Annotated in this window: 54 protein-coding genes and 1 pseudogene (1 of these 55 only partly in view); 26 read left to right on the forward strand and 29 right to left on the reverse strand. The window is 67.3% G+C overall.

Annotated elements, in window-relative coordinates; all coding sequences use genetic code 11:
• Positions 1-58 precede the first annotated feature (58 nt).
• Together AC5P8R_RS17475 and speD are read right to left on the reverse strand one after the other, a co-directional pair.
• Positions 59-379: a DMT family transporter gene (locus tag AC5P8R_RS17475; RefSeq protein WP_005419816.1), complete on the reverse strand. Its 321-nt coding sequence runs from the start codon at positions 377-379 to the stop codon at positions 59-61.
• Positions 380-546: 167 nt separating this feature from the next.
• Positions 547-1341 (reverse strand): adenosylmethionine decarboxylase, encoded by a 795-nt coding sequence (speD, locus tag AC5P8R_RS17480; protein WP_014648662.1) that lies wholly within the window; start codon positions 1339-1341, stop codon positions 547-549.
• A gap of 149 nt (positions 1342-1490) precedes the next feature.
• On the opposite strand from speD, the gene crp reads away from it, so the two are divergent.
• Positions 1491-2180: a cAMP-activated global transcriptional regulator CRP gene (crp, locus tag AC5P8R_RS17485; RefSeq protein ID WP_010482649.1), complete on the forward strand. Its 690-nt coding sequence runs from the start codon at positions 1491-1493 to the stop codon at positions 2178-2180.
• Positions 2181-2242: 62 nt separating this feature from the next.
• On the forward strand, positions 2243-3004 hold the full coding sequence (locus AC5P8R_RS17490; protein ID WP_014648664.1) for a sulfite exporter TauE/SafE family protein: 762 nt from the start codon (positions 2243-2245) through the stop codon (positions 3002-3004).
• Between the two features lie 112 nt (positions 3005-3116).
• Here AC5P8R_RS17490 and AC5P8R_RS17495 read toward each other — a convergent pair whose 3' ends face one another.
• From AC5P8R_RS17495 to AC5P8R_RS17540, 10 genes are all read right to left on the reverse strand, one after another.
• The gene (locus tag AC5P8R_RS17495) at positions 3117-3833 is read right to left on the reverse strand and encodes a haloacid dehalogenase-like hydrolase (protein WP_005419826.1); all 717 of its coding nucleotides are present in this window, start codon (positions 3831-3833) and stop codon (positions 3117-3119) included.
• Positions 3830-4624 (reverse strand): indole-3-glycerol phosphate synthase TrpC, encoded by a 795-nt coding sequence (gene trpC, locus AC5P8R_RS17500; RefSeq protein ID WP_014648666.1) that lies wholly within the window; start codon positions 4622-4624, stop codon positions 3830-3832. The genes AC5P8R_RS17495 and trpC overlap by 4 nt, the downstream gene beginning before the upstream one ends.
• Positions 4625-4698: 74 nt before the next feature.
• Positions 4699-5730: an anthranilate phosphoribosyltransferase gene (gene trpD, locus AC5P8R_RS17505; RefSeq protein WP_014648667.1), complete on the reverse strand. Its 1032-nt coding sequence runs from the start codon at positions 5728-5730 to the stop codon at positions 4699-4701.
• A 16-nt stretch (positions 5731-5746) separates the two neighbouring features.
• Positions 5747-6334: an anthranilate synthase component II gene (locus AC5P8R_RS17510; protein ID WP_014648668.1), complete on the reverse strand. Its 588-nt coding sequence runs from the start codon at positions 6332-6334 to the stop codon at positions 5747-5749.
• A 2-nt stretch (positions 6335-6336) separates the two neighbouring features.
• Entirely contained in the window at positions 6337-7116 is a 780-nt protein-coding gene (locus AC5P8R_RS17515; protein WP_014648669.1) for an SIMPL domain-containing protein, read from the reverse strand.
• Between the two features lie 67 nt (positions 7117-7183).
• Positions 7184-8659 carry an anthranilate synthase component I gene (trpE, locus tag AC5P8R_RS17520; RefSeq protein ID WP_014648670.1) on the reverse strand — a complete coding sequence of 492 codons (1476 nt, stop codon included), beginning with the start codon at positions 8657-8659 and terminating at the stop codon, positions 7184-7186.
• A 299-nt stretch (positions 8660-8958) separates the two neighbouring features.
• Positions 8959-9888: a lipid kinase YegS gene (gene yegS, locus AC5P8R_RS17525; protein WP_014648671.1), complete on the reverse strand. Its 930-nt coding sequence runs from the start codon at positions 9886-9888 to the stop codon at positions 8959-8961.
• Between the two features lie 254 nt (positions 9889-10142).
• Positions 10143-10625: a GNAT family N-acetyltransferase gene (locus AC5P8R_RS17530; protein ID WP_014648672.1), complete on the reverse strand. Its 483-nt coding sequence runs from the start codon at positions 10623-10625 to the stop codon at positions 10143-10145.
• Between the two features lie 12 nt (positions 10626-10637).
• A complete protein-coding gene (gene rpe / locus AC5P8R_RS17535) occupies positions 10638-11315 on the reverse strand; it encodes a ribulose-phosphate 3-epimerase (RefSeq protein WP_006474082.1) in 678 nt (225 codons plus the stop codon).
• 57 nt (positions 11316-11372) lie between these two features.
• Positions 11373-11702, reverse strand: coding sequence for a J domain-containing protein (locus tag AC5P8R_RS17540; protein ID WP_005411327.1), 330 nt, complete (start codon positions 11700-11702; stop codon positions 11373-11375).
• Positions 11703-11846: 144 nt separating this feature from the next.
• On the opposite strand from AC5P8R_RS17540, the gene AC5P8R_RS17545 reads away from it, so the two are divergent.
• The 8 genes from AC5P8R_RS17545 (at position 11847) to AC5P8R_RS17580 (ending at position 19661) form a co-directional block, all read left to right on the forward strand.
• A complete protein-coding gene (locus tag AC5P8R_RS17545; RefSeq protein WP_014648673.1) occupies positions 11847-12773 on the forward strand; it encodes a phosphoribosylaminoimidazolesuccinocarboxamide synthase in 927 nt (308 codons plus the stop codon).
• A 146-nt stretch (positions 12774-12919) separates the two neighbouring features.
• Positions 12920-13405: an Mpo1 family 2-hydroxy fatty acid dioxygenase gene (locus AC5P8R_RS17550; protein WP_014648674.1), complete on the forward strand. Its 486-nt coding sequence runs from the start codon at positions 12920-12922 to the stop codon at positions 13403-13405.
• A gap of 333 nt (positions 13406-13738) precedes the next feature.
• Positions 13739-16567 carry a monovalent cation/H+ antiporter subunit A gene (locus AC5P8R_RS17555; protein WP_014648675.1) on the forward strand — a complete coding sequence of 943 codons (2829 nt, stop codon included), beginning with the start codon at positions 13739-13741 and terminating at the stop codon, positions 16565-16567.
• Complete coding sequence (locus AC5P8R_RS17560) at positions 16567-16959, forward strand: Na+/H+ antiporter subunit C (RefSeq protein ID WP_014648676.1); 393 nt, start codon at positions 16567-16569, stop codon at positions 16957-16959. The genes AC5P8R_RS17555 and AC5P8R_RS17560 overlap by 1 nt, the downstream gene beginning before the upstream one ends.
• Entirely contained in the window at positions 16956-18491 is a 1536-nt protein-coding gene (locus tag AC5P8R_RS17565; RefSeq protein WP_495223675.1) for a monovalent cation/H+ antiporter subunit D, read from the forward strand. Before AC5P8R_RS17560 ends, AC5P8R_RS17565 begins: the two co-directional genes overlap by 4 nt.
• Positions 18488-18994: a Na+/H+ antiporter subunit E gene (locus AC5P8R_RS17570; RefSeq protein WP_032957141.1), complete on the forward strand. Its 507-nt coding sequence runs from the start codon at positions 18488-18490 to the stop codon at positions 18992-18994. The genes AC5P8R_RS17565 and AC5P8R_RS17570 overlap by 4 nt, the downstream gene beginning before the upstream one ends.
• Entirely contained in the window at positions 18991-19275 is a 285-nt protein-coding gene (locus AC5P8R_RS17575; RefSeq protein WP_169411330.1) for a K+/H+ antiporter subunit F, read from the forward strand. Before AC5P8R_RS17570 ends, AC5P8R_RS17575 begins: the two co-directional genes overlap by 4 nt.
• Positions 19272-19661 (forward strand): Na+/H+ antiporter subunit G, encoded by a 390-nt coding sequence (locus AC5P8R_RS17580; protein ID WP_014648679.1) that lies wholly within the window; start codon positions 19272-19274, stop codon positions 19659-19661. Before AC5P8R_RS17575 ends, AC5P8R_RS17580 begins: the two co-directional genes overlap by 4 nt.
• Before the next feature lie 74 nt (positions 19662-19735).
• Here the strand turns inward: AC5P8R_RS17580 and AC5P8R_RS17585 are convergent, their stop codons facing one another.
• Both AC5P8R_RS17585 and AC5P8R_RS17590 read right to left on the reverse strand, forming a co-directional pair.
• Positions 19736-20695: a sodium:calcium antiporter gene (locus AC5P8R_RS17585; protein WP_014648680.1), complete on the reverse strand. Its 960-nt coding sequence runs from the start codon at positions 20693-20695 to the stop codon at positions 19736-19738.
• A 72-nt stretch (positions 20696-20767) separates the two neighbouring features.
• Entirely contained in the window at positions 20768-21424 is a 657-nt protein-coding gene (locus AC5P8R_RS17590; protein WP_032957138.1) for a hypothetical protein, read from the reverse strand.
• Between the two features lie 125 nt (positions 21425-21549).
• On the opposite strand from AC5P8R_RS17590, the gene AC5P8R_RS17595 reads away from it, so the two are divergent.
• Positions 21550-22092, forward strand: a complete 543-nt coding sequence (locus AC5P8R_RS17595) for a hypothetical protein (protein ID WP_169411326.1) — start codon at positions 21550-21552, stop codon at positions 22090-22092.
• An 84-nt stretch (positions 22093-22176) separates the two neighbouring features.
• Here AC5P8R_RS17595 and hmgA read toward each other — a convergent pair whose 3' ends face one another.
• Together hmgA and hppD are read right to left on the reverse strand one after the other, a co-directional pair.
• A complete protein-coding gene (gene hmgA, locus AC5P8R_RS17600; RefSeq protein ID WP_032957134.1) occupies positions 22177-23475 on the reverse strand; it encodes a homogentisate 1,2-dioxygenase in 1299 nt (432 codons plus the stop codon).
• An 85-nt stretch (positions 23476-23560) separates the two neighbouring features.
• Positions 23561-24673: a 4-hydroxyphenylpyruvate dioxygenase gene (hppD, locus tag AC5P8R_RS17605; RefSeq protein WP_014648684.1), complete on the reverse strand. Its 1113-nt coding sequence runs from the start codon at positions 24671-24673 to the stop codon at positions 23561-23563.
• A gap of 129 nt (positions 24674-24802) precedes the next feature.
• Between hppD and AC5P8R_RS17610 the strand changes: the two genes are divergently transcribed.
• Positions 24803-25297 carry a MarR family winged helix-turn-helix transcriptional regulator gene (locus AC5P8R_RS17610; protein ID WP_014648685.1) on the forward strand — a complete coding sequence of 165 codons (495 nt, stop codon included), beginning with the start codon at positions 24803-24805 and terminating at the stop codon, positions 25295-25297.
• An 80-nt stretch (positions 25298-25377) separates the two neighbouring features.
• On the opposite strand, the gene AC5P8R_RS17615 is transcribed toward AC5P8R_RS17610, so the two are convergent.
• The 4 genes from AC5P8R_RS17615 to AC5P8R_RS17630 all read right to left on the reverse strand — a co-directional run bounded on the left by AC5P8R_RS17615 (position 25378) and on the right by AC5P8R_RS17630 (position 29926).
• A complete protein-coding gene (locus tag AC5P8R_RS17615; RefSeq protein ID WP_049404535.1) occupies positions 25378-26517 on the reverse strand; it encodes a hypothetical protein in 1140 nt (379 codons plus the stop codon).
• 227 nt (positions 26518-26744) lie between these two features.
• Entirely contained in the window at positions 26745-27350 is a 606-nt protein-coding gene (locus AC5P8R_RS17620; RefSeq protein WP_014648687.1) for a thioredoxin family protein, read from the reverse strand.
• 19 nt (positions 27351-27369) lie between these two features.
• Positions 27370-28869: a peptide MFS transporter gene (locus tag AC5P8R_RS17625; protein WP_014648688.1), complete on the reverse strand. Its 1500-nt coding sequence runs from the start codon at positions 28867-28869 to the stop codon at positions 27370-27372.
• Between the two features lie 181 nt (positions 28870-29050).
• Positions 29051-29926, reverse strand: coding sequence for a tryptophan 2,3-dioxygenase (locus tag AC5P8R_RS17630; protein ID WP_046432899.1), 876 nt, complete (start codon positions 29924-29926; stop codon positions 29051-29053).
• A 335-nt stretch (positions 29927-30261) separates the two neighbouring features.
• Here AC5P8R_RS17630 and pdhA point away from each other — a divergent pair, with 335 nt between their 5' ends.
• From pdhA to AC5P8R_RS17650, 4 genes are read left to right on the forward strand one after another with little or no spacing between them, the layout of a single operon-like run.
• Complete coding sequence (gene pdhA / locus AC5P8R_RS17635; RefSeq protein WP_014648690.1) at positions 30262-31344, forward strand: pyruvate dehydrogenase (acetyl-transferring) E1 component subunit alpha; 1083 nt, start codon at positions 30262-30264, stop codon at positions 31342-31344.
• The gene (locus tag AC5P8R_RS17640; RefSeq protein ID WP_005419896.1) at positions 31337-32404 is read left to right on the forward strand and encodes an alpha-ketoacid dehydrogenase subunit beta; all 1068 of its coding nucleotides are present in this window, start codon (positions 31337-31339) and stop codon (positions 32402-32404) included. Before pdhA ends, AC5P8R_RS17640 begins: the two co-directional genes overlap by 8 nt.
• Before the next feature lies 1 nt (position 32405).
• Complete coding sequence (locus AC5P8R_RS17645; RefSeq protein ID WP_012512332.1) at positions 32406-32759, forward strand: SH3 domain-containing protein; 354 nt, start codon at positions 32406-32408, stop codon at positions 32757-32759.
• Complete coding sequence (locus tag AC5P8R_RS17650) at positions 32756-34144, forward strand: dihydrolipoamide acetyltransferase family protein (protein ID WP_046432903.1); 1389 nt, start codon at positions 32756-32758, stop codon at positions 34142-34144. The genes AC5P8R_RS17645 and AC5P8R_RS17650 overlap by 4 nt, the downstream gene beginning before the upstream one ends.
• A 123-nt stretch (positions 34145-34267) precedes the next feature.
• Here the strand turns inward: AC5P8R_RS17650 and AC5P8R_RS17655 are convergent, their stop codons facing one another.
• From AC5P8R_RS17655 to AC5P8R_RS17665, 3 genes are all read right to left on the reverse strand, one after another.
• Positions 34268-34654 carry a VOC family protein gene (locus AC5P8R_RS17655; protein ID WP_495223676.1) on the reverse strand — a complete coding sequence of 129 codons (387 nt, stop codon included), beginning with the start codon at positions 34652-34654 and terminating at the stop codon, positions 34268-34270.
• Between the two features lie 304 nt (positions 34655-34958).
• Complete coding sequence (locus tag AC5P8R_RS17660) at positions 34959-35666, reverse strand: helix-turn-helix transcriptional regulator (protein ID WP_014648693.1); 708 nt, start codon at positions 35664-35666, stop codon at positions 34959-34961.
• Complete coding sequence (locus AC5P8R_RS17665; RefSeq protein WP_173390340.1) at positions 35666-36301, reverse strand: Rossmann-fold NAD(P)-binding domain-containing protein; 636 nt, start codon at positions 36299-36301, stop codon at positions 35666-35668. The genes AC5P8R_RS17660 and AC5P8R_RS17665 overlap by 1 nt, the downstream gene beginning before the upstream one ends.
• A 106-nt stretch (positions 36302-36407) precedes the next feature.
• Between AC5P8R_RS17665 and AC5P8R_RS17670 the strand changes: the two genes are divergently transcribed.
• Positions 36408-37946 carry a GGDEF domain-containing protein gene (locus tag AC5P8R_RS17670; RefSeq protein ID WP_495223677.1) on the forward strand — a complete coding sequence of 513 codons (1539 nt, stop codon included), beginning with the start codon at positions 36408-36410 and terminating at the stop codon, positions 37944-37946.
• 320 nt (positions 37947-38266) lie between these two features.
• On the opposite strand, the gene AC5P8R_RS17675 is transcribed toward AC5P8R_RS17670, so the two are convergent.
• A complete protein-coding gene (locus AC5P8R_RS17675) occupies positions 38267-39193 on the reverse strand; it encodes a DUF808 domain-containing protein (protein ID WP_014648696.1) in 927 nt (308 codons plus the stop codon).
• 205 nt (positions 39194-39398) lie between these two features.
• Between AC5P8R_RS17675 and AC5P8R_RS17680 the strand changes: the two are divergent.
• Both AC5P8R_RS17680 and AC5P8R_RS17685 read left to right on the forward strand, forming a co-directional pair.
• Positions 39399-41048, forward strand: a pseudogene (locus AC5P8R_RS17680) (ABC1 kinase family protein); the annotation flags it as partial.
• Positions 41049-41292: 244 nt separating this feature from the next.
• A complete protein-coding gene (locus tag AC5P8R_RS17685; RefSeq protein WP_169411313.1) occupies positions 41293-43398 on the forward strand; it encodes a phosphoglycerol transferase I in 2106 nt (701 codons plus the stop codon).
• Between the two features lie 493 nt (positions 43399-43891).
• Here the strand turns inward: AC5P8R_RS17685 and AC5P8R_RS17690 are convergent, their stop codons facing one another.
• Entirely contained in the window at positions 43892-46312 is a 2421-nt protein-coding gene (locus tag AC5P8R_RS17690; protein WP_495223678.1) for a DUF3772 domain-containing protein, read from the reverse strand.
• A 95-nt stretch (positions 46313-46407) separates the two neighbouring features.
• Positions 46408-46656: a hypothetical protein gene (locus AC5P8R_RS17695; RefSeq protein ID WP_014648700.1), complete on the reverse strand. Its 249-nt coding sequence runs from the start codon at positions 46654-46656 to the stop codon at positions 46408-46410.
• Between the two features lie 182 nt (positions 46657-46838).
• Between AC5P8R_RS17695 and AC5P8R_RS17700 the strand changes: the two genes are divergently transcribed.
• From AC5P8R_RS17700 to AC5P8R_RS17710, 3 genes are all read left to right on the forward strand, one after another.
• Entirely contained in the window at positions 46839-47333 is a 495-nt protein-coding gene (locus AC5P8R_RS17700) for a lipocalin family protein (RefSeq protein WP_032958822.1), read from the forward strand.
• A 13-nt stretch (positions 47334-47346) separates the two neighbouring features.
• Entirely contained in the window at positions 47347-48555 is a 1209-nt protein-coding gene (locus AC5P8R_RS17705) for an NAD(P)/FAD-dependent oxidoreductase (RefSeq protein ID WP_495223679.1), read from the forward strand.
• A 126-nt stretch (positions 48556-48681) separates the two neighbouring features.
• On the forward strand, positions 48682-49161 hold the full coding sequence (locus AC5P8R_RS17710; RefSeq protein ID WP_014038776.1) for a hypothetical protein: 480 nt from the start codon (positions 48682-48684) through the stop codon (positions 49159-49161).
• Positions 49162-49244: 83 nt separating this feature from the next.
• Here the strand turns inward: AC5P8R_RS17710 and AC5P8R_RS17715 are convergent, their stop codons facing one another.
• On the reverse strand, positions 49245-49679 hold the full coding sequence (locus AC5P8R_RS17715) for a PepSY domain-containing protein (RefSeq protein ID WP_065178854.1): 435 nt from the start codon (positions 49677-49679) through the stop codon (positions 49245-49247).
• Between the two features lie 145 nt (positions 49680-49824).
• Between AC5P8R_RS17715 and AC5P8R_RS17720 the strand changes: the two genes are divergently transcribed.
• From AC5P8R_RS17720 to AC5P8R_RS17730, 3 genes are read left to right on the forward strand one after another with little or no spacing between them, the layout of a single operon-like run.
• Complete coding sequence (locus AC5P8R_RS17720) at positions 49825-50115, forward strand: PepSY domain-containing protein (RefSeq protein WP_014648704.1); 291 nt, start codon at positions 49825-49827, stop codon at positions 50113-50115.
• A complete protein-coding gene (locus AC5P8R_RS17725) occupies positions 50115-50774 on the forward strand; it encodes a response regulator transcription factor (RefSeq protein WP_046432919.1) in 660 nt (219 codons plus the stop codon). The genes AC5P8R_RS17720 and AC5P8R_RS17725 overlap by 1 nt, the downstream gene beginning before the upstream one ends.
• The gene (locus AC5P8R_RS17730; protein ID WP_014648706.1) at positions 50771-52090 is read left to right on the forward strand and encodes a sensor histidine kinase; all 1320 of its coding nucleotides are present in this window, start codon (positions 50771-50773) and stop codon (positions 52088-52090) included. The genes AC5P8R_RS17725 and AC5P8R_RS17730 overlap by 4 nt, the downstream gene beginning before the upstream one ends.
• A 163-nt stretch (positions 52091-52253) precedes the next feature.
• On the opposite strand, the gene AC5P8R_RS17735 is transcribed toward AC5P8R_RS17730, so the two are convergent.
• Positions 52254-52574 carry a DUF6122 family protein gene (locus AC5P8R_RS17735; RefSeq protein WP_014648707.1) on the reverse strand — a complete coding sequence of 107 codons (321 nt, stop codon included), beginning with the start codon at positions 52572-52574 and terminating at the stop codon, positions 52254-52256.
• A 37-nt stretch (positions 52575-52611) separates the two neighbouring features.
• Positions 52612-54501 (reverse strand): arginine decarboxylase, encoded by a 1890-nt coding sequence (gene speA / locus AC5P8R_RS17740; RefSeq protein ID WP_014648708.1) that lies wholly within the window; start codon positions 54499-54501, stop codon positions 52612-52614.
• A gap of 191 nt (positions 54502-54692) precedes the next feature.
• Here speA and speE point away from each other — a divergent pair, with 191 nt between their 5' ends.
• Positions 54693-55146, forward strand: the 5' portion of a protein-coding gene (speE, locus tag AC5P8R_RS17745) for a polyamine aminopropyltransferase (protein ID WP_008268330.1). Its footprint extends 401 nt past the window's final position; 454 of the gene's 855 nt are visible here — the first part of the coding sequence; its start codon is at positions 54693-54695; the stop codon falls past the right edge of the window.

Below are 55146 nucleotides of genomic sequence, written 5' to 3' on the forward strand. Positions count from 1 at the left end.
CCTACCAGGAGGTGCGGGGGGGGCGACGGTGGGGCCCGACCGTTGGTCGGGCCATCAATCAGTTGGGCGAGACCAGCTTCAGGCCGATCACACCGGCTACGATCAGGCCCACGCAGGCCAGGCGGGCCGGCGACGCACTGTCGTTGAACAGATAGATGCCCAGCACCGCCACGCCCATGGCGCCGATGCCGGTCCAGATCGCGTAGGCGGTGCCGACCGGGATGCTCTTCATCGCCTGGCTCATCAGGTACAGGCTGATCAGGGCGGACACCACCGTGGCAACGGTGGGCAGGGGTTTGCTGAAGCCTTCGGAGTACTTCATTCCGAGGGCGAAACCGATCTCGAACAGGCCGGCCAGCAGCAGATAGATCCAGGGCATGGGTGGGGGCTCCTTACCTTTTTGGGAAAAACGAAACGGCCCGGTGTTTTCACACCGGGCCGTGGGTCGGTACATCACCGTGGAACTGTAACGCGTGCGGGGCACTGGTTCCACGGGGCGGGTCGTCCCGCCTGGGCGGCGATGCCTGCGGGCATCGCACATGGGGCTTACTCGGACAGGTTCCGGCCGTGGAACAGCTCTTCGATCTCGCGCTTGAGCAGCGCTTCGATCTTCATGCGTTCCTTGAACGACAGGTTCTTGGCCTTTTCCTCGAACAGGTACTGGTCCAGGTCGAAGTCCTTCAGGTGCATCTTCGTGTGGAAGATGTTTTCCTGGTAGACGTTGACGTCGAACATCTCGTAACGCGACTTGATGTTCTTGGCCAGGAAGTTCTGGATCGAGTTGATCTTGTGATCGATGTAATGCTTCTTGCCCTTCACATCGCGGGTGAAGCCACGGACACGGTAGTCCATGATCACGATGTCCGATTCCAGGCTCTCGATCAGGTAGTTCAGGGCCTTCAGCGGCGAAATGACGCCACAGGTCGCCACGTCGATGTCCGCGCGGAACGTCGCGATGCCTTCCTGCGGATGGGTTTCCGGGTAGGTATGGACAGTGATGTGGCTCTTGTCCATGTGCGCGACCACGGCGTCGGGAATCAGTTCCTTGCCGGCCTGCTTCTTGTCGATCACCGGCTCTTCGGAGATCAGGATGGTCACCGAGGCACCCTGCGGGTCGTAGTCCTGGCGGGCCACGTTCAGGATGTTGGCGCCGATGATCTCGGCGACATCGGTCAAGATTTGAGTCAGCCTGTCGGCGTTGTACTCTTCATCGATGTATTCAATGTAACGCTGACGCTCCTCTTCGGTGCGCGCGTAACACACGTCATAGATGTTGAAGCTCAGCGCCTTGGTGAGGTTGTTGAAACCCTGCAGCCTCAGGCGAGGCAACGGCTTGACCACGGCGGTCGATTCCTGTGTAAGAAGGGAAAGGGGGAATTATGGGGCAAACTGCCCCCGGGGGGAACGTGAAGACGCAAGAGTTCTGGCACACTGTTTGCCCTTAACAATTGCGCTGGTTAAGCTCCGCTATCGACCCCGTGAATCCGTTCATGCGCAGAGGGAGCGCCCCTATCGTGTCAACCGTGCGCCTAGCTAGCAGTCCACTGGCCCTGGATATCGCCACAATCGATCGTTTCCTGGCGCACAGCCACAGGCGGCGATATCCCACCCGTACCGACGTCTTCCGACCCGGTGACCCGGCGGGAACCCTGTATTACGTCATCAGCGGCTCGGTTTCGATCATGGCCGAGGAAGATGACGATCGCGAGCTTGTGCTGGGCTACTTCGGTGCCGGCGAGTTCGTCGGCGAGATGGGCCTGTTCGTCGAATCGGACCGCCGCGAGGTGATCCTGCGGACCCGTACCGCCTGCGAGCTGGCTGAAATCAGCTACGAGCGCCTGCATCAGCTGTTCCTCGGCCCGCTGTCGGCCGACGCCCCGCGCCTGCTGTACGCGCTGGGCCAGCAGATCTCCAAGCGCCTGCTCGACACCAGCCGCAAGGCCAGCCGCCTGGCATTCCTGGACGTTACCGACCGGATCGTGCGCACCCTGCACGACCTGGCGCAGGAACCGGAGGCGATGAGCCATCCGCAGGGCAGCCAGCTGCGCGTCTCCCGCCAGGAGCTGGCACGCCTGGTCGGCTGCTCGCGGGAAATGGCCGGCCGCGTGCTGAAGAAGCTGCAGACCGACGGCCTGCTGCATGCCCGTGGCAAGACCGTGGTGCTGTACGGCACCCGTTGACCGTTGAGCACCCGGTGGGTGCGGACCTTGGTCCGCACTCCTTCGCGCGCTAGGCTCGGGGCATGGAACTGAGCAGCGAATTCTGGTGGTTCATCCTCATCGGCCTGGGCGCACAGCTGGTCGACGGCGCGCTGGGCATGGCGTTCGGCCTGGTGTCTTCGTCGGTGATGCTGAGCATGGGCCTGCCCCCGGCGCAGGTCAGCGCCAGCATCCACACCGCTGAAGTGTTCACCACTGGCGCCTCGGGTGTGTCGCACCTCGCAGCCGGAAATGTCGAGAAGCGCCTGTTCCTGCGCCTGGCCCTGCCTGGCGCGGTGGGCGGTGCCGTGGGCGCGTACGTGCTCACGCAGATCCCGGGCGAGATCATCCGGCCACTGATCTACCTGTACCTGCTGGTGCTGGCGATCATCATCCTGGCCCGCGCGGCCGGACGCTGGATGCCCAAGGGCGAGATCCGCCGGGTACCGGTGCTGGGCTTCTTCGCGGGCCTGCTCGACGCCAGCGGTGGCGGCGGCTGGGGGCCGATCGCCACGTCCACCCTGCTCGCCCGGGGTGGCCAGGCGCGCACCACGATCGGCACGGTCAATGCGGCGGAGTTCGTGGTCACGCTGACGGTGTCGGCGACCTTCCTGCTGTCGATGGGGGTGCAGCACCTGCAGATCGTCGCCGGCCTGCTGATCGGCGGCATGATGGCCGCGCCGGTAGCGGCCATCCTGGTCAAGCGGGTGAAGGAGCGCTGGGTGCTGGTGGCCGTCGGCGTGCTGGTGCTGGGGATCAGCCTGTTCCAGATTGGCCACGCGGTGTACGGGCACCTGTACCGCTGAGCGTTTGCCGGCCAGCGGCCGGCACTACCGGGACAGAGAAGCGCCGGCACAACCGCGACGGAGAGGGGTAGTGCCGGCCGCTGGCCGGCAGATCCATCACCGTGCGGCGGGATCAGGCCTTGTCGCCGCCCCGGTCCACGCAACCCCAGTTGAGGATGCGGGTGCCCGCCGGCAGCACGCGGCGGAAGAACGCCACCCGGCCCGGCTTCGGGTTCACCACTACCGGCGCCTTGGCTGCCAGCAGCAGCGGCAGGTCGGCGGTGCTGTCGGAATAGGCGATATCGATGTCGCCGTAGCCGCGCTCGCGCAGCATGCGCATCTTCTCTTCGTTGTGGCAGTGGCGGGTCGGGCCGACGCCGCCCAGCCGTGGGCCGACCTCGGTGCCGATCACCGGTACGTCCTGGTGGGCCACGAAAGCCAGGATCGCGCGCGCCAGCTCCGGCGGCGCACCTGTGGCAACCACCACGCGGTCACCCTTGGCGCGGTGCGCGGCGAACACCTCCAGCGCCTGCGGCAGCAGCTTGGCGCGCATCTGCGCCTGGTTGCGCAGCACATAGGCGTCGATCACCTTGTTGAAGTCACGCGCACGGTGCAGGCCGAAGCTGCCGATCCACACATAGACCGAGATGCCCGCGCGACGGGTCGGCAGCATCGCCACCATCGGCCCGGCGATCGGCGTGACCAGCAGCGCCGCCAGCATGCGCAGCGGGTTGCGCTTGATCAGCGAGGCGAACAGGTGGGTGCCCGAATCGCCGTCGTACAGGGTGTGGTCGAAGTCGAAGACCACCAGCGGCGCATCCTCGCGCGGCGTTGGATAGTGCGTTGTCATGCCGCGAAGAATAGCTGACGCAGGCCCTCGCCCGGCTCTTCCACGCGCATGAAGGCTTCGCCGACGAGGAAGGCATGGATGCCGGCGTCACGCATCAGCGCCACGTCCTGCGGGCCAAGGATGCCGCTCTCGGTGACCAGCAGGCGGTCACGCGGCACCGCGTTCTGCATCTCCAGCGTGGTCTGCAGCGACACTTCGAACGTGCGCAGGTTGCGGTTGTTGATGCCGATCATCGGCGCCGGCACCTGCAGCGCACGCTCCAGCTCGTCGATGTCGTGCACTTCCACCAGCACGTCCATGCCCAGCGACAGCGCCAGTTCGGACAGCGTGGCCAGCTGGGTGTCGTCCAGCGCGGCGACGATCAGCAGGATGCAGTCGGCGCCCAGCACGCGTGCCTCGTACACCTGGTAGGCGTCGATGACGAAGTCCTTGCGCAGCACCGGCAGCGTGCACGCCTCGCGCGCCTGCTGCAGGTAGGCGTCGGCGCCCTGGAAGAAGTCCACGTCGGTCAGCACCGACAGGCAGCTGGCGCCGCCGAACTCGTAGCTGACGGCGATGTCGGCCGGGCGGAAGTCCGGGCGGATGACGCCCTTGGACGGGCTGGCCTTCTTCACCTCGGCGATCACCGCTGGATCGCCGTTGGCCACCGCCGCCTGCAAGGCGCGCACAAAGCCACGTACCGGCGGGGCGCCGGCCACGGCGGCCTGCAGCGCCTCGAGCGGGCGCTGGGCGCGGCGCTGGGCCACTTCTTCGGCCTTGCGGGCCAGGATCGTCTGCAGGATGTCGCTCATCGTCTTCGGTTCGGTGCGGGGGCGGTGAGGACGGCCATTATCGGCCATCGACGGGGTCAGGCTGAACCGCGCGCTCAGGCAACCAGCGCGCGGGTGGTCTCAACATACTGCTGCAGGCGCTGGCGGGCACTGCCGCTGGCGATGGCGGCACGGGCGCGGGCCAGGCCGTCGCCGATGTCGCTGGCCACGCCGGCAACGTACAGCGCGGCGCCGGCATTCAACGCAACGATGTCCAGCGCCGGGCCGGGCTCATTGTCCAGTACCGCGCGCAGCATCTGGATGGACTGCTCCGGGCTGTCCACGCGCAGGTTGCGGCTGGCCGACATGGCGATGCCGAAGTCCTCCGGGTGGATCTCGAACTCGCGCACCTTGCCGTCGCGCAGTTCGCCCACCAGCGTGCCGGCACCCAGCGAGATCTCGTCCATGTTGTCGCGGCCCCAGACCACCATGGCGCGCTCGGTGCCCAGCTCGCGCAGCACGCGGGCCTGGATGCCCACCAGATCGGGATGGAACACGCCCATCAGCACCGACGGCGCGCTGGCCGGATTGGTCAGCGGGCCGAGGATGTTGAAGATGGTGCGCACGCCCATCTCGCGGCGTACCGGCGCAACGACCTTCATCGACGGATGGTGGATCGGCGCGAACATGAAACCGATGCCGGTCTGCTCGATGGCGGCGGCCACCTGATCCGGCTGCAGTTCGATCACCGCGCCCAGCGCTTCCAGCGCGTCGGCACTGCCGGACTTGGAAGACACGCTGCGGTTGCCATGCTTGGCCACGCGCGCGCCGGCGGCGGCCGCGACGAACATCGCGCAGGTGGAGATGTTGAAGGTGTGCGAGCCATCGCCACCGGTACCGACGATATCAACCAGGTTGGAGGTATCGGCCACCGGCACTGGCCGGGCGAATTCACGCATCACGGTGGCCGCCGCGGCGATCTCGTCCACGGTCTCCTTCTTCACGCGCAGCCCGGTCAGGATCGCCGCGGTCATCATCGGCGAGACGTCGCCGCGCATGATCTGCCGCATCAGGTCGACCATTTCGTCGAAGAAGATTTCGCGGTGTTCGATGGTGCGATGCAGGGCTTCCTGGGGGGAGAAGCTCATGGGAATGCTCCTTGGATCAGGCCGCCGGCCGCTGCAGGAAATTGCGCAGCAGGGCGTGGCCGTGTTCGGTGAGGATGGATTCGGGATGGAACTGCACGCCCTCCACCGGGAACTGGCGGTGGCGCAGGCCCATGATCTCTTCGATCGAGCCGTCGTCGTTCTCGGTCCAGGCAGTCACTTCCAGGCAGTCCGGCAGACTGTTCTTGTCCACCACCAGCGAGTGGTAGCGGGTGGCCTGGTAGCGGTCCGGCAGGCCGGCGAACACGCCCTTGCCTTCATGGCGGATCGGCGAGGTCTTGCCGTGCATGATGTTGCCGGCACGGATGACCGTGCCGCCGTAGACCTGGCCGATGCCCTGGTGGCCCAGGCACACGCCGAGGATCGGCGTGGTCGGGCCCAGGCGCTGGATCAGCTCCAGCGACACGCCCGCTTCGTTGGGCGTGCACGGGCCGGGCGAAATGACAATGCGCTCGGGCTTCTGCGCGGCGATCTCGTCCACGCTCATCGCATCGTTGCGCACCACCTTCACCTCGGCGCCCAGCGTCTGCAGGTACTGCACGAGGTTGTAGGTGAAGCTGTCGTAGTTGTCGATCATCCACAACATGGTCAGGTTCCGTCGCTTATCAGGAAAATGGCGTACACGTTTTCGGTGTAGGTGATGGGGCCGGCTTCAATGGATTCGGGCTCAGCGGGCGCGGGCGCGGAGGCGGGCGCGTAGCTGCCGGTCACCGAGATCCTGTCGAGGTCCCCGCCGTCCTCGCCCTGCTGCGGCCATTGCCCGGCCCGGATGCCGTAGGCGAAGTCCGGCGCCACATCGGAGATGCTGTACAGGCCACGCACTCTTGTTCCATAGGCCTTGGCCAGGCCCTGCGCGGACTCGCGGGTCTGGGCCGCTGCCTCGCCCTTGAGTTCGCGGCGCAGCGCCACTTCGCCCGAATAGGTCGGCGCCAGGCTGCTCACCTGTACGTTCTCGTTGGCCTTCAACGCCCCCAGCACATCCTGCATCGCCTTCACGCTGGCGAAGCTGGCACGCAGTTGGCGCGATACGCGGGTACCGATGAAGACCTGCCGGTTCTGCTCATAGCGCGTGGCCGGGCCGATCCGCAGGTTGTCCGCACGCACGCTGCCCTCCACCGCCTTGTGCTGCTTGAACAGTGCCAGCACGCGGGCAACGTTGTCCTGCACGCGGCGGCGCGCGGCGTCGGCGTCCATGTCGGTCTCTTCGATGTTCAACTGCAGGCCGAACCGGTCCGGCATCACCGTGCGGCTGCCCTGCCCCTTCACCAGCAGGTGCGGCTGCGAGGGAATCGTGTTGGCCTGCGCCCACGCAGACGGGGCCATCGTGGCCAGCAGTGACGACCACAGCAATGCGCTCAGCAGCTTCATGCGGTACTCCTTGTCTTGAATGGGAACAGCGGAAGGTGCCGCGGCGCAGGCCACGGCACGGGGAGGATCACAAGCCCTTGGCGGCCTGGGCGACGGCGCGGAACAGCGCGCGGCCCTTGTTCATCGTCTCGTCCCATTCCTTGTCCGGGTCCGAGTCGTAGACGATGCCGGCACCGGCCTGCACATACAGGCGGCCATCCTTGATCACCGCGGTGCGGATCGCGATCGCGGTATCGGCATCGCCGTGCCAGCCGATGTAGCCGATGCTGCCGGCGTAGACATTGCGCTTGATCGGTTCCAGCTCGCGGATCACTTCCAGCGCGCGGATCTTCGGCGCGCCGCTGACCGTGCCGGCCGGGAAGGTGGCACGCAGCACGTCGGCATAGCTCAGGCCCGGCTGCAGCTGCCCGGTCACTTCGCTGACGATGTGCATCACGTGGCTGTAGCGTTCGATCACGAACTGCTCGCCCACCTCCACGGTACCTGCCTTCGAGACGCGGCCGGCATCGTTGCGGCCGAGGTCGATCAGCATCAGGTGCTCGGCGCGTTCCTTCGGATCTGCCAGCAGCTCGGCTTCCAGCGCCAGGTCCAGCTCGGGCGTGGCGCCACGCGGGCGGGTGCCGGCGATCGGGCGCACGGTGACTTCGCCATCCTGAAGGCGTACCAGGATTTCCGGCGATGAACCGACCACCTGCAGGTCGCCGACATCCAGGAAGTACATGTACGGCGACGGGTTCAGTGCACGCAGCGCGCGGTACACGTCCACCGGGCGCGCCTTGAACGGCACGCTCAGGCGCTGGCTGAGCACCACCTGGAAGATGTCACCGGCGCGGATGTATTCCTTGCTGCGCTGGACCGCATCGACGAACCCTTCGCGGGTGAAACCGGAGACGAAGTCGGACTCGTCCAGCACGTCGCTGTTGAGCGGCGCCGGATAGCCGGCACCCGGTGCACGCAGCTTGGCAGTCAGTGCATCCAGGCGCGCCTGCGCCTGTTCGAAAGCGCCCTCGACCCGCGGGTCGGCGTGCACGATCAGGTACAGCCGGCCCTTGAGATTGTCGAACACCGCCAGCTCGTTGGAGTCCAGCAGCAGGATGTCCGGCGTGCCCAGCTCATCGCGGCCGGCCGGCGGGGCCAGGCGCGGCTCGATGTAACCGATGCACTCGAAACCGAACCAGCCGACCAGGCCACCGGTGAAGCCCGGCAGGCCTTCCAGCTTCGGCACCGAGTGGGCGCTGCGCAGCGCCTCGACCTCGGCGAACGGGTCGGCCACTTCGCGGGTGTCCACCACCTGGCCGTCTTCGCGCACGGTCAGCGTGTGGCCATGGAAGGCGTACACGCGACGCGCCGGCAGGCCGATGATCGAGTAACGACCAAAGCGCTCGCCGCCTTCGACGGATTCAAACAGGTAGGTATTGGGGCCGTCGGCGAGCTTCAGATAGACCGAAAGCGGCGTGTCCAGGTCGGACAGCACTTCACGGACGACGGGAATATGGGTGTGGCCTTCAGCGGCCTGCTGCTGAAACTGAGCGTGCGAGTTCAAGACGACTTTCCTTCCGGGACACAGCGTTATGGGGGCGGACGACGGCAACGGGCCACCATCGCCACCAACGGCGTGCGGAAGAAAGGGTATGCGGGGTCGTCAGGCTGGACACCCCCTGACTGTATCGCAGCCGGGGCGGGAGGGGAACCCTGGGAAACTGAACCACGGGACGGGCGGGGCCGGCCGCGGGGACCGGTGGCGCGGACCGGTAGAGTCGACTGTTGGTCGACTTGCGCGCGTAGCGCGGGGTTTTACGCCGTCGGAACGAAAAGCAGTCGACCAACAGTCGACTTTACCCCCTACCCGGCCAGCAACGGGCATCCGGTCGGCAGGTGCATCCGCACCCTGCCCGGCACGCACGCGATGCGGAACTGGCGGGCCTGCACCGGTTCGCCGTCCAGGTTGAGGGTCAGCGCCTTCGGTGCGTCGATCTGCAGCCACGGCAGCCGCGCGCGCGTGGCCAGCTGTTCGAGCGCCGCCTGGGTGCCCGACTTCAGCATCTGGCCGAGCGTGGCGGTGACCTCACCTTCCAGTTCCGGAAGCACGGTGACATCCAGCAGCCCATCGTCGATCACGGCCTGCGGGCACAACTGCTGGCCACCGCCGGCCTGCCGGCCATTGCCGATGCCCAGGGCGATGAAGTCGCCTTCCCACGCGAAATCCGGGCCGGACAGCCGCGCGGTGATCGGCTCGATGCGGCCCAGCTTGGCGATGCCGGTGATCACATAGGCCAGCCCGCCCAGCATCTTCTTCAGGCCGGCATCGGTCTCCACCGTCACCTGCGTGCCGAAGCCACCGCTGGCGAGGTTGGCGCACCACCAGGGCGTGCCATCGGCATCCACGCGCAGCAGATCGATGGCACGCGGCGTGGTTTGTCCGATCAACGCAAACGCGCCCTCAGGCTCGGTCGGAATACCCGCAGCCGTGGCGAAATCGTTGGCGGTCCCCATCGGGATCAGCGCCAGCGAGGGCAGCGCATCCGCCGCTTCCTCACGATGCGCCAGGGTTTCGGCCACCGCGCTGAGCGTGCCATCGCCACCGGCGGCAACGATCACGTCCACGCCATGATCGATGGCCTCGGCCACGTAGCGTTCGGCGTCACCGTCCTCCCAGGTCACCCGCACGTCCAGCTGCACGCCCTGCCCGCGCCAATGGCCGACAGCCTCGCGCAGTTCCTCGTTGCCTGCGGATTTGCCATTGAGGATCAGGCGCCAGCGCGGGGTGGTCATGCGGTACTTCCAGGAGGGGGTGGCACAGGCTAGCAATGCGCTGTTTGCCCGCGGTGAATGTCACGCAGGTGTCATTCAGTTGCTGGAGAATGGAAGGCCATAGCAGGGACGATGGATGGAGGCAGGATCAGCCTCCCACGCATGCAGCGAGGCCACGCCAGTGATTGGCGTGGCTTTTTTTTGGGGGGGGGTACGCAGGGAGTGCGAACCAAGGTTCGCACCCACCGGGTTGCGGTACGCAGCCACCACACGCCTCACCCGTTGGCGAAATCGTGCAGCGCCTGGCCCTGCAACCGGTAGACGGTCCACTCGTCCTGCGGTTTGGCACCGGCAGCGGTGTAGAACTCGATGGCCGGGGTGTTCCAGTCCAACACCGACCATTCGAAACGGCCGCAGCCCTCGGCCACGGCCTGGCGCGCGATGTACTTCAGCAGTGCCTTGCCGGCGCCCGCACCGCGCTTTTCCTGGCTGACGTAGAGGTCTTCCAGGTAGATGCCCTTGCGGCCCAGCCAGGTGGAATAGTTGTAGAAATACACCGCATAGCCGATGGCCTCGCCGTCGGCTTCGCAGATCAGTGCGCGTGCCGTGGCATCGGGACCAAACAGGCTCTCGGCGATGCCGATCTCATCGGTCTGCACCGAATGCTCGGCCTTCTCGTAGATGGCCAGCTCGCGGATGAAATGCAGGATCAGTCCCGCATCGGCGACGGTGGCCGGGCGGATGTTCAACACGGCCACCGTACTCATGGCTCAGCCCCGTGCCGCAGCGACGTTGGCGCGCATCTGCGCGATCACATCCTGGTAGCTGGTCCTGGCGTTGAAGATGGCCGAACCGGCGACGAAGGTGTCGGCGCCGGCAGCGGCGATCTCGCCGATGTTGTCGGCCTTCACGCCGCCATCGATCTCCAGGCGGATGTCCTTGCCGCTGGCATCGATCATCTTGCGCACCACGCGCAGCTTGTCCAGCGCCGAGGGGATGAAGGCCTGGCCGCCGAAGCCCGGGTTGACCGACATCAGCAGCACCAGGTCCAGGTCATCCAGCACCCAGTCGAGGATGTCCACCGGAGTGGCCGGATTGAGCACGATGCCCGGCTTGCAGCCCAGCGAGCGGATCAGCTGGATGGTGCGGTGCACGTGGCGGCTCGCCTCCGGGTGGAAGCTGATGTAGGTGGCACCGGCCTCGGCGAAGTCCGGGATGATGCGATCCACCGGCTCGACCATCAGGTGCACGTCGATCGGCGCGGTGACGCCGTGCTTGCGCAGCGCCTGGCAGACCATCGGGCCGATGGTCAGGTTCGGCACGTAGTGGTTGTCCATCACGTCGAAGTGGACCCAGTCCGCGCCAGCGGCGAGGACGTTGTCGACTTCCTCGCCGAGGCGGGCGAAGTTGGCGGACAGGATGGAGGGGGCGATGAGGCAGTTGGACATGGCCGGGGCCTTCGGAACGGGGAAAAGGTTCTCCCGCCCGCAGGCGGGACTCTGGAATCAGCGCTTGCGCAGGGTCTTGATGCGGTCGTAGGCGGCATTGATCCGCCGCGACTTCTGCTCGGCCTGCTGCTGCAGCTCGGGGGCGGCACCGCCCAGCTTGTCGGGGTGGTACTGCGAGATCAGCTTGCGGTAGGCGCGCTCGACCTCGGCATCGGTGGCCTCGGAGGTCAGCCCCAGCTCCCGGTACGGGTTCTCCTTGTTCAGGCGGAACCAGTCCGAATCGAAGGCGTGGCCGATCAACAGGCCGACCACCGCGCCGAACAGCGGATTGGGCCGGAACAGCAGGGCGCCGGCGATGAATCCGAGCAGTTTTCCGTACCAGCGCATGGCGCTCCGGGGTCGACCGACGAAATGGACGCTCATTTTACGTCACAGCGGGCCCGGACCGCTTTACACTAGGCCGCCCGCTGGTCAGCGGGCCCGCCGGGTCCGTTGGGCAGCAGCCGTATCGACAACGCCCCAGGAGTGCCCGTGCCAACCACGCTGTTGCAATCCGATCTCCCCGGCCTGCCCTTGCGCCATCGCGGCAAGGTGCGTGATGTGTTCGATATCCCGCGCGAGCGGCTGCCAGCCGGAACCCCGCCGGGCGAGTACCTGCTGATGGTCGCCACCGATCGCCTGTCGGCGTTCGACGTGGTGCTGCCTGACCCGATTCCGGGCAAGGGCGAGATGCTCTGCCAGGTCTCCAACTTCTGGTTCGCCAAGACCGCGCACCTGATGCCCAACCACCTGACCGGCATCGACGTGGCCAGCGTGCTGCCCGAAGGCGTGGACCCGGCCCTGTACGCCAAGCGTGCGGTGGTCACCCGCAAGCTGAAGCCGGTGCCGGTGGAAGCGATCGCCCGCGGCTACCTGATCGGCAGCGGCTGGAAGGACTACCAGCGCACCGGCAAGGTCAGCGGCATCGACCTGCCCGACGGCCTGCGCCAGGCCGAGCAGCTGCCGGAGCCGATCTTCACCCCCTCGACCAAGGCCGCCGTCGGCGACCATGACGAGAACATCGATTTCGATGCGATGGTGAAGCAGGTCGGTGCGGAACTGGCCGAGCGCGTGCGCGACGCCACCCTGCGCATCTACAAGTTCGCGGCCGATTACGCCCGCGAGCGCGGCATCATCCTGGCCGATACCAAGTTCGAGTTCGGTACCGACGCCGATGGCCGCCTGTACATCATGGACGAGATGCTGACGCCGGATTCCTCCCGTTACTGGCCGGCCGACGAATACGAAGTGGGCACCAGCCCGCCGAGCTACGACAAGCAGTTCGTGCGCGATTACCTGGAGACGCTGGACTGGGGCAAGACCGCCCCGGGCCCGAGCATCCCGGCCGAGATCATCGAGCGCACCCGCGCCAAGTACGCCGAGGCGCTGCAGCGCCTGGCCGGGATCAGCGTCGACTGATCCCCCCGCGTCCCCCCGGCCGGAAAGGCGGGGGGCGCTCTGATCGCGGTAGTGCCGGCCGCTGGCCGGCAACCTCGCGAACTCGGCTATGCTCTGGAGTGCCGGCCAGCGGCCGGCACTACCGTTGCCCGAGGAAGCGACGCAGCATGCAGACATCCACCCAGCTTGCGCGGCCGATCGACCGCTATTTCGCCAGCTACTCCGACGACCACCGCAATGTGATCAACCAGCGCATCCACGTGGTGGCGGTCCCGGCGATCCTGTGGTCGGTGGTGGCCCTGCTGTGGTGCCTGCCGCCGCTGATCACCTGGTTCCAGTACGGCATCTGGTCGGCGTTGGCGATGTTCAGCGCGTGGTGCTTCTACAACAAGCTGTCGCGCCCGCTGGGCATCGGCATGCTCATCCAGTTCTTCGTGTTCGGCTGCCTGTGCCGGCTGCTGGAGGCCGAGATCGGCCTGCAGGCCCTGCGCTGGCTGGCGGTGGGCGTGTTCGTGGTGGCCTGGATCGCGCAGTTCATCGGCCACAAGTTCGAGGGCCGCAAGCCCAGCTTCCTGACCGACCTGACCTACCTGCTGATCGGCCCGGCCTGGGTGATGGCCAAGTTCTACCGCAAGCTGGACTGGCGCTACTGACCTGGCGGCGGCCGACAGCGGCCGTCGTTTCCTGAACGGGCGGATTCCGTCACCCGTAGTCCACGGGAGCCCTGCCAGCCTGCGCCGGTGATCCGCTCCCCATTGCCCGCCCGTCGACGGCAGCCCCTGTGCGACAGGGCCTGCGGTCTCCCTGCGTGGGCGTAGGGTGTCCCCCGAGGGCAGCCAGGGAAGGGATGCAGGAATGTGATGTTGCATCGCAGAAAAAATGAATCAGCGAACGTTACATGCAATTGATCGCTGTTCGATGGGTTTCGGCGACATTTCGCAGCCTGTTATCCTCCCTGACCTGCTCGTGAATCATGGATTCCCTGCATGCTCCCCAGCCTGCCCCTGCTGCTGGCCCTGCCGTTCCTGATGGCAGCGGCTGTTGCGGCCTTCCCCCGTAGTTCGCGCTCGACTGCTGCCTGGCTGGCGGCGCTGGCGCCGTTGGGCGGGCTGGCCATCCTCGGCTGGCTGACCCCGTCGGTGCTCGATGGCCAGGTGGTCCGCACCCTGGTGCCCTGGCTGCCGCAGCTCGGGCTGGACTTCACCCTGCGACTGGACGGGCTGGCCTGGATGTTCGCCGGGCTGGTGCTCGGCATCGGCGCGCTGGTGGTGCTGTATGCGCGCTACTACCTGAGCCAGCAGGACAACGCGCACCGCTTCTACTGCTACCTGCTGCTGTTCATGGGCGCCATGCTGGGCATGGTGCTGTCGGGCAACCTGCTGTTGCTGATGATCTTCTGGGAAATGACCAGCATCAGTTCGTTCCTGCTGATCGGCTTCTGGTCGCACCGCCAGGACGCCCGCGAAGGCGCACGCATGGCGCTGGTGATCACCGGTGGCGGTGGCCTGGCCCTGCTCGGTGGCGTGCTGCTGATCGGCCGCATCGTCGGCAGCTTCGACCTGGACGTGGTGCTGGCCGCTGGCGAGCAGATCCGCGCCAGCGCGCTGTACCCCTACGCCCTGTTCCTGGTACTGGCCGGCATCTTCACCAAGAGCGCGCAGTTCCCGTTCCACTTCTGGCTGCCGCACGCGATGGCGGCGCCGACCCCGGTCTCGGCCTACCTGCACTCGGCCACCATGGTAAAGGCCGGCGTGTTCCTGCTGGCGCGCCTGCATCCGGCACTGGCCGGCAGCGACCTGTTCTTCTACACGGTCAGCGGCATCGGCGCACTGACCCTGCTGATCGGCGCCTGGAATGCGATCTTCCAGCATGACCTGAAGGGCCTGCTGGCGTACTCGACCATTTCCCACCTGGGCCTGATCACCCTGCTGTTCGGCCTGTCCACGCCGATGGCGGTGGTGGCCGGCGTGTTCCACATCCTCAACCACGCCACCTTCAAGGCCTCGCTGTTCATGGCCGCCGGCATCATCGACCACGAGACCGGTACCCGAGACATGCGCAAGCTGGGAGGCCTGCGCAGGCTGATGCCGTTCACCAGCGCGCTGGCGATCATCGCCTCGCTGGCGATGGCTGGCATCCCCCTGCTCAATGGCTTCCTGTCCAAGGAAATGCTGTTCGCCGAAGCGATCACGGCCGGCGGCCCGGGAATCATGCGCACGGCGGTGTCGATCGCAGCGTTGCTGGCGGGCGTATTCGGGGTGGCGTACAGCCTGCGCTTCGTGCACGACACCTTCTTCGGCCCCGGCCCGCACGACCTGGACCGCGTGCCCCACGAACCGCCGCGCTGGATGAAGGTGCCGGTGGAACTGCTGGTGGTGATCTGCGTGGCGGTGGGCGTGGCACCGGCACTGACCGTAGCGCCGGTGCTGCACGCCGCTGCGGCCTCGATCCTCGGCGACGCCATGCCCGAGTACAGCCTGGCGGTATGGCACGGCTTCAACCTGCCGCTGGCGATGAGCGCGATCGGCGTGATCGGCGGCGTGGCGCTGTACTTCGGCCTGCGCAAGCTGATCAACCTGCACGCCGTGACCAACGTCAGCACTGGCCGCAATGTGTTCCATGCGCAGCTGGACGCGATCTCCGCACTGGCCATGCGCCTGACCAACGGCATCGCCAACGGCAGCCTTCAGCGCATGCTGCTGGGCCTGGTGCTGGTGGCGATCGTGGCCGCCGCCGCGCCGTTCGTGGCCAACCCCGCCTCGCCGAACTGGACCAGGCCACAGCCGATCCCGCTGCTGGGCTGGGCGCTGTGGCTGGTGATGATGGCCTGCGCGGTGGCTACCCTGCGTATCTACAAGCAGCGCCTGCTGGCGGTGCTGCTGGTCGGCGGCGTCGGCCTGATGGTGGCGCTGACCTTCGTGTTCCTGTCCGCGCCGGACCTGGCCCTGACCCAGCTGCTGGTGGAGATGGTGACCCTGGTGCTGATGCTGCTGGGCATGAACTACCTGCCTGCGCAGTCCGGGCCGGAGCGGCCGCGCTGGCGCAAGCGCCGTGACGCGGTGATCGCGATCATCGCCGGTGCTGGACTTGGCGCCTTGGCCTATTCCGCGATGACCCTGCCGCCGAACACCATGGCCGGCGAGCTGCTCGCCCGTGCCCTGCCCGAGGCCTATGGCCAGAACGTGGTCAACGTGATCCTGGTCGACTTCCGCGGCTTCGATACCTTCGGCGAGATCACCGTGTTCGGCATCGCCGCGCTGGTGGTGCATGCCCTGCTGCGGCGCACGCGGATGGCGCCGGAGCAGATCATGCCCGGCCCGCCGATCAAGCTGCCGGTGCCGGCCGACCTGGCCCAGATCATGTTCCCGCTGACCCTGACCGTGTCGATCTTCCTGTTCCTGCGCGGCCACAACGCGCCGGGTGGCGGCTTCATCGCCGGCCTGGTGCTGGCGGTGCCGCTGCTGATCCAGTACGTGATCCAGGGCACTGCGTCGGTGGAGTCGCGCTTCGGCTTCGACTACATCCGCTGCATCGGCATGGGCCTGCTGATCGCCCTGCTCAGCGGCAGCGCGTCGATGCTGTTCGGCGTGCCGTTCCTGACCAGCGGCCACCTCGACCTGCACCTGCCGCTGATCGGCGACGTGCCGCTGGCCAGTGCGATTGGTTTTGACATCGGCGTCTATCTGGTGGTGTTCGGCGGTGCCATGCTGATGCTGTCGATGATGGGCACGATCAAGCCATCGCGTACCCGTACCGCCCGCAAGGGTGAGATCGACCTGCAACGCCGCTCGGCACGCACCGGGGAGATGCACTGATGGAACTGGCCCTGGCTACCGCGATCGGCGTGCTGACCGCCATAGGCATCTACCTGCTGCTGCGTGCGCGCAGCTTCGATGTGATCCTCGGCATGACCTTCCTGTCCTATGCGACCAACCTGCTGATCTTCGCCGGTGGCCGCGTGGTGCTGGGCAAGGCGCCGGTACTGCAGGACGGCGTGGACAGCCACCTGGGCAACTACACCGACCCGCTGCCGCAGGCGCTGGTGTTGACCGCGATCGTGATCGCCTTCGCGATGACCGCAGTGAGCATCGTGCTGGCCATGCGCAGCCGCAGCGACAACCACAGCGACCATGTGGACGCCCACGAGCCGGATGACGACCTGCAGGATGAGCGCGTACCAGCACGGCAGGGCGAGGACCGCGCATGAACCACCTGGTCATTCTGCCGATCCTGATTCCGCTGCTGGGTGCGGCACTGTCGCTGTTCGTCGAACACCGCCGCTATGGCCCCAGGGTGCAGCGCGCGGTGGCCTGGACCGCGCTGTCGGCGCTGGCGCTGGCGGTGGGCCTGCTGTTTGCCACCACCGCCAGTGGTGAGATCAGCGTCTACCTGCTGGGCGACTGGCCGTCGCGGCTGGGCATCGCGCTGGTGGCCGACCGGCTGTCGGCGTGGATGCTGCTGACCACCCTGCTGCTGGCCATTCCCTGCCTGCTGCACGCCTGTTCGGGCTGGGACCGCCGCGCACCGCACTTCCATGCGCTGTTCCAGTTCCAGCTGGTCGGCCTCAACGGTGCGTTCCTGACCGGCGACATCTTCAATCTGTTCGTGTTCTTCGAGGTGATGCTGATCGCCTCCTACGGCCTGCTGCTCAGTGGTGGACGCGGCCTGCGCATGCGCATCGGCCTGCACTACGTGGTGTTCAACGTCACCGCCTCGACCCTGTTCCTGATCGCTCTGGGCCTGCTGTACGCCACGCTGGGTTCGCTGAACATGGCCGAGCTGTCGCAGCGCATCGCCGAGGTACCGCCGGCGCAGCTGACCCTGGTGAAGGCGACGATGGGCCTGTTGCTGCTGGTGTTCTGCGCCAAGGCCGCCCTGATGCCGCTGTACCTGTGGCTGCCGGAAGCCTATTCACGCGCACCGGCGGCGGTGGCTGCGCTGTTCGCGATCATGACCAAGGTCGGCCTGTACTCGGTGCTGCGCATCCAGATGCTGTGGTTCGGCGACGATGCCGGCGCGATGGCCGGCTACGGCCGTGACTGGCTGCTGTGGGCCGGTGTGGCGACGCTGGTGCTGGGCGGCCTGGGCGCCCTCGCCGCGACCCGCCTGCGCGTGCTGATCTCCTACCTGGTGATCGTGTCGGCAGCCACGCTGTTCATCGCCTTCTCGGTCGGCACACCGCAGGTGCTCTCGGCCGGCCTGTACTACCTGCCGCACAGCAGCTTCGTCGCCGCCGCGCTGTTCCTGATCGCCGACCTGATCCGCCGTCGTCGCGGCGGTGCCAGCGACCGCAAGGAAGTGGTCGCGCCGATGCCGGGCAAGGAGACACCCGCCGTGCTGTTCCTGATCGGCGCGGTGTCGGTGGCCGGCCTGCCGCCGCTGTCCGGTTTCCTGGCCAAGGCCGCACTGCTGGCCGGCATGCCGGCGCAGTACACCGCTCCGGTCTGGACCGCGGTGCTGGTCAGCAGCCTGCTGGTGATCATGGGCCTGACCCGCGGCGGCATCCGCCTGTTCTGGCGCGTGCCGCCTGTCGATCCGGAGGCACCGAAGCCCCGCAAGGCTCCTCTGCGCCGGGTGGAGCTGTACGCCGCGTGCATCCTGCTGGCCTACGGTATCGCCATGACCCTGGCCGCTGCACCGTTGATGCGCTACACCGACGCCACCGCCGCACAGCTGCTGCAACCCAGCGAGTACGTGCAGCACCTGCGCGCGACCGCACCGGAGATCCGCCAGCCATGACCGCCCAGCGCTCCCTGTTCCGTCGCCTGATTCCCTCGCCAATGCTCAGCATCATGGTGGTGGCGTTCTGGCTGCTGATGTCCGACAGCTTCACCCTCGGCCAGATCGTGCTGGGGCTGGTGCTGGGCGTGGTGGTGCCGCTGTTCGCCGCACGCCTGGACCGCGAGTTCGCGCGCATCGGCACGTTGCGGCCGCTGCCCAAGCTGGTATGCGTGACCCTGTGGGACATCCTGATGTCCAACATCCGCGTGGCCCTGCAGGTGCTGGGCCCGGAGAAGAAGATTCACCCCGGTTTCATCTGGCTGCCGCTGGACATCGCCAACATCCACGGCATCGCGGCGCTGACCAGCATGATCACGCTGACCCCGGGCACGGTCTCGGCCGCGCTCAGCGACGACCGCAAGTTCCTGCTGGTGCACGTGCTGCACCTGGAGGACCCACAGGACCTGATCGATACGATCAAGCGCCGCTACGAGGCGCCGTTGATGGAGATCTTCCCATGACTGGATTCCAGATCATCCAGACCACGCTGGTGGTGTGCATGCACGTGGTCGGCCTGGCCATGCTGCTGGCCACCTGGCGCCTGCTGTGCGGACCGACCGTGCCCGACCGCATCCTCGCACTGGACACGTTGTCGGTGACCGCCATTGCCGAGCTGATGCTGTTCGGCATGTACCTCAACTCCGCGATCTACTTCGAAGCCGCACTGGTCATCGCCATGCTCGGCTTCGGCAGCACCGTGGTGCTGAGCAAGTTCGTGCTGCGCCGGGACATCGTCGAATGATCACCGCGATCCAGATCGGCCTGTCGATCCTGCTGCTGTTCGGCTGCTTCTTCATCCTGGTCGGCGCACTGGGGCTGGTGAAGCTGTCCACGTTCTTCAAGCGCCTGCACGCGCCGACCAAGGCCAGCACGCTGGGCGTGGGCTGCGTGCTGGTGTGCTCGGTCTGCTACCACATCTTCCTGGGCCAGGACCCGCAGCCGCGCGAGCTGCTGATCACCGTATTCCTGTTCATCACCGCGCCGATCAGCGCCCACATGATGGCCAAGGCGGCGCTGTCGCTGCTGATGGAAACCCGTCCCAGCCTGCCGGGCAACGAGCCGGCTGCCGAGGAACAGCTTCCGCCGCCGGAACCGGCGCGGGAAGAGGAAGCCACGCAGAACCGGTAGTGCCGGCCGCTGGCCGGCAGTGGCAAGGGTTCCGTCAGAGGCAGTGAGGTTACCGGCCAGCGGCCGGAACTACCTCATGCCGCGCCGACCAGCAGCAGCTCCAGCACGAACCAGCCGGCGAACGCGACCAGCAGGATTCCGCCTTCACTGCGGCTGATCTTCAGATCGCCACGCAGCATCGGGTACAGCACCAGGGCGAACGCCAGCAGTGCCGGCAGTTCCAGGCGCACGAACGAGGCCGGCAACGCCAACGGCTGCAATACCGCCATCGCCCCGATCACCAGCAGCAGGTTGACCACGCTGGAGCCCAGCACGTGGCCAAGCACCATGTCGCCGTGGCCGCGACGCGCGGCAGCAATTGCGGTTGCCACCTCCGGCAGTGCGGTGCCGATCGCCACCGGCAGCAGGCCGACCAGCAGCGGTGTCCAGCCCAGCGCGGCACCGAAGTCAGCGGCGGCGCCCACGACCAGGCGCGCGCCCCAGTACAGCGTCAGCGCTGCGATCAGCACCCGCAGCACGTTCAACGGCAGGCTGGTGCGGCTCAGGGCGGACTCGGCGATGGCCGCCTGCACCTCGGCACGCTCAACGCGACCGCGGCGCAGCAGCAGCACCTGCATGACGATGAAGCCTGCCACCAGCACGCCGCCTTCCCAGCGCGCCAGGCGACCATCCAGCCCGAACAGGACCAGCAGCACGCCGGCCACCAGCAGCGACCACCACAGCACCGTCTGCAGGCGCGCGCGCAGCAACAGGGGCGCGGCGATGGCTGCCACCGCCAGGGTGAAGCCCAGGTTGACGATGCTGCTGCCCACGGCATTGCCCAGTGCCAGCTCCGGTTGGCCGACCGCCAGCGCGCGCGCATTGACCGCCAGTTCCGGCAACGAGGTGGTCACCCCGAGCAGCAGCAGCCCGGCAGTGAACGGGCTGGCCCCGAAGCGCTGGGCCAGGCCGGACACGGCCTTGACGATGGAATCCCCGCCCAGCGCCAGCAACAGCAGGCCGAGCAGGAACCAGGCAATGGCAATGGCGATCATCGAGCACTCCCCAGCAGTGGTGGCGCGATTCTACGCTTGGCCCGAGCGCATGGCTGGGCGGTGGATCAAGGATCAGCCACAGCCTTCGGCGTAATCGACCTGCGGGGTCTGGCCGACGCGCCAGGCGCTGACCCGACCATCGGCGCCGAGCGCGAAGTCGATGACCGCCCCGCCTTCCTGCGCCGGCCGCACGCGCAGGTGCTGCGCTTTCTCGTCGTACTTGTCAGGACCGACGTCCGCGCGCTCTGGGTACAGCACCTGCAGCTCGCCCAGGGTCATGCCGACCTTGCCGCCGCCCGGGGCGACGATCGCCGCACTGCGCACGTCATAGCGCACCAGCTTGCGTGCCTCGATCATCAGGCGAGGGTCTTCGGCGCCCTGCGGACGCAGGAAGTAGCAGCCGTCGTTGCTGTCGTCGGCCGGCAGGGGCTTGCCATTGGCGTCGGTGCCCAGTCCCTGCAGCGGCGTGCCGAAGCCGCTGCGGACCTCGGCGATGCCGGCGCCCAGCGTTGCACCGCCGAAGCCGTCCAGGCGCGCCGGACTGTCCTTGCGGAGGTCGTTGGCCGGGCGGGCGGCCAGGTCGGGATCCGCCGACTGCGCGGGCCCGGTCGCCGAGGCGGTTTCGGCCGGGGTGTCGCTGCCACTGCCGGCCGCCCCCTGCTTGTCAGGGCCAGCACTGCAGGCGGTGAGCGAAAGGAGCAACAGGCCAGCAAGCGGAAGGTGCTTCATCGGTGCGGTTCCCTGGCACGAAGATGGCTGCACGCTAGCCCATCCCGTGTGCAGGCGCTGCATTGTCATCGCGGTTTCATCGCCTTCGTTCAGGCTCGGCGTGCACCGACTTGGCTGTCCCTTCCATGCAACCGCGCAAGACCGAACTCGCCCGAACCGCGCTGCAGGCCCATCGCGCGCCGCTGGACATGCGCCAGCGGCGGCTGCTGATCCTGTGCGACGGCCAGCGCAGCATCGCCGACCTGACCGGCCTGCTCGGCCAGGACGCGCCCGCCATGGTCATCCAGCTGGTGCAGGCCGGCTACCTGAGCACCGGTACCGGCGCCACAGCCGCACCGCCACCACCCGCAGACGCGGCAACACCGGCACCCGCCACGCCGGCGGCGGCACCGGCTGCACCCGCAACCGGCAGCGAGCGCCGCCGCTCGCTGGTGGCCGCGCGCATCTATGTACTGGGCATCCTGGAAATGCAGCGCCACCCGCAGGCGGCGGCGCTGTTCCGCGACCTGCAGCAGGCGCGCGCCGAAAGTGAAGTACTGCAGGTGCTGCACTCGGCGATGCAGATGCTGCCCGGGCTGACCTCGGAGGGTTATTGCCAGCGTGTGCGGCAACGCCTGCTGGAAGCGCTGCCGCTGGAGCATTGCGACGCGTTCACCGAGGCCGCCTGAAGAAAAAGGGGACGGAGGGGATTAAGTCGTTTCAGGCACACGTGTGCTGATTGCGGCTTAATCCCCTCCGTCCCCTTTTTCGGGTCAGCGGTAGTTGTTGCGCAGGCCGTTCCAGCACTGCTGGTAATCGCCCTGGCGATGGCCGGCGGCCAGCGCCTGCGCGGTCGGACGGATCACCGCGCGGGTCTCGAACATGAAGGCCATCGTGTCCTTGATCACATCGGCCTTGGACAGATCGGCATTGGAGGCCTTGTCGAAGGTCGGCGCATCCGGGCCGTGACCGCTCATGCAGTTGTGCAGCGATGCGCCACCCGGCACGAAGCCTTCGGCCTTGGCATCGTAGGCGCCATGCACCAGGCCCATGAACTCGCTGGCGATGTTGCGGTGGAACCACGGCGGGCGGAACGTGTTCTGCGCCACCAGCCAGCGCGGCGGGAAGATCGCGAAGTCCATGTTGCTGGTGCCGGGTGTGTCACTGGGCGAATGCAGCACCAGGAAGATCGACGGGTCCGGATGGTCGTAGCTGATCGAACCGATGGTGTTGAAGCGACGCAGGTCGTAGCGGTACGGCGCGTAATTGCCGTGCCAGGCCACCACGTCCAGCGGCGAATGGTCGATCGGCGCGCGCCACAGGCGGCCCTCGAACTTGGCGATCAGTTCGAAATCGCCGTCGACATCCTCGAACGCCGCGTGCGGGGTCTCGAAGTCACGCGGGTTGGCCAGGCCGTTGGAACCGATCGGGCCAAGGTCGGGCAGCTTCAGCAGCGCGCCGTAGTTCTCGCAGATGTAACCGCGGCTAGGGCCATCGGGAAGTTCGACACGGAAGCGCACGCCGCGCGGGATCACCGCGATCTGCTGCGGCTCGATCTCGATCACGCCCAGCTCGGTCAGCAGGCGCAGTGCGCCCAGCTGAGGCACGATCAGCAGTTCACCGTCGGCGTCGTAGAAGTAGCGGCCGACCATGTCGCGGTTGGCAGCATAAAGGTGGATGCCCACGCCGGCATGCGCGTCGGGCGAGCCGTTGCCACCCATCGTGTACAGGCCTTCGACAAAGTCGGTCGGCAGCTCCGGCAACGGCAGCGGGCTCCAGCGCAGCTGGTTCGGTGAAGCCGGCTGTGCGCCGAAATCACACTGCAGCTGCGACTGCGCGAACGGAGTGAACTCGCCATGGGTCACCGCCGGGCGGATCCGGTACAGCCAGCTGCGGCGATTGCTGCCGCGCGGCGCGGTGAAGGCGGTGCCGGTCAGCTGTTCGGCGTACAGGCCGTGGGCCACCTTCTGCGGTGAGTTCTGCCCGACCGGCAGCGCGCCGGCGACGGCCTCGGTGGCGAATTCGTTGCCGAAGCCGGACTGGTAGCCGCGGGCGGTGATGGCGGGGGACATGGGAACTCCAGAGATTGCCGGCCAGCGGCCGGCACTACCATTCGGACAGGCAATGCCGGCGGGACGCCGACATTGCCTGCGGACCTTACAGCACGCCGCGGCGGATCTGGTCGCGCTCGATGCTTTCAAACAGCGCGGTGAAGTTGCCTTCGCCGAAGCCTTCGTTGCCCTTGCGCTGGATGATCTCGAAGAAAATCGGGCCAATGCAGTTCTGGGTGAAGATCTGCAGCAGCTTGCGCTGGTGGGTTTCCGGATCGGCGTCGATCAGGATCTTGTTCCTGGCCAGGCGCGCCACGTCTTCACCGTGGTTCGGCACGCGCTGGTCGATCACATCGAAGTAGGTTTCCGGCGTGTCGAGGAAATCCACACCCTGCGCGCGCATCGCTTCGACGGTCTCGTAAATATTCTCGGTGAAGCAGGCGATGTGCTGGATGCCCTCGCCCTTGTACGCGTCCAGGTACTCGTTGATCTGGCTCTTCGGGTCGGACGATTCGTTCAGCGGGATGCGCACGATGCCGTCCGGTGCGGTCATCGCCTTGGACACCAGGCCGGTCTTCAGGCCCTTGATGTCGAAGTAGCGGATCTCGCGGAAGTTGAACAGGCGCTCGTAGTAGTCCGACCACTGCTGCATGTTGCCGAAGTACAGGTTGTGGGTCAGGTGGTCGATGAAGGTCAGGCCGAAGCCGAACGGGTGCAGGTCGGCCCCTGCGATCGGCTCGTAGTCGCCGTCGTAGATGCTGCCGGCGCTGCCATAGCGGTCGACCAGGTACAGCATGCAGTCGCCGATGCCCTTGATGACCGGCGCGCTGACCGCCTTGCTGTCCGGCTTGAAGGCGATGGCTTCGGCGCCGTTGCCCAGCGCGGTCTGGTAGACCTCCTGGCCCGGCTTCTTGAAGCGGATGGCAAAGCCACAGGCGCAGGGGCCATGCTTTTCGGCGAAGTCGGCGGCGAACGAATCGGGGTCTTCGTTGACCAGGAAGTTGACGTCGCCCTGGCGATAGACGGTAATCGGACGCTGCTTGTGCTTGAGCACCGCGCTGAAGCCCATCTTCCGGAAGTACTCGTGCAGCTCCTGGCCACGGCCGGCCGGGGCGGCGAATTCGACGAACTCGAAGCCGTCGATGCCCATCGGGTTCTCGAAGGTGGTGACCTGCATGCCGGGGTTGGGATGCGAGGCGGTCGGGACTGCGGTATTCATGGCGTGGCTCCGAATCGGTACCGCATCGGTACAAACCAGGTGCGGGCAGGTAGGGACCCGGCGAGAATGCAGGGTCTGGACCCACCCCTTATAGTTACACTTGAAACCACCAGCAAGGTGCACCGCAACATGAGCCCCGCCGATCCCGTTTCGACCCGCCTGCGTGCCTCGCACGTCCTGCTCGACCTGGAACAGTTCCTGCCGTACCGGCTGAGCGTGCTGTCCAACCGGGTCAGCGGCAACATCGCCAAGCTGTACGGCGATCGTTACGGTCTGGCGATCCCCGAGTGGCGGGTCATCACCATCCTGGCGCTGTACCCGGGCTCCTCGGCCAGCGAGGTCTCCGACCGCACGGCGATGGACAAGGTGGCGGTCAGCCGCGCCGTGGCCCGCCTGCTGGAGCGCGGCTTCATCAAGCGCGAGACCCATGGCGACGATCGCCGCCGCTCGGTGCTGGCGCTGTCGGCCGCCGGTTTCGAGGTGTACGAGACCATCGCGCCGATGGTGATCGAGATCACCCGCAAGCTGATGTCGGTGCTGAGCGAAGAGGAAGAGCAGGTGCTGGAAAAGCTGATCCTTCGCCTGGCCGGCGAAGGCCTGGAGCGGATGGGCGAAGGCGTCTGAAAGAAAAGGGGACGGAGGGGATTAAGTCGCATCAGGCACACCTGTGCTGATTGCGGCTTAATCCCCTCCGTCCCCTTTTTTCAGCTGAGGTGCTTGCGGCGTGCGTGGATCCACGGCACGGCCAGTGCTGCGATGGCGCCGCCGGCGAAGCCCAGCGAGGCGGCCACCGTCGCTGCTTCGACCGCCCCCGGCAGCGCCAGCGCCGCCGCCACCAGCAGCAACGACGGCAGGCCGACGAAGGTGCCCAGGAAGAAGTGCCAGCGCGGTGACCAGGTGTTGAGCTGCAGCAGGCTGACCGGCTGCCAGGCGTCAGAGGCGGCGTCCTCGGCGATCTTCGCCACGGCCTTGGCCAGGTCCACTTCCGGCAGCGCGCGCCCCAGGCGGGCGGTCGCCAGCAGCTCGGCCACCGCTTCCACCGGCGGGAAGCTGGACGGCCACGCAACCGGCGCCGGCACGCCGTAGGCGGTCAGCAGCGGCACGCTCAACCACGGCGCCACCAGCGGGCGCATGCGGCGGCGCCCGTGCACGCACCAGATCTGCGGCTGGCCGTGCGCAGTGACGCTGTACAGCGCCAGTTCGTTGGCCGGCGGATAGCCGAGCATGGTCACCCGCGCGGCCAGGCTGTCCTGGCCCATCGCGCGCAGGAAGCCGGGGCGGCTGCGACCTTCCTGCATCCACGCCAGGCCCAGTGCGCCCACCAGATACGCCTCGGCGACGTCCTTGCTGCCGGCCGTGGCGCGCTCGTCACTGGCCAGATACCACGCCAGTGATTTCGGTTCGGCCACATCGTCCAGGCCCCAGCGGCTGTCGTCACCCAACACATGGCGCACCGGCAGTCGCGCGGGGGCGGTCTCGCCACGCTCGCCGGTCTGCAGGAAGGGCAGCACGCCCTGGATGAAGGTGGACAGCTCGATCGCGCGCGCGCCGTGGCCCTGCCATTCGGGCGGCAGCAGCCCGGCCAGCTGGCCTTCGGCGGCCAGCGCATCAAGCCGGGACTTCTGCTCGACCAGCTTCTGCACCGCCCCCTTCAGCACCACGTTGTCGGGCAGCGCGATCTGCGGCAGGCGATGGCGTGGCGGCGCCAGTTCAACGGCGTCCTCGCCGGTGCCCGCGTCGTCCAGCAGGGCCTCCTGCGCTGGCAGGGTCACGCCCTCGCCTGCCCCACCCTCGGCCAGGTCGCTGGCGGGTTCGGGCAATCGTTCGGCGTGGTCGCTGTGCATGGGCGTTCCGGAAGGTTGCATCGACGGGATGTCGACTGAGGTCCTTGCCGGTAACGGCGTGCTCACGGTGAAGTTGAGACGCCGATTCAGAGAGTGTGACGGTGCGCGCAGTAGATCCGCGCCAGGCGTGGATGCGCCTCAGTGCCGACCAACGGTCGGCACCCACCGGGGTGGGCGGTCAGCGGTCGGCACCCACCAGAGCATGCCGGCCAGCGGCCGGCACTACCCTATTCCGGTTTGTCAGGCGCCCACTGCTTGAGGAAGGCACTCACCCGCGCAGGCTGGAACGCCTCGCCCCTGCGCAGCTCGCCGGTGGCCTGCGATACCAGCAGGCCGCCATCTGCATCGAGCACCAGCAGGTACGGGTAGTCGCGCGCCATCACCGGGTACTGGGCGAAGAAGGCGGTGTTGGGCTGCTCGTCGCTGGCGTTGACCTTCACCCACACGTAGTGGGCATCGCGGAAGCGACGCAGGTCGCCGTTGCCTTCCACCACGTCGTCCAGCGCCCGGCAGCGCTCACAGGCGGCGTTGCCGACCTCCAGCAGGATCCGCTTCTTGCCACGCTGGGCTTCCACCTTGGCGGTGGCCAGGTCGTCGGCGGGGTTGCGGGCCGGGTCGAACTGCGCGCCGAGCCCGGCGATGGCGGCGATGTCCGCCGCCACCGGGGTGTTGCCCGAGGCCACCGGTTCGCTGGGGTCAGCAACCGGTGGCTCGGTGGGTCGGGTATCCAGGGGCTGCGTGGGCTCGGCGGCGGCAGGCGGTTGCGGTTGCGAACAGGCGCCGATCAGCGCCGCACAGACCACCACCATTGCACCACCGAGCTTGCTGCGCATGCCTTCTACCCTCTCATCATTACTTGACGCCGTGCATCAGCTTGTTGATCAGCGGGGCGATCAGGAACAGCACCACGCCGGAGCCGATCAGGGCCCAGAAGCCGAAGGTATACCCCTTCAGGGCCGACTCAACCGTCATGCCGCCTTCACCACTGACCACGCCAGCGAAGATGCCCGACAGGTTGTTGCCGATGCCGGTGGACAGGAACCAGCCGCCCATGCCGAAGCCGACCAGGCGCACCGGGGCCAGCTTGGTCACCATCGACAGGCCGATCGGCGACAGGCACAGCTCACCCACCGACTGGATGACGTAGACCATGAACAGGGTCCAGAACGGGATCTTGCCGTCCACGACCATCTGCGACAGGGCGAACATCAGCAGCGCGAAGGCGGCGCCGTTGAACAGCAGGCCCAGGCCGAACTTGCGCGGGATGGACGGATTGGCGCGGCCCATGGCCACCCAGATCCAGGCAATGACCGGGGCCAGGGTGATGATCGCCACCGAGTTGACCGACTGGAACCACGCGGTCGGGAAGGTCCAGTCACCGAACTGGCGGTTGACGATGTTCTCGGCCAGGAAGGTGAACGAGCTGCCGGCCTGTTCGAAGAACATCCAGAACATCACGTTGAAGGCGAAGATGATCAGCATGGCGATCACGCGGTCGCGCTGCACCTTGCCTTCGCGGACGCCCTCGACCAGCAGCAGGATGGCCAGCGCGGTGAACATCGCACCCAGGATCCAGGCCAGCGCGGTGGCGCCGGTAGCCAGCAGGAAGTACGCCACCGGGATGGCGACCACGGCACCGGCCAGCACCATGATGATGCGGCCGAAGCCTTCAGCGCCGGCCGGCGGTGCACCGATGCCCTTCAGGCCGGCGCGACCGATGTAGAACCACACCAGCGAGATCAGCATGCCCACGCCCGAGGCGATGAACACGACCTTGTAGGACGGCATCGCGTCGGTACCGAACACCTTGCGGGCCAGGTACTCGGTCAGCACCGGGGCGATCATCGCGCCGATGTTGATGCCCATGTAGAAGATGGTGAAGCCGGAGTCGCGGCGCTCGTCCTTCAGGCCGTACAGCTTGCCGACCATGGTCGAGATGTTGGGCTTGAACAGGCCGTTGCCTACGATGATCGTGGCCAGGCCAAGCTTGAAGATGTGCTCCTGCGGCAGCGAGATCATGAACAGGCCGGCGGCCATGATGATCGCGCCGGTCAGGATCGAGCGCTGGTAGCCCAGTACCCGGTCGGCCACGTAGCCACCGAAGATCGCCGCGGCGTATACCAGGGCCAGGTAGGCGCCATAGATGCGGCTGGCGTCGCCTTCACCGGCAGCGCTGCCGTTGTAGAACTGGGCGACGATGTACAGCACCAACGCCCAGCGGATGCCGTAGAACGCAAAGCGCTCCCAGAACTCGGTCATGAACAGCATCCACAACGGGCGCGGGTGGCCCAGCGTGGTCTTGAAGTCCGGCAGCGCCGGCTCTGGGGTGTTCGCAGTGGCGTTTACGCTCATGCGGATTTCCTGGTTCGGTGGATGACGAGCACGTCCGCTGTGCAGTTGGAGCAACGCGCGAGGATCACCGACTTCTGCCGTTCACGTCAAATACACGCCGTTTGAGGCAGGTGCCAGCCTGCTCGCTGAACTTGCATCTGAAACGATCCAGCCAATGGCCGGGGTCCAAGCTGAATGGGGGTCAGCCCAGTTCTGCCGGGGGTGCCGCCTGCAGGCTGGTGCGCACCTGGAACAGTTCGGGGAAGAAGGTCAGCTCCAGCGCCTTGGCCAGGAAGCCCACGCCGGACGAGCCGCCGGTGCCGCGCTTGAAGCCGATCACGCGCATCACCGTGCGCATGTGTCGGAATCGCCACAGCTGGAAGGCGGTCTCCAGGTCCACCAGGTCCTCGCACAGCGCGTACTCGCGCCAGTAGCGGTCGGTGTCCTGGTAGATGCGCTCGAAGACCGGCTGCAGCGCGTCGTCAGCCACGTGCGGCTGGGTCCAGTCGTGGGATTCGTACACCGCCGGCACGGCATGGCCGAAGCGGGCCAGGTACTTCAGGAACTCCTCGTACAGGCTCGGCGCCTCCAGCACGGTGCGCAGCTGCGCCTGCCCGGCCGGGTCATGCTCGAACACCTGCAGCATCTGCGCGTTCTTGTTGCCCAGCAGGAACTCGATGTAGCGGTACTGCAGCGACTGGAAGCCCGAAGACGGGCCCAGCACGTCGCGGAAGCCCATGTATTCGGACGGGGTCAGCGTTTCCAGCACCGACCACTGCTCGGTGAGCTGGCGCAGCACCTGCTTGCTGCGCGCCAGCACCTTGCGGCACTGCCAGACTTCATCGCGCTGCAGGAAGCCGATCGCCGCACGCAGTTCGTGGCCGAGCAGCTTCAGCCACAGCTCCGAGGTCTGGTGCTGGATGATGAAGAGCATCTCATCGTGGTGCGGCGGGTTGGACAGCGGCTGCTGCGCGCTGAGCAGCTGGTCCAGCCGCAGGTAGCCGCCGTAGGTCAGGCGTCCCTGCAGGTCGGTGTGGATGCCGGCTTCGAGATCGCGTTGGTTGTTGTCGACAGACATGGGCGGGACCAGATCGGGGGCGGCAAGGGTAGCGCGTTGCCGCCGCGCTGGCAGCCACCGGGTCCATACCGGGGCGTGCGGTGCCCCGTGGAGCATTGGCCGATGCGGGGCCTGCGCGTGGAACCGATCGGGTCGTTGCGCCAGCAGTCAGCCAGAGGCGTATTCTGATGCTTTGCAGCAACGACTGAATACGTTGTTGTTATTGGCCCCCCACCCGCCGGCAGGGGTAAAACAGGGCGTTGCCGTGTTGCGGCGCAGGAAGGCTATTCCGTACGCGTTCCTTAACATGGCGATTCATATCATTTGTAACTTCTCTGTCGAAGGTGCAGTACGCAATGACGGTTGCCGCTGAATTCAAGATCGAATACCTGCAGTACCTGGATACGGACGGCAAACTCGTCCGCGATGACCTGCCCGCGTCGCTGCGCGACCCCAAGGTCCTGGTACCGCTGTTCAAGCAGATGCTGTTCGTACGTACGTTCGACAGCAAATCCATCGCACTGCAGCGCACCGGCAAGCTGGGCACCTATGCCGCCTGCCTGGGCCACGAAGCCGCGCACGTGGGTATCGGCGCGGCGATGCAGAAGGACGACGTGTTCGCGCCTTCGTACCGCGAGTATGGCGCGATGTTCATGCGTGGCGTGCGCCCGCACGACGTGCTGATGTACTGGGGCGGCGACGAACGCGGCAACGATTACGGCGGCAACGCGGCCAAGGACTTCCCGTTCTGCGTGCCGATCTCCACCCAGTGCCTGCATGCCGCAGGCGCCGCGCTGAAGTTCAAGCTCAACAAGGAACCGCAGATCGCCGTGGCGGTGTGCGGCGACGGCGGCAGCTCCAAGACCGACTTCTACGCGGCACTGAATTCGGCCGGCGCCTACAAGCTCCCGCTGATCCTGTGCATCGTCAACAACGGCTGGGCCATCTCGGTCCCGCGTTCGGCCCAGACCGGTGCCGAAACGCTGGCGCAGAAGGGCCTGGCTGGCGGCCTGCACTGCCTGCAGGTGGACGGCAACGACCTGATCGCCGTGCTGGCTGCCATGGAGCAGGCGCGCGAACGTGCGCTGGCCGGCGACGGTGGCACCGTGCTGGAACTGATGACTTACCGCCTGTCCGACCACACCACCGCCGATGACGCGCGCCGCTACCGCGACGATGCTGAAGTGAAGGATGCCTGGCAGCGCGAGCCGATGCTGCGCCTGCGCAAGTACCTGATCAACGCCGGTGTGTGGAGCGAGGATGAGGAAAGCGCCTGGGTCGCCGAGTGCGGCAAGCGCGTGGACGAGGAAGTGAACCTGTACCTCAACACGCCGGTGCAGCCGGTCGAGGCGATGTTCGACTTCCTGTATGCCGATCCGCCGCCGGACCTGCTGGCCCAGCGTGCCCAGGCGATCGCCCTGGAGAAGCGCCATGGATGAGATCAAGAACGGCGCGCCCGGCGCGCACACCAACGCCGCCGACAGCGCCGCTGTCGCGCGCGGAGATGACAGCATGACCACCACCCCGATCACCCTCATCGAAGCCATCACCCAGGCGCTGGCCTGGGAGCTGGAACACGACCCGTCGGTGCTGGTGCTGGGCGAAGACGTGGGCGTCAACGGCGGCGTGTTCCGCGCCACCGCCGGGCTGCAGCAGCGCTTCGGCTCGGACCGCATCCTCGATACCCCGCTGGACGAAACCACCATCGCCGGCCTGACCATCGGCCTGGCCGCACAGGGCATGAAGCCGGTGGCCGAAGCCCAGTTCGACGGCTTCATGTACCCGATGGTCGACCATATCGTCTGCCACGCCGCACGCCTGCGTTACCGCACGCGTGGCCGCCTGCACTGCCCGATGGTGCTGCGCGTGCCGTGGGGCGGTGGCATCCGCGCGCCGGAACACCACAGCGAAGCCAACGAGGCGATCTTCACCAACGTGCCGGGCCTGCGCGTGGTGCTGCCGTCGTCGCCGCAGCGCGCCTACGGCCTGCTGCTGGCCGCGATCCGCGAGCCGGATCCGGTGATCTACATGGAGCCCAAGCGCATCTACCGCCAGTACAAGGAAGTGGTCGTCAACGACGGCGAAGCCTTGCCGCTGGACGTCTGCTTCGTGCTGCGCGACGGCACCGACGTGACCCTGGTGACCTGGGGCGCGCAGGTGAAGGAAGCGCTGGAAGCGGCGGACAAGCTGGCCGGCGAAGGCATCAGTGCCGAAGTCATCGACGTGGCCACGCTGCGTCCGCTGGACTTCGCCACCATCGCCGAATCGGTGGCCAAGACCGGCCGCTGCGTGATCGTGCAGGAGGCCCCGAAGACCGCGGGCTTCGGCGCCGAGATCGCCGCGCGCCTGGCCGAGGAATCGATCTACGACCTGCTGGCACCGGTCGAGCGCGTCACTGGCTACGACACCCACATTCCGCTGTTCCGCCTGGAAATGAAGTACCTGCCGAGCGTTGAGCGGATCGTGGCTGCGGCCAAGCGCGCGGTGGCGGCCGGCTGACATGCGGGCCCGCCTTCTGGGGGCTTACCGCAGCCAGTATCCCAACCCGCTCCGGTTCCGCACCGGCCAGATCGTCGAAGTAGGTGTCCGTGACGAGGAATGGCCGGCGTTTGCCTGGGTACGCACCAACGATGGGCGCGCTGGATGGGCGCCCATCGCCTGGTTGCAGCTGCTGGACGAGGGTCGCGCCGAAGCGCTGTGCGACTACGACGCCCGCGAGCTGGATGTGGAAAGCGGCGAGATGGTGAAGCTTCATCACGAACACGGCGGGTGGTGGTGGTCCGAGCGCGCCAATGGCGCGACGGGCTGGCTGCCGGCCCGCGAACTGGAACTGCTGGAAGAGAACTGCAAATGAGCCAGACCAAGAACTTCAACCTGCCCGACCTGGGCGAAGGCCTGCCGGACGCGACCATCGTCGAGTGGTTCGTCAAGGAAGGCGATGTGATCAAGCTGGACGAGCCGCTGGTGTCGATGGAGACCGCCAAGGCCGTGGTGGAAGTGCCCTCGCCGTTCTCCGGCAAGGTGCTGAAGCTGTCCGGCGGCGCCGGCGACATCATCCCGACCGGCTCGGTGCTGGCCAGCTTCGAACTGGACCCGAACCTGCCGCAGCGAGCCGATGGCCAGGACACCGGCCACAGCCATGGCCACGCTGCACCGGCGGCCGCACCGACCCCGCCGCCGCTGCCGGCTGCGGCCGCTCCGGTTGCCGCCGAGGAGGCCAAGCCCGCCGCGGCCGAGCGCGATGACGCCGGTACCGTGGTCGGCGCGATGCAGAGCTCCAATGCCGTGCATGCCGAACAGGCGCTGGCCGTCGGTGGCGTCAAGGCCGTGCCGGCCGTGCGTGCGATGGCGCGCAAGCTGGGCGTGGACCTGAGCCGCGTGGCCGCTACCGGCACCGATGGCGCGGTCACCATGGCCGACGTCAAGCAGGCTGCCGCCAACGGCAGCGCCAAGCTCGGCGCTGCTCCGGCACCGGTTGCCGCTGCTGCCTATGCCGCGCCGGCCCCGGCGCAGGTGTCTGCCCCGGTGCAGAGCGAAGCCCGCACCCCGCTGTCCGCCGCCGGCAAGCCGATGCGTACCCAGCCGCCGGGCGTGGTCGCCAAGGGCCAGCCGGAACCGCTGAAGGGCGTGCGCCGCAACATGGCACGCGTGATGGCCGATGCGCACAGCAAGGTCGTGCCGACCACGCTGAACGACGACGCCGACATCCACGCCTGGCTGCCGGGCAACGACGTCACCGCGCGCCTGGTGCGTTCGATCGTGGTCGCCGCGCAGAAGGTGCCGGCGATGAACGCCTGGTTCGACGGTGAAGCGCTGACCCGTACCCTGCACGCGCAGGTGGACATCGGCATCGCCGTGGACACCGACGACGGCCTGTTCGTGCCGGCCCTGCGCAACGCCGACATGCTCGACGCACGCGGCATCCGCGAAGGCGTCAACCGCCTGCGCGAGCAGGTGGAATCGCGTTCGATCGCGGCGTCGGAACTGAGTGGCTACACCATCTCGCTGTCCAACTTCGGCATGTTCGCCGGCCGCTACGCGACCCCGGTCGTGGTGCCGCCGTGCGTGGCCATCGTCGGTGCCGGCCGTGCCCGCCACCAGATGACCCCGGTGATGGGCGGCGTGGAAGCGCACAAGGTGATCCCGCTGTCGGTCACCTTCGACCACCGCGCAGCCACGGGTGGTGAAGCCGCCCGCTTCCTGCGCGCGATGATGGACGACCTGGCACTGGCCAGCTGATCGGCCACCTGACCGGTGGGTGCCAACCGTTGGTTGGCACATGACTTGGAGAAAACGCCGGGCATTGCCCGGCGTTTTTTTTCCGGCATCCACGCATGGCGTGGATCTACACAATGCGGGCGATCAATCGCGCGCGACCATGCCTTCGGCGCGGCTGTACACACGCAGCCGGTGGCCATCAGGGTCGGCACCGACGAAGGTGTGGCCGAACTCCAGCGTCACCGGCGACTGCAGGATCTGCACGCCGAGCCCACGCCACGCATCGTGCATCTGCTGCACGGCCTCGGGGTTTGCGACCACCATCGCCAGTTCGGCGGCGCCTGCCTGCGCAGACACCGGCGGTTGCACGTCATCGCGTTGCCACAGGCCGAGTGCGGCGCCATCGCCGAGCACGAACAGGGCGAAGCCAGGCGACTGCTCGACCGGCGGTTTGCCGAGGATGCCGCTGTAGAAGGTGGCGCTGGTGGCGACGTCGCGCACGTACTGCAGCAGGGTGCTGGGCGTGAACATGGGGAAGCTCCGTTGTTGGGAGCGATCATGGTGGTACGGCCCTGCTGACAGATTCTGTCAGTAGCGGCGAGCGTGCTCTACTGCTGTCGCTCCTGCTCTGGTAGAGGCCGAGCTTGCTCGACTGCCGTTGCCACTGCCCTGGTAGAGGTCGAGCTTGCTCGACTGCTGTTCGCGAAGATCAAAGGCGGTCGAGCAAGCTCGACCCCTACCAGGAGCAAAGATCGAAGAGCAAAGAGCAAAAGCCGCCAACCCATCGCACCAGCAGCAGAAAGCGAAGCGCAATGACAGTCGAGCAGACCCGACGCTACGAACGGTCCAGCCAGTCCGGCGCGATGCCCTGCGCCTTCTGCCAGCGCCGCAGCAGCGTGGCGCGTGGTACGAGGTAGTGCTCCTCCAGCACGCGCACCTGGCGGATGCGATCCAGGCGGAAATGGCGAAAATCCTCGCGGCGCTCACACCACGCCGCCAGCATCGGCACCTCATCGAAGTAGCCCAGCGCGAACGGCCAGACGATGCGCTCGCTGCGCTGGCCGTGCGCGTCCTCGTAGCCGAACTTCAGGCGCTGCTGTGAACCGACAGCCTCTCGCACGGCCTGCAGACGAGCAGGGGGAACCTTGGCCGCCGCACGCGAAGGGCCCACCCGCAGGCCACTGTCACGCAGGGCCTCGCGCCGCGCTGCGGGCAACACATGGGCGATACGCGCCAAGGCATCGCGTGCGGCTTCGGCCAACGCGGGTTCGGTACGGGCCGCAACCCAGCGCAGGCCCAGCACCAGTGCGTCGATCTCGGCCGGTGGCAGGGTCATCGGCGGCAGGGTATCGCTCGGCGTCAGCTGGTAGCCGACGCCGGCCTCGCCGCGCAGGTCGGCGCCCTGCTCGCGCAGGGTTTCGATATCGCGGTACAGCGTGCGCAGGCTGACTCCCAGCGCGTCGGCCAGCACCTGGCCGGCCACCGGCCGCCGATGGCGGCGCAGCAGCTGTTGGAGCTGGGTCAGGCGCAGCGCACGCGACATCAGCCGGCCAGTGCGCTCGATGCCACCACGTGCTCACCCGGTTGCGGGGCCAGCGCGGCCTCGACCAGCGCCTTGGCGATCTCGCTGGCCGGGTTGATCCGCCACGCCCGTGGCAGTGCCGGCCCCAGCACGCCCAGCACCTTCAGCGCGAGACGCTCACCGCGCCGCACCTCGTTGCGCTCGCCACCGATCAGCCCTGGGCGGACCAGGGTCAACGAGGTGAAGCCCAGCGCGCGCAGATCGCGCTCCAATTCACCCTTCACCCGGCTGTAGAAGATCGACGACCGCGGATCGGCACCGGCTGCGGAATTCAGCACATAGGTCTGCGCACCCTTCGCCTGCGCCAGACGGGCGAACGCCAGCGGGTAATCATGGTCGATGCGATGGAAGGCCTCGCGGCTGCCAGCCTGGGCAATGGTGCTGCCGAGCGCGCAGATGACCGCGTCCACGCCCGCCCACCCGGCGGCGGCGGGCAGCGCATCGAAGGCCAGTACCGGGTTCTCCAGCTTCCCGTGGGCTGCGCCCAACGGGCGACGGGTCGGGGCGATCACGGCGCTGCAGCGCGGGTCGTCCAGCAGCCGGGGCAGGGTCAGCCCACCGACCAGGCCGGTCGCCCCCAGCAACATCACGCGCATCACCACCTCCACTGCGGCATCCTGTCGCCCATCCTAGCCGTTCAAGCCGTCGGCGGCCGCGCCGATATGCTGGAACCAGTCCCTGCCAGCCCCCAGGATTCGCTCCATGACGGACCAGCCCGACCACCGCCCTGCCCCCGGTACCGCCCTTGGGCCGCCGGCACGCGTGCGCGCGGTGGTGGACGATGGGCTGGGCGACCGCGTGGTGCTGCAGGGCGGCGGTGGCGTGGTGCTGCAGCAGCTGTTCGCAGGCGCCGACGCGCCGGAACCGCTGCTGGCCGCGTTCGCCAACGGCATGGCCACCCTGCCCGGCGAGCTGGGCGATATGGGCGACCGCCTGCAGTCGGCGCAGGCCAGCGCCGATTGGCCGCGCTACGGGCGCGCGATGCGGCAGTTGATCGACAAGTACATCCGCACCATCGAACAGCATTCGCCGGATGGGCAACCCGAAAGCCTGCGCCTGTCCGAGCAGCTGCGGCTGCTGCTGGGCGGCGCGGTGGTGGCGCTGCTGCAGCACGACCCGGACCTGCGCGAACAGGCGCAGGCACTGGCCATGCACCTGCGCCAGTGGCAGCCAGGCGCGGCGCTGGAACCGATCGAGCAGGGCGTGCGCGAACTTGGCCACCAGGTCGGCGTGCGTGCCGAGAGCTGGCAGGAGCAGCAGGCACTGCTGCTGGAGCTGTTCGCGCTGCTGCTGGAGAACGTGAGCGAGCTGCTGGATGACCGCAGCTGGCTGCAGGGCCAGATCGCCGCGGTACGCCAGCTGCTGGACGGGCCGTTGGAAGCTGAGGCGGTCGAGCGCACCCGCGCCGAACTGCGCGAAGTGATCTACAAGCAGGGCCTGCTGCGCCAGGGCATCGACGATTCGAAGGCGGCGATGCGCGGGCTGATGGGCGAGTTCATCGAGCGAATGGATGGCATGGCCACCAGCACCGGCGAGTACCACGATCGCATCGGCAGCTACGCACTGCAGCTGCGCGAGGCGCGCAGCATCGCCGACCTCAACCAGCTGCTGCAGGACGTGATGCGCGACACCGGCAAGGTGCAGCAGCAGGCCGCGCAGGCGCGCGATCACCTGGCCAACGCACGGCAGGAAGTGGAGCGTGCCGAGCAGCGCATCGCCGAGCTGGAGCAGGAACTGCGCGCGGCCGGTGACCTGGCACGCATCGATCCACTGACCCAGGCGCTGAACCGCCGCGGCCTGGACGAACTGCTGCAACGCGAGCTGGCCCGTGCCGCACGCAACAACTCGCCGCTGGGCGTGGCGGTGATCGATCTGGATGATTTCCACCAGACCAACGATGCACATGGTCATGCCGGTGGCGATGCACTGCTGCAGCACCTGGTGGCCGTCTGCAAGCTGCTGCTGCGCGCCACCGATGGCATCGCGCGGCTGGGCGGCGACGAGTTCGTACTGGTGCTGCCGGAAACCCAGGGCGCCGACAGCATGGCCACGGTGCAGCGCCTTCAGCGTTCACTGGCGCATCGCGTGCTGACCGTGCAGGACCGGCGCGTACCGGTGCATTTCAGTGCCGGGCTGGCGCAATGGCAACCCGGCGACGACACCGAAACCCTGCTGCGGCGCGCGGACGACGCGCTGTATGCCGCCAAGCGGCAGGGCAAGAACCGCGTGCAGGCAGGCTGACCGTCCGGCCCGCAGCAAACTACGTTGGTAGGTGCCAACCTTGGTTGGCACACGCAGAAACAAAGCGCCGACCAAGGTCGGCCTCTACCCGGCGACCCGCCGGCGATGATCCCGACCACCCTGAACCGCTTTGGTAGGTGCCAACCTTGGTTGGCACACGCAGGAAACAAAGCGCCGACCAAGGTCGGCCTCTACCGGGGAACCCGCCGGCGACGATGCCGACCACCTTGAACCGCTTTGGTAGGTGCCAACCTTGGTTGGCACGCGTGGGAAACAAAGCGCCGACCAAGGTCGGCCTCTACCGGGGAACCTGCCGGCGACTACTTGCCGCGCAGCTTCTGGAACCCGGTCACCGCCGCCAGCACGATGGCGCCGGCGATGATGCCCACCACCATGTTGCCCGCCGCGCTGACCAGCCAGCCCCACTGGCCCTCGCCGCCCAGCGCCTGTACTGCGTGGTGCAGCGCCGGCACGTTGTGCACCAGGATGCCGCCGCCGACCAGGAACATGGCAATGGTGCCGGCCACCGAAAGGAACTTCATCAGCCACGGTGCCGACGCGACCAGGCCGCGACCGAAGGCGGCAACAGCCCCACCCTTGCGCGACAGGTACAGGCCCACGTCATCCAGCTTGACGATGCCCGCCACCAGCCCATAGACGAAGACCGTCATCGCCAGTGCAACCACGGCCAGCGTGACCAGCTGGTTGGTGAACGATGCGGTGGCGACCACGCCCAGGGTCAGTACGATGATCTCGGCCGAAAGGATGAAGTCGGTGCGGATCGCACCCTTCACCTTGTCCTTCTCCCACGCGACCATGTCCACCTGCGCGTCGGCCAGCGCCTTGCGGCGTTCGGTCTGGCGCTCGGCATCGTCGTCGGCCGAATGCAGGAAGCGGTGCGCCAGCTTCTCCACGCCCTCGAAGCACAGGAAGGCACCACCGATCATCATCAGCGGCACGATCAGGGGCACGTTCCAGCCGCGGCTGTGCAGCCAGGCTTCCAGCGCACTGATCGCCAGGGCCGCCGGCACCAGGATCACCTTGTTGACCAGCGAGCCCTTGGCCACCGCCCACACCACCGGCAGTTCGCGGTTGGCGTTGACCCCGGTGACCTGCTGCGCGTTCAGCGCCAGATCGTCACCGAGCACGCCGGCGGTCTTCTTCGCGGCGACCTTGGTCAGCACCGAGACATCGTCGAGCAGGGTGGCGATATCGTCGAGCAGGGCGAACAGGCTGGCACCGGCCATGGGGCGTCCAAGAAAGGGAATAGGCGGATTCTGACCGATCCGGTGTGGACTGCGGAAGACACCGGGTTCACCGCATGCCCACCGCCCCCCGGCGACACTGCGGAATCCGGACATTGCCGGCCCGCAGCCGGCGCTACCTGTCTTCGTCGCATGGGAGTCCCGCTTGAGCAATCCGTCCGCCGCCAATGGCAATCCCCCGCTGGTCAAAGGCATGAGCCGGCGCAGCCAGATCCTGCGCCTGCTGATGCGCTACCGCCATTCGGGCGTGTTCTCGGGCATGAACCTGGATGCGGCAAGCAACCAGGCCGACGTGCCCGCCGACGGCAATCCGGAACAGTTCGTCAGCGACCTGGAAGCGTTGGGGCCGACCTTCGTCAAGCTGGGCCAGATGCTGTCCACGCGGCCGGACATGGTGCCGGTGGAGTTCGCCACGGCGCTGGAGCGCATGCAGGAGAAGGTGGCGCCGATCCCGGTCGAGCGCATCCACGCGATCATCGAGCAGGAACTGGGCGTAGGGGTGAACAAGCTGTTTGCCTCGTTCGATCCCGAGCCGTTGGGCTGTGCTTCGATCGCGCAGGTACATCGCGCGGTGCTGCACGATGGCCGCCAGGTGGCGGTGAAGGTGCAGAAGCCTGAAGTGGCCGCGCAGCTGCGCTCGGACCTGGAGGCACTGCGCAGCTTCGCGCTGGCCGCCGATCACCTGACCCAGGTCGGACGCCGCGTGCGCCTGCGCGACTGGCTCAACGAGTTCGCCAAGACCCTGATGCAGGAGCTGGATTACCACGCCGAGGCCGAGAACCTGGCGCGCTTCGGACGGCACCTGCGGCCGTTCCGCCGGTTGTGGGTGCCGCAGCCGATCTGGGACTACAGCAGCCAGCGCGTGCTGACGATGGAGCTTGCCACCGGCGTGCGCGTGGATGCGATCTCCGGCGTACGCCGCACCGAGCAGGACATGGACCCGTTGGCGGCGGCGCTGATCCGCGGCTACCTGGACCAGATCTTCGTGCATGGCGAGATCCATGCAGACCCGCACCCGGGCAACCTGCGGGTGATGCCCGACGGCCGGCTGGCGATCTTCGACCTGGGCATGGTCGCGCACATGCCGCCGCGCCTGCGCGAGCGTCTGCTGAAGATCCTGTTCGCGGCGGTCGACGGCCGTGGCGAGGAAGTGGCCGATGACCTGATCAGTATCAGCACGCGGCTGGAGGCCTTCGATGAAGAGCGCTACCTGCGCGAAACCGGTCAGCTGATCGCGCGCTATGCGGCCAGTGGCAGCTTCTCCGAAGGCCGCGTGGTGCTGGACATGGTGCGCATCGCCACCGCCTGCGGCCTGCGCACGCCGCCGGAACTGAGCCTGCTCGGCAAGGCCCTGCTCAACCTGGAAACCGTGTGCCGGCTGCTGGCGCCAGAGCTGGACACGCGCCGCATCGTCGAGCGCCAGCTGCAGCACGTGATGCGTGCGCGCCTGAAGAAATCGCTGTCTGCAGCCAACATCGCCAGCGAGGCGATGGAGCTGCAGCAGCTGCTGCGTGATGGGCCGCGCAAGCTGTCGGACATCATGGCGCTGCTGGCCGAGAACCGCCTGCAGATGAAGGTCACCGGCCTGGAAGAATCGCGGCTGATGGAGAACCTGCAGAAGATCGCCAACCGCGTGGCGGCCGGCATCATCAGCGCCGCATTGATCATGGCCGCCGCGATGATGATGAGGATCGACACCGGCTGGCACCTGTTCGGTTACCCGCTCATCGCCCTGATCCTGTTGTTCATCGGCGTGGTGCTCGGCCTGGGCATCGTAACCAGTGCATTGCTGTTCGACCGTCGTGCGCGGGCACGCGAAGAACGCGGGCATCGCTAGCGCATCGACGAAAACGCCCGTATTCATGCAGTTTTTAATGCAATCCAGCTGCCCCTTTCACGCTCGTTTTACCTTCTGAGCGCGATTACGCGCGCGTCATTTCAACAAACATTTCAGTCAGGTTCGTGCATGCACTATCGGGTCATCGGCCTGTCACATGCATGTGCTTGCGGCAGCGCCGGTCGGATGGACACGCGTCGGTACGACGTCCATCACCACCACCCCGTCACTGCCGAAGCTGCCTATGCTCTGGATACTGCTGCTGTCGTTGTTGCTGTTGTGCTGGTTGTTCCTCGCGTCCGACAAGTGGGTGTGGTGGAAGGCCGGCGCGTTCTCGCTGCTGCTGCTCATGCTCAGCGCGTGGTGGCTGATCGACAAGCTGTCCGGTGATGGGCTCAATGCCGCCACCCTGTACCACCTCGGCGCCGACATGGAAGGTGCCGGTGTCTCCGACTTCAAGGGCTACATCGCCGGCTTCATCGTGTTGGCGCTGGTCTCGCTGCTGCCACTGTTCGCCACACGGGTGAAGCGCTGGCGCCGGCCCGGCCACGGTGGCGCGTTGTTCGCCGGTTTCGCGGCCGTGTGGGTGGCCACGATCATGATCAGCCCGCTGGCCCGCGACGGCCAGCGCCTGTACCAGCAGCTGCGCCCGGTCGACTTCGCCCGCATCGCCCCTGAGTACCAGGTGCCGACGCAGCCGCTGCAGCGCCCGCGCAACATCGTCTGGATCTACGGCGAAAGCCTGGAACGCACCTATCTGGACGAGGCCGTGTTTCCCGGCCTGATGCCCAACCTCAACCGCCTGGCGTCCGAGTCGCTGGACGTGCGTGGGCTGGCCTCGGCCGAAGGCAGCGGCTGGACCATCGCCGGCCTGGTGTCGTCGATGTGCGGCGTGCCGCTGACCACCTCGCAGGGCGATGAAAACAGCATGGACCGCATGGGCAGCTTCCTGCCCAAGGCGGTCTGCCTGGGCGACTACCTGAAGCAGCAGGGCTACACCAACCACTATCTTGGGGGTGCCAACGGCCAGTTCGCCGGCAAGGGCCAGTTCCTGGCCAGCCACGGCTTTGATGAAGTGCATGACCTCGCTTGGTTCAAGCAGCAGAAGAAGATCGGCCGCATCCACTACTCGGCCTGGGGCGTGCACGACGACGTGCTGCTGGATACCGCCTACCAGCGCTTCGAACAGCTCTCGCGCGCCGGTTCACCGTTCATGCTGACCACGTTGACCATGGACACCCACCACCCGGCGGGCCACCTGCCGGTATCGTGCAAGGGCGAGCGCTACCAGAGCCAGTACGGCAACATCAACATGCTCAACGCGCTCAAGTGCAGCGACCGGCTGATCTCGCAGCTGGTGCAGCGCATCCAGGCCAGCCCGTACGGCAAGGACACGCTGATCGTGATCGCCTCCGACCACCTGGCGATGCCCAACGATCTGACCCACATCCTGACCCGGCAGAAGCGCGAGAACCTGCTGCTGTTCCTGGGCGATGGCATTGCCCCGCAGCAGCTCAGCGCCGACGCCGGCACCACCCTGGATTCGGGTGCCACCCTGCTCAGCCTGCTGGACCCGAACCTGAAGACGATGGGCTTTGGCCGCTCGTTGATCGACAGCCAACGCGCACCCAGCGCCAGCGTGGCGGCCCGGCGCGATGGTGGCCGCGACTACCCGCAGTACCTGGCCTTCGCCCGCTCACTGTGGCTGGGCGAACCGACCCGCGAACTGAAGATCGATGGCGATGACCAGGTAGTAGTCGGCCTGCAGCACGTGCAGCCGCCGGTGCTGCTGGAGTACGACAAGGACTGGGGGCTGAAGTCGGTCTACCTGGAGAACACCTCGCGCCAGTTCGATGACGCGGATCCGGACAACACGCTGGCCTATGTTGATCGCTGCACCGCATTCGAGGACGGCTCGGCCGACGGCGACTGGTGTGCGCTGCTCGTCAACCGCGACAACGGCATCAAGCTGTACCGCGACAATGACCTGCGCGGCGGCATCGCGGTCGATGCACCGCTGGACGCATTCCAGGGCCCGCGCCCGAGCGTGCGCCAGGCGCACATGATCACCCAGAAGGGCCGCCGCACCCGTGCCGGCCAGTACATGCTGCAGCTGGTGGCGAGCACGCGCCCGGATCGCGGTTTCTGGATCGAGGCGGTGTCCTCGCAGCGCAAGGTGGTGCTGGCCCAGCAGTGGGTGCAGCCCGATGCCGACGGCAAGATCAACGTGTCGTTCGGGCTGGACCACGAAGTGGATGATCTGGAGATCCGCGCGTGGTTGAACCATGCCGAGAAGCTGGCGGTGGATACGTTCGCACTGGTGCCCTCGCGCGGCCGACCACGGGGATAGGGTTATTTGCAGGGCTGCGCCCTGCACCCGTGGTAGTGCCGGCCGCTGGCCGGCAACCTCAGAAGCAACGGCAACAGCGTGCAATCCGTGGTTTGGCGGGGCGGTGTCGACCTTGGTCGACACACTCTGTCAGATATCGAAAATCAAGATGGGGTCAGATCCGTTTTCCTCCGGAAAACGGATCTGACCCCAAGAGCATTTCCGACAGATCGCGGGAAACTGTCGAAGCCGGGGTGGGTCCGGTCGCAGGAGTGTCCGCGGCATGGATGCCGCGGCCAAGCCCCCATGGGTGAGGGCGCTTTGCTTGCGAAGCACTGCTTCGCAAGCGCCCGAACGCACAGCCGCCAGCGGCTGGGCCGGCCTGGGGGTTTACGGCGTCTCCCGCAACCGGACCCACCCCGCCATCCCGCAGGAAATCAGCTGTTGCTGTTGAAGTTGCCGGCCAGCGGCCGGCACTACCGCGGGTGCAGGGCGCAGCCCTGCAAAACAACCCCTACTCCTGCTGGTCGCGGATGATGTGGATGTCGGTCGGGGTCGACAGCGGGATGTTCCGCTCGGCCAGAATCTGCAGCAGGCTGAAGTACAGATCGCTGCGGGTTGCATACACCTGCCGCGGGCTGGCCACGTACGCGAAACTGTTGATGGTGATCTGGCCACCGGCAATGCTGTCGATGTAGACCGTCGGCGCCGGCTGCTTCAGCACGTTGGTGTGCGCGGTGTACGCATCCAGCAGCGCCTGCCGCAGGTTGCCGACATCGGTGCTGGGCGGCACCGCGAACTGGATCTGGATGCGGCCCTGGTTGTTGCCCATCGTCATGTTGCGCACGGTCTTGGTGACCAGCTCGGAGTTGGGCACGATCAGCGTCGACTTGTCGCCCACCTGGATCTCGGTCGATCGCAGGCTGATGCGGCGGATGTCGCCCTCCTGGTCACCCAGCTTCACCCAGTCGCCGATCTTCACCGGGCGCTCGGCCAGCAGGATCAGGCCGGAGACGAAGTTCTGGGTGATCACCTGCAGGCCGAAGCCAATACCCACCGACAGTGCGCTGACCAGCAGGGCCAGCTTGCTCAGCTGCAGCCCCATCGCCGACAGCGCCCAGATCACCGCGATGATGATGCCCACGTATCGGGCAACGGTACTCACTGAATTGCGCGCGCCCAGGTCCAGCTCGGTCTTGGGCAGGTAGGTGTCGGTCAGCCAGCGCTGCACCAGCTGGGTGATCGCCAGGCCGGCCAGCAGCGCCAGTACCGCCAACACGATCCCCGCCGGTGCCAGCTTGGTGCCACCGATATCGAATCCGGTCGTGAACAGTGAAGTGAAGCGCTCCACCACCGCGCCGATGTTGCCGAACGGTGCCACCAGCGCCAGCAGCGCGATCAGTACGACGATGGTACGCAGCGCTGCCGACAGCAGCACGCCCGCCTGTTCCAGCCGCGATACGCTCAGGCCGGTGCTGAGCAGGATGGTCTGGCCGACCTTGCTGTCGGCGTTGAGCATCCACGTGCTCAGGTCATCGACGAACTTGAACAGCAACGTCGCGGCCAACACCACGATGCTGCCGCCGATCAATTGCTGGTTCACGAACTTGGCGAAATTCAGGTAGCCCAGCAACGTGGCAATGATGGCGGCCACCACTGCGATGTTGCCCGCTACCCGGGCCAGTACCAGCCAGCTGCTGCGGCGCACCGGCGTGGCTGCACCCACGCCATCGGCCTGCGCTTCCAGCTTGGCCTCGGCCTCGGCGGTCTGCCGGCGATGCAGGCGCGCCAGGGTCACCAGCATGGCCATGATCAGGCCGAGGTAAGTCAGCGCAATCAGTCCGTCCAGCGCCACCGTGGTGACGTCGCTGGTGCGCGTGGCCTGGTCCAGGGCCACCAGCACCGTGCTCAGCCAGGCCAGCGCCGCCGCGCCCCAGGCGTACTTGCGCAGCTTCAGCGCGGCGGTGTCGTCCAGGTTCAACAGCCGCCACGACGGGCGCTTGGGCACCAGCAGGCAGGCGCTGAGTGCGGCGATGAAGGCCGCGCGGAACGTTGCGGTCTCCAGGCCGTCGGCCACCACCTGCAGGCGCGGCGCGATCGCATCGATGGCATCCAGCGCCGCCATCAGCACCACCACAGCGTAACCGGGCAGCAGCGTGCCCACCAGCAGCAGCCACATGGCCAGGCCGGACCGGCGCAGTCGACCATCAGGCGCACGTTCGGACGCAGCAAAACGGCGCCCCAGCCTGCGCAGCCACAGCCGCAGTGGGAACATCATCACCAGCGCGGCCAGCAGGCCCAGCAACGGCGTGCCCCAGCCATGGGCGCGGATACCGGCGACCAGCGCATCGCGGCCCTGCCCGGCCAATGGCGCAACCCGCGCGATATCGATCGGCAGACGCTCGGCCACCTTGCTCCACAGCGCGGGCGACAACGGCGAGGCGACCTTCTGGCCCAGTTCTTCCGTGCGTTGCGCGGCTCGCTGCTGCTCGATGTCCGCCGCCAGCTGCTGCGCACGCACGGCACTGGCCTTGGCCTGCACCACCGAAGCGGCCAGGCCGTCACGCTGTTTGGTGAGGGTGCGCCGTTGCGCCGCCAGCTCCGGCGGCTCAGCGGCCCCTTCTGCCGGCGTTCCCAGCTGCGCCAGCTGTTCGTTGAGTCGGTCCAGCTGCGGCTGCAGCGCCTTTTCCAGCGCCTCGGCATCGCGCCGTGCCTGCGAGGCATTCTCGGACAGCATCGCCAGCGTCTCGGTGGCTTCTGCATCGCCACGCTTGCGCTCCACATCCTTCAGGCTGGAATCGATATCCGCCAGCTGCTGCTTCGGCGTGGGGTCCTCATCCTGCGCCAGCACCGGCGCGGACAGCAGGAAGGCGGTGCACAGCAGCAGGACCCACCAGGGCCCCCGTGCACGGATCGATCGCAGGAAAGAAGACACGCAGCCACACCGGTTCGCGCGGACCACCGCGCCTGCGCGCGACTATACGGCAGAGCCGGTCAAGGCCGGATGGGCGGCCCCGCCAGCGTCGCGCATCAGTACTTCAGGCGAAGCTCTTCCACCGTCGGCTGCTGCAGCGCATACCAGTCCTGGAACTCTTCCTCGGTGATCTCATCGGGCGCGTACACCGCCACCGGGTGCCAGTCGTGGTCGGTCGGCAGCGGCTGGCGCGGGCCGGCGCGCAGGCTGTAACTCACACCTTCGTAGTCGACCAGTTCGTCGACCTGCGGCCACTGTTCGCGCGCGAACGCAGATTCACTCTTCAACAGGATCACCTGGTACATCGGCACCTCCACCTCGGTTGGATCAGGAAAACACGGCGCTGGCGGCAGGATACCCCCAGGCCGGTGACAACGGGCGCTCCGCCGGGGCGACGGAACGTTCTGGACACGGCCATCGCCCCGGCTTCACCCGCCCATGGCAAGGCCATCGGCATCGTGGAGGCCCACCCCTGCCACGACCGCCGATGACCGAGCACCCGCCGCTGAAAACCGTCGCCGACCTCAAGCTGCCGCGCTACCTGGGCACCTGGTACGAGATCGCACGCCTGCCGATGCGCCACGAGCCGGAAGGCTGCACCGACGTATCGGCGCACTACACCCTGCTCGACAACGGCAATGTCGGCGTCACCAACCGCTGCCGCATGGACGGCGAGATCGAAGAGGCCACCGGCGAGGCCTGCGCTGTCGACAACGACAGCGCGCGGCTGGAGGTCAGCTTCCTGCCCAAGGGCCTGCGCTGGCTGCCGTTCGCCAAGGGCGACTACTGGGTGATCCAGATCGCCCCGGACTACAGCGTGTCGCTGGTCGGCAGCCCGGATCGCAAGTACCTGTGGCTGCTGGCGCGCGAGCCGCGCCTGGACGCGACCGTGCAGGACCATTATCTGGCGGCGGCCCGCCTGCAGGGCTTCGATCTGTCCGAACTGATCCAGACGCCACATACCGGCAAACCCACAGCCTGAGCCCCACGCACGCATGGACCTGAAAAGCGGTTACCCGTGGTGGGCCGTACGCAACGGACTGATCCAGGCGTTCCCCCCGCTGGAGAAGGATCTGCGCTGCGATGTGCTGGTGGTCGGTGGCGGCATCACCGGCGCGCTGATTGCCGAAGAGCTGTCCCACCATGGCCATGACGTGGCCGTGATCGAGCAGCGCGATATCGGCTGGGGCAGCACGGCCGCGAGCACCGCGCTGCTGCAGTACGAGATCGACACCCATCTGCTCGAACTGGCCGAACGCTACGGGCAGGACGCCGCTGCACTGGCCTACCGGGCCTGCGCGGAGGCAATCCCGGCACTGGGCGAAGTGGCACGCGGGCTGAAGGACGTGGACTTCCGGCAGATGGACAGCCTGTACCTGGCCAGCCGCCATCGCGACGTGCCGCGCCTGATGGCTGAAGGTGCTGCGCGCCGTGGCATTGGGCTGGACGCCCGCTGGCTGGACCGCGAAGCGCTTCGCGAGCGTTTCGACGTGGATGCCGGCGGCGCCCTGCTGACCCGCCAGGCGGCGCGGGTCGATCCCTACTGTCTCACCTACGGCCTGCTCAAACGAGTGCGCCGCCGCGGCGGCCATGTGCACGACCGCACCGTGCTACACACGCTCAAGCCTGGCGCGCAGGGCGTAACCGCGATGACCGAGGCCGGCGCCTCGGTCCGTGCCCGCCACGTGGTCCTGGCGATGGGCTATGTCAACCAGACGTGGCTGGAACAGCGGGTTGCGCGCAACCGCAGCAGCTATGCCTTCATCACCGATCCCATCGAAGCGGACGTGCTCGGCAGGCTGCGCAACACGATGGTGTGGGAAAGCGCCCGCCCGTACCTGTACCTGCGCGCCACCGGCGACCGCCGCCTGCTGGTGGGTGGGCTGGACGACGCCATCGATATCCCCGCCCGGCGCGACCGGCGCGTTGATGGCAAGGCCGGCAAGCTGATGAAGCAGCTGCGGCACTGGTTCCCGCGACTGGATCCGATACCCGCCTTTTCCTGGGCCGGCACCTTCGCCGAAACCGCCGACGGCCTGCCCTTCTTCGGCCCGCACGCGCAGTGGGGGCCGCGGGTCCATTTCGCCATGGCCTACGGCGGCAACGGCATCACTTATTCGATGATCGGCGCCCAGCTGCTGCGGGCCCGGATCGAGCGCCGCAGGCATGCGCTGGAAAGGCTGTTCGGGTTCGAACGGTTGTAGCGTGCAGCCAGGCATGACCTGGCTCTACCGCAAGCGGGCGCCGACAGGCATCATTCAAGCAACCCCTGCTAGCGTCGGCCTGTACCGCCGCGAGTTGCGCGGCCACCTGTCCGCTGGAGCGCCGTCATGATCCGCCCCCTGACCCTGCTGCTGTGCCTGGCCCTGCCGGGAACCGTGCTGGCCCAGTCCGCCGCTGGCGCCACTGCGCCGCAGGCTGCCGGCCTGGACTTGACCCTGCCGCAGGCGCCGATGCGCTACCTCAACGACCCGGCCCTGCAGCAGGACCCGCCCGGCACCTATTACGGTGACAAGAGCGGCCCGCGCGTGCACGACGATGCGAAGATCGCCGACGTGACCGACGACAAGGTCAAGGTGTCCGGCAGCTTCACCACCGGCATCGGCTATTCGAAGAACGGCGGCAACAGCCACTACAACGCGGCCACGCTGAACCTGAGCAAGAACTACACCACCGATGAAGGCAAGACCCATGGGGTCAACCTCAACATCCACGTGAGTGAGGGCAAGGGCCCGGGCTTCTTCGGCCCGTATGGCGGCTACTACGGCCGCGGGCCGGGCTGGGATTACCCGCCGCCGTACGGCTGGTAAGCCAGCCCCTGTAGAGCCGAGCCCATGCTCGGCTACGGTTGGCCGCAAAGCCGAGCATGGGCTCGGCTCTACAGAGGCCAACGTCAATCCAGCCAGCCATCGCGCTCGCTGTGCAGGATGCGGCCGTCATAGCCGCTCAGGCGCACCTCTACCTTCTGGTTGCGGGCATTGCGGGCTTCCAGCGACCAGGTCGCACCATCGCGTTCCAGCGAATGGATCTCGCGCAGGCCATGCGACTGCGCCCGTGCCAGCACCTGCTCGGTAGTCAGCAGCGCGCGGCCGCTGTGCTCATCGAAGATCTCGCCGGTCTTCGGGTCCACGTAGACCTCGCTGAAGCGGCCATCGGCGCGGCTCACGTCAGCCTCCCACAGGCCATCATCGCGTTCGATCTCGTGGATCTGGGTGTAGCCGGCCTTGCGCAGGGTCTGTTCAACCTGGGCCATGCCCAGCGGCGCGGCCTGTACGGCCGGCGCGACGGCAAGCAGGGCAACAGTGGCGAGGGTGAGCGACTTCAACATGGGGGTTCTCCTGTTCGTGGCCGGACCATCCCGGCAACGCCACGATGCATGGCCCGGTTAACAGCGCCTTAGCCGTGGCTGTTAGCCGGCTGTTAGTCATCCCCGCCACACTCGCACCTGTACCCCTCTCTCTTTCCTTACCCGCATGCTCGCCACCCTGCCCCTGCTGCTGGCCCTGGCCAACGCCCCGACCGCCGCCGCGCCCCTGCAGGACCCGGCGCAGCAGGTCGCGCGTCGCGCCGTGCAGCAGGGCCGCTACATGCCGCTGGAGAGCGTGGTGCGCGATGCGCTCAAGCGCTACCCCGGCCAGCTGCTGGAAGTGGAGCTGGACGACGGCGTCTACGAAGTGGAGATCCTGCGCGGCGACGGCGTGGTGGTGGAGCTGGACTATGATGCGCGCAGCGGAAAGCTGCTGAAGACGGAGCTCGACGACTGATGCGCATCCTGTTGGCCGAAGACGATGCCGCACTGGCACAGCGCCTGGTGCCCCTGCTGGAACAGGCCGGCTATGTGGTGGCGGTGGTCGCCGACGGTCGCCAGGCCGAAGAAATCGGCCAGATCGAAGACCTGCAGGCCGCCATCGTCGACCTCGGCCTGCCCGGGCTGGATGGACTGAGCGTGATCGAGCGCTGGCGCGGCAACGGCCGGGGGTTTCCGGTGCTGGTGCTGACCGCGCGCGGGCGCTGGCACGACAAGCTGGCCGGCTTCGATGCCGGCGCCGACGATTACCTGACCAAACCGTTCCAGGCCGACGAACTGGTGCTGCGCCTGCGCGCCCTGATCCGTCGCAGCCATGGCCACGCCAGCCCGCGCCTGCACTGCGGCCCGCTGCAGCTGGACGTCAATGCCGGCCGCTTCGAGCTGGATGGACAGGCGCTGCCACTGAGTCCGCAGGAATTCCGCCTCCTCAGCTACTTCATCCACCACAGCGGACAGGTGATCAGCCGCGACCGGTTGGGCGAACAGGTGTTCGACGGCGGCCACGACCCGGACTCCAACGCACTGGACGTGCTGCTCGGACGCGTGCGCCGCAAGCTCGGCATCGACCTGATCCAGACCGTGCGCGGCCAGGGCTGGCGGCTGGCCGAGCCATGAACCGGCAACCGTCGCTGCGGCGGCGCCTGCTGCTGGCCGGCGGCGTCGGGCTGCTGCTGGTCTCGCTGCTGGCCAGCGCTCTGCTGGGCGAGCTGTTCAAGCGCAGCGCGCGCGACCGCCTCGACCACGAACTGCAGCAGGACATGCTGACCCTGCTGTCACAGGCCGAAGTGGACCCGGACGGGCAGTTGCGCCTGCGCCAGGAACCCAATGATGCGCGCTTCCAGCGCGTGTTTTCCGGTGCCTATTGGCAGATCGCCGGTGCCGATGGCCGCGTGCTGCTGCAGTCGCGCTCGCTGTGGGATGAAACCCTGCCGGCGAAGGCCGCCGGGCCGGCCACGCGCAATCTGCCCGGGCCGCTGCAACAATTCCTGCGTGCACGCGTGCAGCAGGTGCGCCTGCCACGCGCCAGCGAACCGTTCGTGGCCGTGGTCGCCACCGACCGCAGCGCGCTGGATGCCGATGTTGCCGCGTTCCGCAAGCGCACCGCCATCGCACTGGGCGTGCTGGTCGCGGCGTGGCTGGCGGTGCTGGCCAGCCAGGTGCACTTCGGCCTGCGCCCGCTGCATCGCCTCGGTGCGCAGCTGGAACGGGTACGTCGCGGCGATGCGCAGCGCATCGACACACAGGGACTGGGCGCGGAAGTCGCACCACTGGGTGAGGAACTCAACGCGCTGCTGGACCACCAGCAACGCATGGTCGCGCGCGCGCGCACCAGTGCACAGGATCTGGCGCACGCGCTGAAGACTCCACTGAGCGTATTGGCCACCGAAGCTGACAGCGACGGCACGCATTGGCGTGCCACCGTGCGCGAGCAGAGTGCGCGCATGCAGGCCAGTGTTGACCGTTACCTGGCTGCAGGACTGGCTGCCGACCATCGCCAGCGCACCGACGTGGCGGCCGTCGCACAGGCGATGTGCCGGCTGATGGCACGCGTGCATGGCGAACGTGGCATTGCGTTCACGGCGGCAGGCATCGATCCGGCGCTGCAGTTCGCCGGCGCCAGTGCGGATCTGGAGGAGATGCTGGGCAACCTGCTGGACAACGCCGGGCGCTGGGCGCAACAGCAGGTCACTGTCGAAGCGGAAACCAGCGAAGGGCAGCTACGCGTCGAAGTGCGCGACGATGGCCCCGGCCTGGCCGCAGACGCGCTGGAACGGGTCACCCAGCGTGGTGTGCGGCTGGACGAGCGCGAAGGCAGCAGCGGGTTGGGCCTGGCGATCGTGGGCGATATCGCTGCCAGCTATGGCGGGCGGTTGCAGCTGGAGAATGCGCAGCCGGGCCTTCGTGCGACGTTGTGGTTGCCGGTGGCGTGACGCGGCCAACCCAACGGTGGGTAGTGCCGGCCGCTGGCCGGCAGCCACGTGATCACCGGGAACACCCAGCGGAAGCCGGCCAGCGGCCGGCTCTACCGAGCGCCAATCCGACCGGTCGCCGTGCACCCGGTAGGTGTCGACCTTGGTCGACACGCACCAAGCATCAACGGTGATGCATCCACCAGCAATCAATCGCGTCCAGCAATATGTGGATGATCAAACCGATGCCGAACAACCGCGTTTTCTTCGGCACGCACAGCCCGGCATAGACTGCGATGGCCGGTGCGGTGTGCAGCGGGTGGAACCCGATGCTGCAGCGGTTCGGTGCATAGATCGGGTCGGCCAGCAGATGGTCCAGGTCGATGATCCAGCCCAGCAGCATCAGCAGCCACGCCGAGGCAAAGCGCTTGCGCCAGAACAGCCATGCCAGCAACGCTGGCACGGCGGCATGCAGGAACAGGTGGAAGATCGCGCGCGCGCTCATCGGCAACGGTGGCACCGGGCGGGCCCGGTGCCGTCCATCACACCAGCGGCTCGTCGGACAGGTAGGTGTAACCGGTCAGGCCGGCTTCCAGCGCGTCCGACAGTTCCTGCGCGCGTTCCGGCGACAGCTGCGCCGCAGCCACGCGCTGCGCATAGGTCGCACGCAGTTCGTCCAGGCGGTAACCCACGTAATCCAGCATCACGTCGGTGGTGTCGCCGCGGCGCTGCTGGGTGATGGCGTAGCCATCGGCATCGGCCAGCACTTCCACCGCGTCGGTATCGCCGAACAGGTTGTGGATGTCGCCCAGGATTTCCTGGTAGGCGCCGACCATGAAGAAGCCGATGCGATAGCTCTCGCCCGGCCTCATCTTGTGCAGCGGCAGCGAGCTGTCCAGGCTCTCGTTCTCGACATAGGTTTCCACCATGCCGTCCGAGTCGCAGGTCATGTCGGCGATGATGCCGCGGCGGTCCGGGGTTTCATCCAGGCGCTCGATCGGCACGATCGGGAACACCTGGTCGATCGCCCACACGTCCGGGATCGATTCGAACACGCTGAAGTTGACGAAGTACTTGTCGACCAGGCGCTCGTTCAGTTCGTCCAGCACCGGGCGATGGCTCTTCTCGTCGTAGCTCAGGCGCGCGCGCACGCCGTGGGCGATGGCGTAGAACAGGTCGTCGATGCGCGCACGCTGCGGCAGATCGATCTGGCCCAGCGCGTAGCTGGCCAGGCCTTCGGCATGGAAATGCTGCGCTTCCTGGAACAGTTCCACCGCCGGGCGCACGTCCAGCTCGTCGTGGATCTCGCGCAGGTGGCGGATCGCTGCCGGCTCGTCGTCGTGCTGGTCCGGCACGCGGCCTTCCTGTGCCTCTTCCACTTCCGAGACGTTGGCGATCAGCACCGCGTGGTGCGCGGTCATTGCGCGGCCGCACTCGGTGACGATGCGCGGCGGGGTCAGGCCGAACTCTTCGCAGGCATTGGCCAGCGGCTGCACGATGTTGCTGGCGTAGGAATGCAGGCCGTAGTTGATCGAGCAGAAGCTGCGCGAACGGGTGCCTTCGTAATCCACGCCCAGGCCACCACCCACGTCGACGTGGGTGATCTTCGCGCCCAGGCGCGACAGCTCCACGAAGTAGCGGGTGGCTTCGCGCATGCCGTTGGCGATGTCGCGCACGTTGGAGATCTGCGAGCCCATGTGGAAGTGCAGCAGGTTCAGGCAGTCGGCGTACTCGGTGTCACGCAGCGACTTCCACAGGTCCAGCAGCTGGCGCGGCGACAGGCCGAACTTGGCCTTGTCGCCACCGCTGTTCTGCCACTTGCCGGCGCCCAGCGAGGCCAGGCGCATGCGCACGCCCAGGCCCGGCTTCACGTCCAGCGCCTTGGACTCTTCCAGCACCAGCTTCAGCTCGGACGGCTTCTCGATGACGATGAAGGTCTGCAGGCCCAGCTTGCGGCCGATCAGGGCCAGGCGGATGTACTCGCGGTCCTTGTAGCCGTTGCAGACGATCAGGCCACCCGGGCGGGACAGCGCCAGCACGGCCATCAGCTCGGGCTTGCTGCCCGCTTCCAGGCCGAAGCCTTCGCCGTGGTGGCTGGCCAGGGTGCCGGCCACGCCGCGGGTCTGGTTGACCTTGATCGGGTACACGGCGGTGTAACCGCCGCTGTACTCCCAGTCCTGCTGGGCCTGGGCGAAGGCCGCCTGCAGCTTGCCCAGGCGCTGGCCGAGGATGTCCGGGAAGCGCACCAGCAGCGGCAGCTTGGCACCGGCCGCGCGCGCAGCGTCCACCACCTTGGGCAGCGATACCACCGGGCCGTCCGCCCCGGTCGGTCTCACCACCATGTGCCCGGCCTGATCCACGTCGAAGTAACCGTCCGCCCAATGCGGGATCGAGTAGGTCTTGCGGGCTTGGTCGAGGGACCAATCGGTCATTTCAGTCGGCCTTGTTGGCAATAAAAGGGGGGGCATGATAACGCCTATATGCCCACAGGTTCGTTATCATGCGCGCCCGCGCCCGTGACAGGTTCCAACCTGAACGGGCCGATCCGTCCGGATGTGGCATCTGTGCCACGCGGCCCCGCCCGCCAGCCCGGCTCCACCCCTCCGAACAGGACTGTTTTCCAATGACTGACAGCAACAACTGGTACATCGAACACTTCGAGCGCACCGGCTCGGCCATCGGCTACCGCATCACCGGCAAGCTGGACGAGGTGCAGTCGCCGTTCCAGAAGATCGAGATCTTCCAGACCACCGACTGGGGCAACCTGATGACCATCGACGGGGCCATCATGCTGACCAGCAAGGACAACTTCTTCTACCACGAGATGATCAGCCACCCGGTGCTGTTCACCCACGCTGCGCCCAAGCGCGTGGTGATCATCGGTGGCGGCGACTGCGGCACCCTGCGCGAAGTGCTCAAGCACAAGGGCGTGGAGAGCGTGACCCAGTGCGACATCGACGAGCAGGTCACCGTGATGGCGCGCAAGCACTTCCCGGAACTGTGCGACTCCAACGACGACGCCCGCGCCGAGCTGCTGTTCGACGACGGCGTGGCCTACATGGCCAACTGCCCGGCCG

Source organism: Stenotrophomonas sp. YJH_SMC_73 (genome assembly GCF_059370155.1).

Excerpts from the sequence above, each read along its gene's own strand:
- AC5P8R_RS17625 (WP_014648688.1), bottom strand. The coding sequence starts at position 28,869 with ATGAGCGTAAACGCCACTGCGAACACCCCAGAGCCGGCGCTGCCGGAC.
- AC5P8R_RS17685 (WP_169411313.1), top strand. The coding sequence starts at position 41,293 with ATGCTCTGGATACTGCTGCTGTCGTTGTTGCTGTTGTGCTGGTTGTTC.
- AC5P8R_RS17570 (WP_032957141.1), top strand. The coding sequence starts at position 18,488 with ATGACCGCCCAGCGCTCCCTGTTCCGTCGCCTGATTCCCTCGCCAATG.
- AC5P8R_RS17620 (WP_014648687.1), bottom strand. The coding sequence starts at position 27,350 with ATGCGCAGCAAGCTCGGTGGTGCAATGGTGGTGGTCTGTGCGGCGCTG.
- AC5P8R_RS17580 (WP_014648679.1), top strand. The coding sequence starts at position 19,272 with ATGATCACCGCGATCCAGATCGGCCTGTCGATCCTGCTGCTGTTCGGC.
- AC5P8R_RS17655 (WP_495223676.1), bottom strand. The coding sequence starts at position 34,654 with ATGTTCACGCCCAGCACCCTGCTGCAGTACGTGCGCGACGTCGCCACC.
- trpC (WP_014648666.1), bottom strand. The coding sequence starts at position 4,624 with ATGAGCGACATCCTGCAGACGATCCTGGCCCGCAAGGCCGAAGAAGTG.
- AC5P8R_RS17540 (WP_005411327.1), bottom strand. The coding sequence starts at position 11,702 with ATGCGCTGGTACGGAAAACTGCTCGGATTCATCGCCGGCGCCCTGCTG.
- AC5P8R_RS17660 (WP_014648693.1), bottom strand. The coding sequence starts at position 35,666 with ATGTCGCGTGCGCTGCGCCTGACCCAGCTCCAACAGCTGCTGCGCCGC.
- AC5P8R_RS17610 (WP_014648685.1), top strand. The coding sequence starts at position 24,803 with ATGAGCCCCGCCGATCCCGTTTCGACCCGCCTGCGTGCCTCGCACGTC.
- AC5P8R_RS17665 (WP_173390340.1), bottom strand. The coding sequence starts at position 36,301 with ATGCGCGTGATGTTGCTGGGGGCGACCGGCCTGGTCGGTGGGCTGACC.
- AC5P8R_RS17645 (WP_012512332.1), top strand. The coding sequence starts at position 32,406 with ATGCGGGCCCGCCTTCTGGGGGCTTACCGCAGCCAGTATCCCAACCCG.
- AC5P8R_RS17555 (WP_014648675.1), top strand. The coding sequence starts at position 13,739 with ATGCTCCCCAGCCTGCCCCTGCTGCTGGCCCTGCCGTTCCTGATGGCA.
- crp (WP_010482649.1), top strand. The coding sequence starts at position 1,491 with ATGCGCAGAGGGAGCGCCCCTATCGTGTCAACCGTGCGCCTAGCTAGC.
- AC5P8R_RS17705 (WP_495223679.1), top strand. The coding sequence starts at position 47,347 with ATGGACCTGAAAAGCGGTTACCCGTGGTGGGCCGTACGCAACGGACTG.
- AC5P8R_RS17575 (WP_169411330.1), top strand. The coding sequence starts at position 18,991 with ATGACTGGATTCCAGATCATCCAGACCACGCTGGTGGTGTGCATGCAC.
- AC5P8R_RS17730 (WP_014648706.1), top strand. The coding sequence starts at position 50,771 with ATGAACCGGCAACCGTCGCTGCGGCGGCGCCTGCTGCTGGCCGGCGGC.
- AC5P8R_RS17715 (WP_065178854.1), bottom strand. The coding sequence starts at position 49,679 with ATGTTGAAGTCGCTCACCCTCGCCACTGTTGCCCTGCTTGCCGTCGCG.
- AC5P8R_RS17735 (WP_014648707.1), bottom strand. The coding sequence starts at position 52,574 with ATGAGCGCGCGCGCGATCTTCCACCTGTTCCTGCATGCCGCCGTGCCA.
- hmgA (WP_032957134.1), bottom strand. The coding sequence starts at position 23,475 with ATGTCCCCCGCCATCACCGCCCGCGGCTACCAGTCCGGCTTCGGCAAC.
- AC5P8R_RS17700 (WP_032958822.1), top strand. The coding sequence starts at position 46,839 with ATGACCGAGCACCCGCCGCTGAAAACCGTCGCCGACCTCAAGCTGCCG.
- rpe (WP_006474082.1), bottom strand. The coding sequence starts at position 11,315 with ATGTCCAACTGCCTCATCGCCCCCTCCATCCTGTCCGCCAACTTCGCC.
- AC5P8R_RS17550 (WP_014648674.1), top strand. The coding sequence starts at position 12,920 with ATGCAGACATCCACCCAGCTTGCGCGGCCGATCGACCGCTATTTCGCC.
- AC5P8R_RS17670 (WP_495223677.1), top strand. The coding sequence starts at position 36,408 with ATGACGGACCAGCCCGACCACCGCCCTGCCCCCGGTACCGCCCTTGGG.
- AC5P8R_RS17675 (WP_014648696.1), bottom strand. The coding sequence starts at position 39,193 with ATGGCCGGTGCCAGCCTGTTCGCCCTGCTCGACGATATCGCCACCCTG.
- speA (WP_014648708.1), bottom strand. The coding sequence starts at position 54,501 with ATGACCGATTGGTCCCTCGACCAAGCCCGCAAGACCTACTCGATCCCG.
- AC5P8R_RS17590 (WP_032957138.1), bottom strand. The coding sequence starts at position 21,424 with ATGAAGCACCTTCCGCTTGCTGGCCTGTTGCTCCTTTCGCTCACCGCC.
- AC5P8R_RS17710 (WP_014038776.1), top strand. The coding sequence starts at position 48,682 with ATGATCCGCCCCCTGACCCTGCTGCTGTGCCTGGCCCTGCCGGGAACC.
- AC5P8R_RS17630 (WP_046432899.1), bottom strand. The coding sequence starts at position 29,926 with ATGTCTGTCGACAACAACCAACGCGATCTCGAAGCCGGCATCCACACC.
- AC5P8R_RS17595 (WP_169411326.1), top strand. The coding sequence starts at position 21,550 with ATGCAACCGCGCAAGACCGAACTCGCCCGAACCGCGCTGCAGGCCCAT.
- AC5P8R_RS17560 (WP_014648676.1), top strand. The coding sequence starts at position 16,567 with ATGGAACTGGCCCTGGCTACCGCGATCGGCGTGCTGACCGCCATAGGC.
- AC5P8R_RS17725 (WP_046432919.1), top strand. The coding sequence starts at position 50,115 with ATGCGCATCCTGTTGGCCGAAGACGATGCCGCACTGGCACAGCGCCTG.
- AC5P8R_RS17640 (WP_005419896.1), top strand. The coding sequence starts at position 31,337 with ATGGATGAGATCAAGAACGGCGCGCCCGGCGCGCACACCAACGCCGCC.
- AC5P8R_RS17695 (WP_014648700.1), bottom strand. The coding sequence starts at position 46,656 with ATGTACCAGGTGATCCTGTTGAAGAGTGAATCTGCGTTCGCGCGCGAA.
- yegS (WP_014648671.1), bottom strand. The coding sequence starts at position 9,888 with ATGACCACCCCGCGCTGGCGCCTGATCCTCAATGGCAAATCCGCAGGC.
- AC5P8R_RS17720 (WP_014648704.1), top strand. The coding sequence starts at position 49,825 with ATGCTCGCCACCCTGCCCCTGCTGCTGGCCCTGGCCAACGCCCCGACC.
- pdhA (WP_014648690.1), top strand. The coding sequence starts at position 30,262 with ATGACGGTTGCCGCTGAATTCAAGATCGAATACCTGCAGTACCTGGAT.
- AC5P8R_RS17585 (WP_014648680.1), bottom strand. The coding sequence starts at position 20,695 with ATGATCGCCATTGCCATTGCCTGGTTCCTGCTCGGCCTGCTGTTGCTG.
- AC5P8R_RS17495 (WP_005419826.1), bottom strand. The coding sequence starts at position 3,833 with ATGACAACGCACTATCCAACGCCGCGCGAGGATGCGCCGCTGGTGGTC.
- AC5P8R_RS17490 (WP_014648664.1), top strand. The coding sequence starts at position 2,243 with ATGGAACTGAGCAGCGAATTCTGGTGGTTCATCCTCATCGGCCTGGGC.
- AC5P8R_RS17615 (WP_049404535.1), bottom strand. The coding sequence starts at position 26,517 with ATGCACAGCGACCACGCCGAACGATTGCCCGAACCCGCCAGCGACCTG.
- AC5P8R_RS17510 (WP_014648668.1), bottom strand. The coding sequence starts at position 6,334 with ATGTTGTGGATGATCGACAACTACGACAGCTTCACCTACAACCTCGTG.
- hppD (WP_014648684.1), bottom strand. The coding sequence starts at position 24,673 with ATGAATACCGCAGTCCCGACCGCCTCGCATCCCAACCCCGGCATGCAG.
- trpD (WP_014648667.1), bottom strand. The coding sequence starts at position 5,730 with ATGAGCTTCTCCCCCCAGGAAGCCCTGCATCGCACCATCGAACACCGC.
- AC5P8R_RS17475 (WP_005419816.1), bottom strand. The coding sequence starts at position 379 with ATGCCCTGGATCTATCTGCTGCTGGCCGGCCTGTTCGAGATCGGTTTC.
- AC5P8R_RS17650 (WP_046432903.1), top strand. The coding sequence starts at position 32,756 with ATGAGCCAGACCAAGAACTTCAACCTGCCCGACCTGGGCGAAGGCCTG.
- AC5P8R_RS17515 (WP_014648669.1), bottom strand. The coding sequence starts at position 7,116 with ATGAAGCTGCTGAGCGCATTGCTGTGGTCGTCACTGCTGGCCACGATG.
- AC5P8R_RS17565 (WP_495223675.1), top strand. The coding sequence starts at position 16,956 with ATGAACCACCTGGTCATTCTGCCGATCCTGATTCCGCTGCTGGGTGCG.